Origin of the sequence: Pectobacterium polaris (genome assembly GCF_002307355.1) — a bacterium.
Classification (GTDB): domain Bacteria; phylum Pseudomonadota; class Gammaproteobacteria; order Enterobacterales; family Enterobacteriaceae; genus Pectobacterium; species Pectobacterium polare.
The window spans coordinates 403701-461371 of the sequence record NZ_CP017481.1 but is presented as its reverse complement, the minus strand read 5'-3'; the positions used below and the strand labels follow the sequence as shown (position 1 = coordinate 461371).

Annotated in this window: 45 protein-coding genes, 3 pseudogenes and 1 riboswitch (2 of these 49 cut by a window edge); of the genes and pseudogenes, 26 read left to right on the top strand and 22 right to left on the bottom strand. The window is 53.1% G+C overall.

The features are described from left to right. Window positions 1-1037 carry the 5' portion of a GGDEF domain-containing protein gene (locus tag BJJ97_RS02050; RefSeq protein ID WP_095992932.1) on the bottom strand. 52 nt of this gene lie to the left of the window's left edge, so 1037 of the gene's 1089 nt are visible here — the first part of the coding sequence; it begins with the start codon at window positions 1035-1037; its stop codon lies beyond the left edge, outside the window. Between the two features lie 387 nt (window positions 1038-1424). Between BJJ97_RS02050 and mog the strand changes: the two genes are divergently transcribed. Both mog and BJJ97_RS02040 read left to right on the top strand, forming a co-directional pair. Continuing rightward, window positions 1425-2012: a molybdopterin adenylyltransferase gene (gene mog / locus BJJ97_RS02045; protein WP_095992931.1), complete on the top strand. Its 588-nt coding sequence runs from the start codon at window positions 1425-1427 to the stop codon at window positions 2010-2012. A gap of 122 nt (window positions 2013-2134) precedes the next feature. Beyond that, a pseudogene (locus tag BJJ97_RS02040) lies at window positions 2135-3471 on the top strand (MFS transporter). Between the two features lie 103 nt (window positions 3472-3574). On the opposite strand, the gene satP reads toward BJJ97_RS02040, so the two are convergent. Beyond that, a complete protein-coding gene (satP, locus tag BJJ97_RS02035; protein WP_039487144.1) occupies window positions 3575-4150 on the bottom strand; it encodes an acetate uptake transporter in 576 nt (191 codons plus the stop codon). Between the two features lie 482 nt (window positions 4151-4632). On the opposite strand from satP, the gene dnaK reads away from it, so the two are divergent. The 4 genes from dnaK to nhaR all read left to right on the top strand — a co-directional run bounded on the left by dnaK (window position 4633) and on the right by nhaR (window position 10207). Next, a complete protein-coding gene (gene dnaK / locus BJJ97_RS02030) occupies window positions 4633-6540 on the top strand; it encodes a molecular chaperone DnaK (protein ID WP_095700662.1) in 1908 nt (635 codons plus the stop codon). Between the two features lie 108 nt (window positions 6541-6648). Continuing rightward, window positions 6649-7785, top strand: a complete 1137-nt coding sequence (gene dnaJ, locus BJJ97_RS02025) for a molecular chaperone DnaJ (protein WP_095700661.1) — start codon at window positions 6649-6651, stop codon at window positions 7783-7785. A 287-nt stretch (window positions 7786-8072) separates the two neighbouring features. After that, window positions 8073-9269: a Na+/H+ antiporter NhaA gene (gene nhaA / locus BJJ97_RS02020; protein WP_095992930.1), complete on the top strand. Its 1197-nt coding sequence runs from the start codon at window positions 8073-8075 to the stop codon at window positions 9267-9269. A 32-nt stretch (window positions 9270-9301) separates the two neighbouring features. Then, the gene (gene nhaR, locus BJJ97_RS02015) at window positions 9302-10207 is read left to right on the top strand and encodes a transcriptional activator NhaR (RefSeq protein WP_095992929.1); all 906 of its coding nucleotides are present in this window, start codon (window positions 9302-9304) and stop codon (window positions 10205-10207) included. A gap of 93 nt (window positions 10208-10300) precedes the next feature. Here the strand turns inward: nhaR and rpsT are convergent, their stop codons facing one another. Further along, window positions 10301-10564 (bottom strand): 30S ribosomal protein S20, encoded by a 264-nt coding sequence (gene rpsT, locus BJJ97_RS02010; RefSeq protein ID WP_010681770.1) that lies wholly within the window; start codon window positions 10562-10564, stop codon window positions 10301-10303. 425 nt (window positions 10565-10989) lie between these two features. Between rpsT and ribF the strand changes: the two genes are divergently transcribed. The 10 genes from ribF to BJJ97_RS01955 all read left to right on the top strand — a co-directional run bounded on the left by ribF (window position 10990) and on the right by BJJ97_RS01955 (window position 24002). Further along, window positions 10990-11931: a bifunctional riboflavin kinase/FAD synthetase gene (ribF, locus tag BJJ97_RS02000; RefSeq protein WP_095992928.1), complete on the top strand. Its 942-nt coding sequence runs from the start codon at window positions 10990-10992 to the stop codon at window positions 11929-11931. 31 nt (window positions 11932-11962) lie between these two features. Next, on the top strand, window positions 11963-14776 hold the full coding sequence (gene ileS / locus BJJ97_RS01995; RefSeq protein WP_095992927.1) for an isoleucine--tRNA ligase: 2814 nt from the start codon (window positions 11963-11965) through the stop codon (window positions 14774-14776). Further along, entirely contained in the window at window positions 14773-15288 is a 516-nt protein-coding gene (gene lspA / locus BJJ97_RS01990) for a signal peptidase II (protein WP_094371036.1), read from the top strand. Before ileS ends, lspA begins: the two co-directional genes overlap by 4 nt. Next, window positions 15288-15761, top strand: a complete 474-nt coding sequence (gene fkpB, locus BJJ97_RS01985; RefSeq protein WP_039487132.1) for an FKBP-type peptidyl-prolyl cis-trans isomerase — start codon at window positions 15288-15290, stop codon at window positions 15759-15761. The genes lspA and fkpB overlap by 1 nt, the downstream gene beginning before the upstream one ends. Next, entirely contained in the window at window positions 15742-16692 is a 951-nt protein-coding gene (gene ispH, locus BJJ97_RS01980) for a 4-hydroxy-3-methylbut-2-enyl diphosphate reductase (protein ID WP_095700656.1), read from the top strand. The genes fkpB and ispH overlap by 20 nt, the downstream gene beginning before the upstream one ends. Window positions 16693-17029: 337 nt before the next feature. Next, entirely contained in the window at window positions 17030-17851 is an 822-nt protein-coding gene (dapB, locus tag BJJ97_RS01975) for a 4-hydroxy-tetrahydrodipicolinate reductase (RefSeq protein WP_095992926.1), read from the top strand. A 446-nt stretch (window positions 17852-18297) separates the two neighbouring features. Then, window positions 18298-19446 carry a glutamine-hydrolyzing carbamoyl-phosphate synthase small subunit gene (gene carA / locus BJJ97_RS01970; RefSeq protein WP_095700654.1) on the top strand — a complete coding sequence of 383 codons (1149 nt, stop codon included), beginning with the start codon at window positions 18298-18300 and terminating at the stop codon, window positions 19444-19446. 14 nt (window positions 19447-19460) lie between these two features. Further along, window positions 19461-22685, top strand: a complete 3225-nt coding sequence (gene carB, locus BJJ97_RS01965) for a carbamoyl-phosphate synthase large subunit (RefSeq protein ID WP_039487125.1) — start codon at window positions 19461-19463, stop codon at window positions 22683-22685. Window positions 22686-22846: 161 nt separating this feature from the next. After that, window positions 22847-23536 carry a helix-turn-helix transcriptional regulator gene (locus BJJ97_RS01960; protein WP_095700653.1) on the top strand — a complete coding sequence of 230 codons (690 nt, stop codon included), beginning with the start codon at window positions 22847-22849 and terminating at the stop codon, window positions 23534-23536. Between the two features lie 97 nt (window positions 23537-23633). Further along, on the top strand, window positions 23634-24002 hold the full coding sequence (locus BJJ97_RS01955) for a VOC family protein (protein ID WP_095992925.1): 369 nt from the start codon (window positions 23634-23636) through the stop codon (window positions 24000-24002). A 101-nt stretch (window positions 24003-24103) separates the two neighbouring features. Here BJJ97_RS01955 and BJJ97_RS01950 read toward each other — a convergent pair whose 3' ends face one another. Continuing rightward, complete coding sequence (locus BJJ97_RS01950) at window positions 24104-24718, bottom strand: LysE family transporter (protein WP_095992924.1); 615 nt, start codon at window positions 24716-24718, stop codon at window positions 24104-24106. Between the two features lie 220 nt (window positions 24719-24938). Here BJJ97_RS01950 and BJJ97_RS01945 point away from each other — a divergent pair, with 220 nt between their 5' ends. The 3 genes from BJJ97_RS01945 (at window position 24939) to folA (ending at window position 26754) form a co-directional block, all read left to right on the top strand. Next, complete coding sequence (locus BJJ97_RS01945; RefSeq protein WP_095995308.1) at window positions 24939-25712, top strand: threonine/serine exporter family protein; 774 nt, start codon at window positions 24939-24941, stop codon at window positions 25710-25712. Then, window positions 25703-26173, top strand: a complete 471-nt coding sequence (locus BJJ97_RS01940; RefSeq protein ID WP_039483391.1) for a threonine/serine exporter — start codon at window positions 25703-25705, stop codon at window positions 26171-26173. The genes BJJ97_RS01945 and BJJ97_RS01940 overlap by 10 nt, the downstream gene beginning before the upstream one ends. Window positions 26174-26271: 98 nt before the next feature. After that, window positions 26272-26754: a type 3 dihydrofolate reductase gene (folA, locus tag BJJ97_RS01935; RefSeq protein WP_095992923.1), complete on the top strand. Its 483-nt coding sequence runs from the start codon at window positions 26272-26274 to the stop codon at window positions 26752-26754. A gap of 79 nt (window positions 26755-26833) precedes the next feature. On the opposite strand, the gene BJJ97_RS01930 is transcribed toward folA, so the two are convergent. Beyond that, the gene (locus tag BJJ97_RS01930) at window positions 26834-27739 is read right to left on the bottom strand and encodes a LysR family transcriptional regulator (protein WP_095992922.1); all 906 of its coding nucleotides are present in this window, start codon (window positions 27737-27739) and stop codon (window positions 26834-26836) included. A 111-nt stretch (window positions 27740-27850) separates the two neighbouring features. Here BJJ97_RS01930 and BJJ97_RS01925 point away from each other — a divergent pair, with 111 nt between their 5' ends. Further along, on the top strand, window positions 27851-28372 hold the full coding sequence (locus BJJ97_RS01925; protein WP_095992921.1) for a DMT family transporter: 522 nt from the start codon (window positions 27851-27853) through the stop codon (window positions 28370-28372). 142 nt (window positions 28373-28514) lie between these two features. Beyond that, window positions 28515-28709 (top strand): hypothetical protein, encoded by a 195-nt coding sequence (locus BJJ97_RS01920; RefSeq protein WP_072012364.1) that lies wholly within the window; start codon window positions 28515-28517, stop codon window positions 28707-28709. Window positions 28710-28749: 40 nt separating this feature from the next. Here BJJ97_RS01920 and apaH read toward each other — a convergent pair. From apaH to lptD, 6 genes and pseudogenes are all read right to left on the bottom strand, one after another. After that, a pseudogene (gene apaH, locus BJJ97_RS01915) lies at window positions 28750-29606 on the bottom strand (bis(5'-nucleosyl)-tetraphosphatase (symmetrical) ApaH). Window positions 29607-29608: 2 nt separating this feature from the next. Then, complete coding sequence (apaG, locus tag BJJ97_RS01910) at window positions 29609-29986, bottom strand: Co2+/Mg2+ efflux protein ApaG (protein WP_039483402.1); 378 nt, start codon at window positions 29984-29986, stop codon at window positions 29609-29611. 12 nt (window positions 29987-29998) lie between these two features. Further along, complete coding sequence (rsmA, locus tag BJJ97_RS01905; protein ID WP_039483405.1) at window positions 29999-30817, bottom strand: 16S rRNA (adenine(1518)-N(6)/adenine(1519)-N(6))-dimethyltransferase RsmA; 819 nt, start codon at window positions 30815-30817, stop codon at window positions 29999-30001. Beyond that, window positions 30810-31811, bottom strand: a complete 1002-nt coding sequence (gene pdxA / locus BJJ97_RS01900; protein ID WP_095992920.1) for a 4-hydroxythreonine-4-phosphate dehydrogenase PdxA — start codon at window positions 31809-31811, stop codon at window positions 30810-30812. Before pdxA ends, rsmA begins: the two co-directional genes overlap by 8 nt. Continuing rightward, window positions 31811-33106 (bottom strand): peptidylprolyl isomerase SurA, encoded by a 1296-nt coding sequence (gene surA, locus BJJ97_RS01895; RefSeq protein ID WP_039541454.1) that lies wholly within the window; start codon window positions 33104-33106, stop codon window positions 31811-31813. The genes pdxA and surA overlap by 1 nt, the downstream gene beginning before the upstream one ends. Window positions 33107-33203: 97 nt before the next feature. Further along, the gene (gene lptD, locus BJJ97_RS01890) at window positions 33204-35603 is read right to left on the bottom strand and encodes an LPS assembly protein LptD (RefSeq protein ID WP_174865001.1); all 2400 of its coding nucleotides are present in this window, start codon (window positions 35601-35603) and stop codon (window positions 33204-33206) included. Between the two features lie 149 nt (window positions 35604-35752). Between lptD and djlA the strand changes: the two genes are divergently transcribed. Continuing rightward, a complete protein-coding gene (gene djlA / locus BJJ97_RS01885; protein ID WP_095992919.1) occupies window positions 35753-36643 on the top strand; it encodes a co-chaperone DjlA in 891 nt (296 codons plus the stop codon). Window positions 36644-36725: 82 nt separating this feature from the next. Here the strand turns inward: djlA and rluA are convergent, their stop codons facing one another. The 4 genes from rluA to BJJ97_RS01865 form a co-directional block, all read right to left on the bottom strand. Beyond that, window positions 36726-37379 carry a bifunctional tRNA pseudouridine(32) synthase/23S rRNA pseudouridine(746) synthase RluA gene (gene rluA / locus BJJ97_RS01880; RefSeq protein ID WP_095700643.1) on the bottom strand — a complete coding sequence of 218 codons (654 nt, stop codon included), beginning with the start codon at window positions 37377-37379 and terminating at the stop codon, window positions 36726-36728. Window positions 37380-37547: 168 nt separating this feature from the next. Next, on the bottom strand, window positions 37548-40451 hold the full coding sequence (rapA, locus tag BJJ97_RS01875; RefSeq protein ID WP_095700642.1) for an RNA polymerase-associated protein RapA: 2904 nt from the start codon (window positions 40449-40451) through the stop codon (window positions 37548-37550). Window positions 40452-40636: 185 nt separating this feature from the next. After that, on the bottom strand, window positions 40637-43003 hold the full coding sequence (locus BJJ97_RS01870) for a DNA polymerase II (RefSeq protein ID WP_095992918.1): 2367 nt from the start codon (window positions 43001-43003) through the stop codon (window positions 40637-40639). Window positions 43004-43116: 113 nt separating this feature from the next. Further along, the gene (locus BJJ97_RS01865; RefSeq protein WP_095995307.1) at window positions 43117-44697 is read right to left on the bottom strand and encodes a sensor domain-containing diguanylate cyclase; all 1581 of its coding nucleotides are present in this window, start codon (window positions 44695-44697) and stop codon (window positions 43117-43119) included. 430 nt (window positions 44698-45127) lie between these two features. Between BJJ97_RS01865 and BJJ97_RS01860 the strand changes: the two genes are divergently transcribed. Further along, window positions 45128-45898 (top strand): DedA family protein, encoded by a 771-nt coding sequence (locus BJJ97_RS01860; RefSeq protein ID WP_095700640.1) that lies wholly within the window; start codon window positions 45128-45130, stop codon window positions 45896-45898. A 34-nt stretch (window positions 45899-45932) separates the two neighbouring features. Here the strand turns inward: BJJ97_RS01860 and ilvN are convergent, their stop codons facing one another. Continuing rightward, the gene (ilvN, locus tag BJJ97_RS01855) at window positions 45933-46244 is read right to left on the bottom strand and encodes an acetolactate synthase small subunit (protein WP_095995306.1); all 312 of its coding nucleotides are present in this window, start codon (window positions 46242-46244) and stop codon (window positions 45933-45935) included. Window positions 46245-46249: 5 nt separating this feature from the next. Then, window positions 46250-47914 carry an acetolactate synthase large subunit gene (gene ilvB / locus BJJ97_RS01850; protein ID WP_167385186.1) on the bottom strand — a complete coding sequence of 555 codons (1665 nt, stop codon included), beginning with the start codon at window positions 47912-47914 and terminating at the stop codon, window positions 46250-46252. Between the two features lie 532 nt (window positions 47915-48446). Between ilvB and BJJ97_RS01840 the strand changes: the two genes are divergently transcribed. Next, on the top strand, window positions 48447-50069 hold the full coding sequence (locus BJJ97_RS01840; protein WP_095992916.1) for a family 43 glycosylhydrolase: 1623 nt from the start codon (window positions 48447-48449) through the stop codon (window positions 50067-50069). 4 nt (window positions 50070-50073) lie between these two features. Here the strand turns inward: BJJ97_RS01840 and thiQ are convergent, their stop codons facing one another. From thiQ to BJJ97_RS01820, 4 genes are all read right to left on the bottom strand, one after another. After that, the gene (gene thiQ, locus BJJ97_RS01835) at window positions 50074-50784 is read right to left on the bottom strand and encodes a thiamine ABC transporter ATP-binding protein ThiQ (protein WP_095992915.1); all 711 of its coding nucleotides are present in this window, start codon (window positions 50782-50784) and stop codon (window positions 50074-50076) included. Beyond that, window positions 50771-52378 carry a thiamine/thiamine pyrophosphate ABC transporter permease ThiP gene (thiP, locus tag BJJ97_RS01830; protein ID WP_095992914.1) on the bottom strand — a complete coding sequence of 536 codons (1608 nt, stop codon included), beginning with the start codon at window positions 52376-52378 and terminating at the stop codon, window positions 50771-50773. Before thiP ends, thiQ begins: the two co-directional genes overlap by 14 nt. After that, window positions 52354-53337 carry a thiamine ABC transporter substrate binding subunit gene (thiB, locus tag BJJ97_RS01825; RefSeq protein WP_157910790.1) on the bottom strand — a complete coding sequence of 328 codons (984 nt, stop codon included), beginning with the start codon at window positions 53335-53337 and terminating at the stop codon, window positions 52354-52356. The genes thiP and thiB overlap by 25 nt, the downstream gene beginning before the upstream one ends. 80 nt (window positions 53338-53417) lie before the next feature. Further along, a riboswitch (TPP riboswitch) is annotated at window positions 53418-53514 on the bottom strand. Between the two features lie 174 nt (window positions 53515-53688). Continuing rightward, window positions 53689-54594 (bottom strand): LysR family transcriptional regulator, encoded by a 906-nt coding sequence (locus BJJ97_RS01820; RefSeq protein ID WP_095992912.1) that lies wholly within the window; start codon window positions 54592-54594, stop codon window positions 53689-53691. 286 nt (window positions 54595-54880) lie between these two features. Here BJJ97_RS01820 and BJJ97_RS01815 point away from each other — a divergent pair. Next, window positions 54881-55809, top strand: a pseudogene (locus tag BJJ97_RS01815) (aromatic alcohol reductase). A 49-nt stretch (window positions 55810-55858) separates the two neighbouring features. Here the strand turns inward: BJJ97_RS01815 and sgrR are convergent. Then, window positions 55859-57517, bottom strand: coding sequence for an HTH-type transcriptional regulator SgrR (gene sgrR / locus BJJ97_RS01810; protein WP_095992911.1), 1659 nt, complete (start codon window positions 57515-57517; stop codon window positions 55859-55861). Between the two features lie 90 nt (window positions 57518-57607). Here sgrR and sgrT point away from each other — a divergent pair, with 90 nt between their 5' ends. Continuing rightward, window positions 57608-57671 carry the start of a glucose uptake inhibitor SgrT gene (sgrT, locus tag BJJ97_RS01805; RefSeq protein WP_095992910.1) on the top strand. 101 nt of this gene lie beyond the right edge of the window, so only the first 64 of its 165 coding nucleotides appear in the window; its start codon is at window positions 57608-57610; the stop codon falls past the right edge of the window.

The window sequence follows — 57671 nt, the reverse complement described above, 5'->3', positions numbered from 1 at the left end:
GCACGCTTCATGACCTCGCTGAGATCTTCCCCAGCGATATAGTATTCAACCAGCCCAATACTGACCGTCAGCCTGATAGCCCCAGCGGCTGTTTCACAAGGTGTGTCACTAACACGTTCTCTTGCTTTGTCCACGATGGTGTACGCATCGTCTAATCCGATATTCGGTAAGACGATCGCAAATTCATCGCCGCCAATCCGGCCAAAAATATCTTCACGGCGAAATGATTTCTTGAAGGTGTCGGCAACAAACTTCAACGCATCATCCCCGACGCTATGGCCAAAGCTATCATTCACCTGCTTAAAGTAGTCGATGTCGATCAGAATGACGCTAACGGGGCGCTTGGTCAGGTTGGCGATACTAAAGGCTTTATTGGCGGCCAGAAAGAACGCGTCTCGCCGTAAATAACCGGTGAGATCGTCATATCGCGCGATGATGGGTAATTCCACCAAATATTTTTTCGTCAGCACGTACAGCAGGCTGCCTAAAATAGCGAAGAGCATCACGCTGCCAGTAATAACGAGAAGTGAGGACAGGGAAAACAGTGTCTGGACAAATGATGGCGGTGGATTTTCTGACGTCGTTCTTATCCAGATACCCAGCAATTCATCGGTTGGCGACAGAATAGGGAAAATAATTGTCAGCGTGTTTTTACCTGCATAGTCCCCGATCGAGGGCAGTTTATTTTGGCAGGTGCGAATAACGGCCATATCGTTGAAGTTGAGATCGGAAGAGGAAAGCTTGTTTATGCATTCGCTACGCGAATCCCGCGTGTTAAAGGCAAATGTTCTGGTACGTGACAATAAATAAGTACCGGATTGCCGAATCATATCGCTTTCTGTTACTTCACCGCTGTTGGTGTAGGAACCGTAGGTTTTGATCGCGGTATCGAGATTTATCCGTTCTGTTTTCCAAGTCGACTTGTTGGCTTCATGCATAATAATGATGGTGAAGATAAAAGAAATCGCCCCGAACAGAAGAAAAGCGTATGTCGGATGGGCAAAAAGTTTAAGTATCTTATACTTAAGATCGTTCATGGCGACTTCCTTGATAGGGCTTTTTTACTTATTGTGATACTAAAGAAGTGCTTTAATTTTATCATATTATTTGATTTAACGTGATGTTCTGTCGTGGTGGATATCATCCTTTTCTCTTTAATCTATCGGCTTATTTCACCTGCTCTTAATAGGTAGGCGATCTTTTTTATTCGCCAGCTATTCTTAAATTTTAATTGCGTCGCGTTATTATTAATTTAAGTTATCCTTTAATTTTTTTGAGACGCTATTTAATAATTATTATCAAATGTCATGCCGCACTCGCGTGAGATAACGAACATCGTGTGAATTTCCTCATGAGAGCTAATTGTTTGCTAAAAGTCGTCAATATCCTGATAAAATTGGTGTTTTGTTTAAACTGAGGTGCTTATGAACGTATTGCGTATTGGCTTGGTCTCTGTATCCGATCGCGCTTCCGGCGGGGTTTATCAGGATAAAGGCATCCCAGGACTGGAATCCTGGCTCCGCAGCGCTCTGACCACGCCTTTTGAAGTGGAAACCCGGCTGGTGCCGGATGAACAGCCGATGATTGAACAAACGCTGTGTGAACTGGTTGATGAACGCGGCTGTCATCTGGTGCTGACAACTGGAGGAACAGGGCCCGCACGTCGTGATGTCACGCCGGATGCCACGATGGCCGTTGCCGATCGAGAAATGCCAGGGTTTGGCGAACAAATGCGTCAGATTAGTCTGCGCTTCGTTCCTACTGCGATTCTTTCCCGTCAGGTGGGCGTGCTGCGTAAACAGGCGCTGATTCTTAATCTTCCAGGACAACCCAAATCAATTAAGGAAACGTTGGAAGGCTTAAAAGATGCAGATGGCAAGGTGATTGTGGCCGGTATTTTTGCCAGCGTACCGTATTGTATCCAGCTGCTGGAAGGCCCTTATATTGAAACCAATGCGGATGTGGTAGCAGCTTTTCGCCCTAAAAATGCCGTGCGCGAAATAAAAGACTGAAGTTAGGCGATTTGAAACATAAGATTCAGCTTTGCTGGTGTATAAAAATTTTGCCGCTATAGTAATTTCTACTTTACACACTGCGGTGATGTTTTTCTCACTCTGGCAATGCACGGTAACTTATGACTCAGGATCAACACGCCCATCCTCGCCGATTGAACCGGCAGGACTATAAAACGCTGTCTCTGGCTGCGCTGGGTGGCGCGTTAGAGTTTTACGATTTTATTATTTTCGTCTTCTTTGCCGCCGTGATTGGCGACCTCTTTTTCCCACCAGATATTCCTGAATGGCTGCGGCAGGTACAGACGTTCGGTATTTTCGCCGCAGGCTATCTGGCCCGCCCGCTTGGGGCATCATCATGGCCCACTTTGGCGACAAGAGCGGACGTAAGAAAATGTTCAGCCTGAGCATATTGCTGATGGCGTTACCGACGCTGGCAATGGGCTTGCTGCCGACCTATGAAGCTATTGGCATTGCGGCCCCGCTTTTACTGCTGTTAATGCGCGTGCTGCAAGGTGCCGCAATCGGTGGGGAAGTCCCCGGCGCATGGGTCTTCGTTGCGGAGCATGTGCCTCGCGCCCGTATTGGGTTTGCCTGCGGTACGCTGACTGCCGGCTTGACGATGGGAATTCTGTTGGGTTCGCTGATCGCGACGTTGCTGAACACGGTGCTCACGCCAGAGCAGATGTCGGGCGGCGGCTGGCGTCTGCCGTTCTTTATTGGCGGGGTATTCGGTCTTGTCGCTATGTATCTGCGCCGTTGGTTGCAGGAAACCCCCATTTTTATGGAAATGCGTGAGCAGAAAAAGCTGGCGGAAGAGCTGCCGCTGAAATCTGTCGTCTTAAATCATAAACGTGCGGTTGTGGTTTCCATGCTGCTGACCTGGCTGCTGTCTGCGTGCATTGTCGTCGTGATTCTGATGGCACCGACCTACCTGCAAAAAGTTCACGGCATTCCTGCTGCGCTGGCATTGCAGGCGAACTGTCTGGCAACGATTGCGCTGATGGTTGGCTGCGTCGGCGCGGGGTTACTCGTTGACCGCTTCGGTGCCAGCAAGCTGTTTATTGTGGGTAGCCTGTCGCTGGCTGCCTGTAGCTGGTTCTTTTATAGCTCGGCGGCAAGCAGTACGACGTTGCTCTTTGTCAGCTATGCGATTGTGGGGCTCAGCGTTGGTGTGGTGGGCGGCGTACCGTATGTCATGGTGCGGGCGTTCCCGGCGGCGGTGCGGTTCTCTGGGATTTCTTTTTCCTACAACGTTTCCTACGCTATTTTCGGTGGCCTGACGCCCGTTTTCGTGACGCTGATTATGAAGGCGACGCCGATGGCTCCGGCCTTCTATGTTCTGACGCTGGCTGCCGTGGGATTGCTGTTGGGTATTTATTTGCAACGCGATCTGGATGCGGAATCGCGTGCTTCGGCCGATAGCGACGCGCGCGATCGTTCGCCCGTCGAGGTTTAAGCCCGCTGTTATCAGAAAATAGCACGTCATCAAAAACAAACGAGCCCTGTCAATCTGACAGGGCTCGTTAGCATGTAACGCAGTACTTATATTACGTCAGAACTTAGTGAGACGCGCCACGAGCACCAATTGGCAGTACGGTGCGGCCAAACTTCTCGTTCAGCACTTCAGCCATGGCCAGATAAATCGCGCTAGCGCCACAGATGATGCCTTCGTAACCCGCGAAGGTCAGCAGTGCGTGGTTGCCAGTAAAGTTACCCACGGCCAGCAGCGCAAACAGCACGGTCAGGCTGCCGAAGACAAATTGCAGGGCGCGGTTAGTGCCGAAGGTGCCGAAGAACATAAACAGCGTGAAGACGCCCCACAGGCCAAGGAACACGCCAAGGAACTGCGCATCGCTGGCTTCCGCCAGACCCATTTTTGGCAGCATGAGAATGGCAACCAGCGTCAGCCAGAATGCGCCATAAGACGTAAATGCGGTCACGCCAAACGTATTCCCTTTTTTATATTCCAGCAGGCCAGCCAGAATCTGGGCGATGCCGCCGTAGAAAATACCCATGCTGAGAATGATGGAAGAAAGTGGGAAAAAGCCTGCGTTGTGCAGGTTCAACAGAATAGTGGTCATCCCGAAGCCCATCAGTCCTAATGGACCAGGATTTGCCAACGTGTTCGTGCTCATAAATCCTCTGCAATAACAGATTATTAATAGTCCCTTCGCGTCGGGCGCGGCATTAAGGTTAGCGAGTGCGCCAATCACGTTGGGATAGGTGTCGTTTAGGTGTTATTGCCAGCCATTATGTAGGGAAATGTCCCCATTTCTGTGGCGGGCGCGGCATCATATCGGGCGTTTGGAACGGACACAACATGGGGACGGCAGAATAGTTTGATCGTACGAGGGATAAAGGTCATTTTTTTTCATCTTCCCCCTTGATGATAGAAATGTTGGCCCCATCTTATTTCCAACCGAAACAGTTTGACCTGCCGCAAAGGCGTGTGTCGGGCCGTTACATCGGTGGTTAGCATGAAAATGAAACGTGTGCTGCTGATGAAAAACGAGGGTGTGTCGTTGGAAAACGAGAAATCTTGTTGAAAAATGGCATTTCGCCCGCACAGTAGGTTTAACCACCACACCGAATATGACTTTTTAGTGGAGATGTTTAGATGGGTAAGATTATTGGTATCGACCTGGGTACAACCAACTCTTGTGTCGCGATTATTGACGGTACTCAGGTAAAAGTACTGGAAAATAGCGAAGGCGATCGCACCACGCCTTCAATCATTGCTTATACGCAAGATGGTGAAACTCTGGTTGGCCAACCGGCTAAACGTCAGGCAGTGACCAACCCGAAAAATACACTGTTTGCTATCAAGCGCCTGATTGGCCGTCGTTTCAAAGACGAAGAAGTTCAGCGTGATGCCAACATCATGCCGTACAAAATCATCGCGGCAGATAATGGCGATGCATGGCTGGAAGTGAAAGATCAGAAAATGGCTCCGCCGCAGATTTCAGCTGAAGTGCTGAAAAAAATGAAGAAAACGGCGGAAGACTATCTGGGTGAGACGATCACCGAAGCGGTTATCACCGTACCCGCTTACTTCAACGATGCGCAGCGTCAGGCAACCAAAGATGCTGGCCGTATCGCGGGTCTGGAAGTCAAACGTATCATCAACGAACCAACCGCAGCAGCGCTGGCGTATGGTCTGGATAAAGAAGTCGGTAACCGCACTATCGCCGTTTACGACCTGGGCGGCGGTACGTTCGATATTTCCATCATCGAAATCGACGAAGTTGATGGCGAAAAAACCTTTGAAGTTCTGGCGACCAACGGTGACACCCACCTGGGTGGCGAAGACTTCGATAGCCGCATGATCAACTATCTGGTTGACGAATTTAAGAAAGAGCAAGGTTTCGACCTGCGCAACGATCCACTGGCCATGCAGCGTCTGAAAGAAGCCGCAGAAAAAGCCAAGATCGAGCTGTCTTCTGCACAGCAGACCGACGTTAACCTGCCGTACATCACGGCGGACGCTACTGGTCCTAAGCACCTGAACATCAAAGTGACGCGTGCGAAACTGGAATCACTGGTAGAAGAGCTGGTAAACCGTTCTCTGGAACCGCTGAAAGTGGCGTTGCAGGATGCTGGCCTGTCCGTTTCTGAAATTCAGGACGTGATTCTGGTTGGTGGTCAGACGCGTATGCCTCTGGTACAGAAGAAAGTCGCTGACTTCTTCGGTAAAGAGCCACGTAAAGACGTGAACCCGGACGAAGCCGTTGCTATCGGTGCTGCGGTTCAGGGCGGTGTCTTGTCGGGTGACGTGAAAGACGTTCTGCTGCTGGACGTAAGCCCGCTGTCTCTGGGTATCGAAACCATGGGCGGCGTGATGACTCCGCTGATCGCCAAAAACACGACGATCCCGACTAAACACAGTCAGGTGTTCTCGACGGCGGAAGACAACCAGTCTGCGGTAACGATCCATGTTCTGCAGGGTGAGCGTAAGCGTGCGCATGACAACAAATCTCTGGGTCAGTTTAACCTGGATGGTATTCAGGCTGCGCCGCGCGGTATGCCACAGATCGAAGTGACCTTCGACATCGACGCCGACGGTATCCTGCACGTTTCCGCGAAAGACAAAAACAGCGGCCGCGAGCAGAAAATCACTATCAAGGCATCTTCTGGTTTGAACGAAGAAGAAATCCAGAAAATGGTACGTGATGCAGAAGCGAATGCGGAATCTGACCGTAAGTTTGAAGAGCTGGTTCAGGCTCGTAACCAGGGCGATCACCTGCTGCACAGCACGCGTAAGCAGCTGGAAGAAGTGGGCGACAAACTGGCCGCTGATGATAAAACTGCGATTGACGATGCACTGAAAGCGCTGGAAAGCGCGCTGAAAGGCGAAGACAAAGCAGAAATCGAAGCGAAAATTCAGGCGCTGGTTCAGGTTTCTGGCAAGCTGCTGGAAGCGTCTCAGCCACAGCCAGGTGCTGAAGGTGCCGCTGATGATGCCTCTGCTCGTCGCGACGACGATGTCGTTGATGCTGAGTTTGAAGAAGTCAAAGATAAAAAGTAATCGCCCTTGAGCGGGCGCAGTAGCTGTCACAAAGCTACTGCTGGCAATCAGCACGGGCGTCGAGGAAACTCTGCGCCCGTGCATGCATGTTGAGGGGCAGGAAAAGAAATGGCGAAGCAAGATTATTACGAAAGCCTGGGCGTTGCTAAAAACGCGGATGAGCGCGAAATAAAGAAAGCGTACAAGCGTCTGGCGATGAAGTACCACCCGGACCGTAATCCTGGTGATAACGAGGCAGAAGCCAAGTTCAAAGAGATCAAAGAAGCCTACGAAATCCTTATCGATTCGCAAAAACGCGCAGCCTATGATCAGTACGGTCACGCGGCGTTTGAGCAAGGTGGTATGGGCGGAGGCGGCGGTGGCTTTGGCGGCGGCGGTGCCGATTTTGGTGATATTTTTGGCGACGTGTTCGGAGACATTTTTGGCGGCGGTCGCCGTCAGCGCGCGAGCCGTGGATCCGATTTACGCTACAACATGGAGTTGACGCTGGAAGAAGCGGTACGTGGCGTCACCAAAGAGATCCGTATTCCCGCACTCGAAGAGTGTGATGTGTGCCACGGCAACGGCGCGAAGCCGGGTAGCTCCCCGATCACCTGTCCGACCTGTCATGGTAATGGTCAGGTTCAGATGCGTCAGGGCTTCTTTACCGTGCAGCAGGCGTGTCCACACTGTCATGGTCGCGGCAAGATCATTAAAGATCCGTGCATTAAATGCCACGGTCATGGTCGCGTAGAGAAGAGCAAAACGCTGTCGGTGAAAATTCCGGCTGGCGTGGACACGGGCGACCGTATCCGTTTGTCTGGTGAAGGCGAAGCGGGCGAGCACGGCGCACCGTCAGGTGATTTGTACGTTCAGGTGCAGGTTAAAGCGCACCCGATCTTCCAGCGTGAAGAAAACAATCTGTACTGCGAAGTGCCGATCAATTTTGCGATGGCAGCATTAGGCGGTGAGATTGAAGTCCCGACGCTGGATGGCCGCGTGAAGCTGAAAGTGCCTGCGGAAACGCAAACCGGGAAACTGTTCCGTATGCGTGGCAAAGGCGTGAAATCGGTACGTGGCGGTGCGCAGGGCGATCTGCTGTGCCGTGTGGTTGTAGAAACGCCAGTTAACCTGAACGAGCGTCAAAGACAACTGCTGCAAGAGCTTGATGAGAGCTTTGGTGGCCCGTCTGGCGAGAGAAATAGCCCACGCTCGAAAAACTTTTTCGATGGCGTGAAGAAATTTTTCGATGATTTAACCCGTTAATGGTTTGTCGTTAACGCGTGATAAGAAACCGGTGGGGTAAACCTGCCGGTTTTTTTATGACGGACATCCTTGTACGCTACCTTGCGGCCGTTACTGCGCAACGTTGAAAAATTCTACCGACGTTTTTGATTCCTTCCTCTCTAGATACACTCTATTCCATAGATCGTTTTTTACGATGATTAAGCCAGTTTTAATCTACTTTTAACGAGTGGTTAGGTCACGTAATCTTGCCAGCAAGAAAGCGAGCGCACGGTACTGGCGTTCGTGCCTGATGGGAGATTAAGTCAATGATAACAATGATTCGTCGCTTTATTCGATTGGATGCCGCCGCTGGTGTGATGCTAATGATGGCAACGGTTTTGGCGATCGCGTTTGCCAACTGGTCTGTGACTGCCGCTGGCTATCAACAATTCCTGATGATGCCGGTGGAAATGCGGTTTGGCGCACTGGAAATCAATAAGAACCTGCTGCTGTGGATTAACGATGGCCTGATGGCGATTTTCTTCCTGCTGATTGGTCTGGAAGTGAAACGCGAGCTCGTCGAAGGCTCGTTAGCCAGCCGTCAACAGGCAATGCTGCCACTGGCGGCTGCGGTAGGCGGAATGGTTTTTCCTGCTTTGCTCTTTCTGCTTTTCAACGCCAATGATGAGGTGACGCGCGCTGGCTGGGCGATTCCCGCGGCGACAGATATCGCGTTCGCCATTGGTGTGCTGACGCTATTGGGCAAACGAGTTCCCGCTGGGCTGAAAGTCTTCCTGCTGGCGCTGGCGATCATTGACGATCTGGGGGCGATCCTGATCATTGCCCTGTTTTATACGCAGCAGATCTTCTGGCCTGCGCTGGGCGGTGCAGTGCTGGCGATTGCGGCGCTGGCCTATATGAACCGGCAGCAGGTTGGTAAAACCTCCGCCTATTTGCTGGTGGGGATCGTCTTGTGGGTCTGCATTCTAAAATGTGGCGTTCATGCGACGTTAGCTGGGGTGATTGTCGGATTCTTTATTCCTTTGCGCACGTCCAACGGCGAATCTTCTCCGGCAACCACGTTGGAACATGGCTTACAAGCGTGGGTCGCGTTTCTGATTATTCCGCTGTTTGCCTTCGCGAACGCAGGTATTGTGTTGCAGGGGATTGTGCTGGAAAAACTGTTTTCCCCTTTGAGCCTTGGTATCGCCGCCGGGTTGCTGATTGGTAAACCGCTGGGCATTACCTTATTCAGTTGGCTAACTATCCGACTGGGCTACGCGCGTCTGCCTGCTGGCGTCTGCTTTAGCCAGATCGTGGCGGTGTCAGTGCTGTGCGGTATCGGCTTTACCATGTCGATATTCATTACGCTACTGGCCTTCTCCGGCGGCGACGCGGAATTGATTACCTATGCCAAGCTGGGAATTCTGCTGGCATCGGGGCTGGCGGCGCTGCTTGGCTATCTGGCGCTACGCGGCGTGCTGCCTACGCTGGACAAGGCGATGCAACCGTGTAAGGGTTGATGCTATGCCGGAGGCGCGAAGAGGGGGCGGGTGTGTCTCATTTGAATTTTAATCATCTCTATTATTTCTGGCAGGTTTATAAGTCGGGATCCGTTGCCGGTGCAGCAGAGACGCTGTTCTTAACGCCGCAGACCATTACCGGGCAAATCAAATGCCTGGAAGAGCGTTTACAGGGCAAGCTTTTCAAGCGTAAGGGACGCGGGTTGGAACCGACGGAGCTGGGGCAGCTTGTTTTTCGCTATGCGGATAGCATGTTCCAGCTTAGCCAGGAAATGTTGGATATTGTGAACTACCGCAAAGAATCGAACCTGTTATTCGATGTCGGCGTGGCAGATGCGCTGTCCAAACGGCTGGTGAGCAGGGTGCTCGAAACGGTCGTAACGGAACAGGAACATATCCATTTACGCTGTTTTGAGTCGACGCACGAAATGCTGCTGGAGCAGTTGAGCCAGCATAAGCTGGATATGATTCTGTCGGATTGTCCGGTGGATTCGACGCAGCAGGAAGGGCTGTTTTCACTCAAGCTGGGCGAATGTGGTGTGAGCTTTTATTGTAAACGTCCGCAGCCTGATCAGCCTTTTCCCGCCTGCCTTGAACAACGTAAGCTGCTGATTCCCGGGCGGCGAACCATGCTGGGACGGAAACTGCTGAACTGGTTTACTGCGCAAAATATTCAGACGACTATTTTGGGCGAATTTGATGATGCGGCGCTGATGACCGCGTTCGGCATAAATAACGACGCGATTTTTGTTGCACCGTCGCTGTATGCCAATGAAATTTACCAGCAGGGCGATATCGTCGAGATCGGCAGGATTGAGAATATTCAGGACGAATATTATGCGATTTTTGCAGCCAGAATGATCCAGCACCCGGCGGTGCAGCGCGTCTGTAACGCGGATTTTTCAGCGCTCTTCTGTGACAGAGCAACGGGTCTGTAGTAAGACGATAGATAAGCATTTGTCATGAAATCACAGACGCAAAAAAACCGGCCTAGGCCGGTTTTTTCTTAGCAACAACACGCAGATGCGTGATTATTGCATGGCGTTGATGCGCGCAACCAGATTGGATTTATGACGTGCAGCTTTGTTCTTGTGGATCAGGCCTTTACCAGCCTGGCGATCCACGATCGGTTGCATGTCATTAAATGCTTTCTGTGCCGCTTCTTTATCGCCAGTAGCGATCGCCGCGTATACTTTCTTGATGAAAGTACGCATCATTGAGCGACGGCTTGCGTTATGCTTACGGCGCTTCTCAGATTGTACGGCGCGTTTCTTAGCTGATTTGATATTAGCCAAGGTCCAACTCCCAAATATATTCAATCGAGGACAATTCAAAGGCCGTGGAATATGCTCGTTTAGCCTTCGTTTGTCAATGGATTTGTGCAAATAAGCGTCGTTTGTACGTCGACACTTGTTACGTTGTGATGGCGCAGGATTTTAGCAGCTTCACGCGGTGGAATACAGCTTTTCGCATCATAAATTCATCCTGAATTTGATAAAGCCCTATCTGTCATCGGTAAAGTCGGATTGCATGTGCTGTCCGCCGTCTGGATATTCTGCGCATAGGCGTCATCCATCGATGATTCCGCTAAAAAACGCGCAAATACTGGCACGATTTACAAGGTGGCTGCAAAAGGCGCGAATCGCGGGTTAACCTTACTCGCTGTACAAGGTATAATCCGCCGATTTCCATAATATTAACCCTTTGTTCTGGGCCAGCCATGCAGCTAATTCGCGGTATACACAATCTTCGGGCACACCATTACGGCTGTGTGCTCACTATTGGTAATTTTGACGGCGTGCACCTCGGACACCAAATGCTGCTTGAACGACTGAAGCAGGAAGGTCGCGCTCGTGGGTTACCAGTGATGGTCATGATTTTTGAACCACAGCCGCTGGAACTCTTCGCTGCGGAAAAAGCGCCCGCCCGTCTGACGCGTCTGCGTGACAAGGTGAAATATCTGGCGCATGCCGGCGTGGACTATCTGCTGTGTGTCAGATTCGATGCGCATTTTGCCGCCAACAATGCCGAGACGTTCGTTTCTTCCCTGCTGGTGAAAAAATTGGGCGTGAAGTTTCTGGTGGTGGGGGATGACTTCCGCTTCGGGGCTGGTCGTCAGGGAGATTTCCTGTTATTACAGAAGGCTGGGCGTGAGTCGGGATTTGATGTCATCAGCACCGATTCGTTCTGTAACGGCGGCAAACGGGTTAGCAGCACTGCCGTACGTGAGGCGCTCAGTCGCGATGAGCTTGAGCTGGCAGAAAGCCTGTTGGGCCATCCTTACAGTATTTCCGGGCGCGTGGAACATGGCAAAGAATTGGGGCGAACCATTGGGTTCCCTACCGCCAACTTGCCGCTGAAACGTCAGGTTTCCCCTGTTAGCGGCGTCTATGCCGTCAGCGTTTATGGGTTGGGACAAGAACCGCTACCGGGCGTTGCCAATATTGGCACGCGTCCGACCGTAAACGGTGACAAACGCCAGCAGCTTGAAGTGCATTTGCTGGACGTGACGATGAACCTCTATGGTCGTCATATTGAAGTCGTACTGCGTAAAAAGATCCGTAATGAACAGCGTTTTGCTTCGCTCGATGCGTTAAAACAGCAAATCGCCGATGATGTGGTGACAGCCCGGACGTTCTTCGGGTTAAAGACACCGGTTTAATTTTTCTAGCCGAAACGAAATCGAGAATCTAATGAGTGACTATAAGACTACCCTGAACTTGCCGGAAACAGGGTTCCCGATGCGTGGCGATCTGGCCAAGCGCGAACCTGACATGCTGAAACGTTGGTATGAGCAGGATCTGTACGGGATTATTCGCAATGCGAAGAAGGGAAAGAAGACCTTCATTCTGCACGATGGCCCTCCGTACGCGAACGGCAACATTCACATTGGTCACTCAGTTAACAAGATTCTGAAAGATATTATCGTTAAATCGAAAGGCCTGTCTGGTTACGATTCCCCTTATGTGCCGGGCTGGGACTGCCACGGTCTGCCGATTGAACTGAAAGTAGAACAGTTGATCGGTAAGCCGGGTGAGAAAGTCAGCGCCGCAGAATTCCGCGCTGAGTGCCGTAAATATGCGGCAGAGCAGGTTGCGGGTCAGAAAGCCGACTTTATTCGTCTTGGCGTGCTGGGTGACTGGGATCGTCCTTACCTGACGATGGATTTCAAAACCGAAGCGAACATCATTCGTGCGCTGGGCCGCATCATTGAAAACGGTCACCTGCACAAGGGTGCCAAGCCGGTTCACTGGTGTGCTGACTGTGGTTCCGCGCTGGCGGAAGCGGAAGTCGAATATTACGACAAAACCTCCCCATCCATTGATGTCGCGTTTAACGCCAGCGATGTGGCCGCGGTAGTAGCCAAATTCGGCGTGAGTAGCGTAGACGGCCCTGTTTCGCTGGTGATCTGGACGACGACGCCGTGGACGCTGCCGGCAAACCGTGCGATTTCACTCAATGCAGAGTTCGATTATCAGCTGGTGCAGATTGACGGTCAGGTGCTGATTCTGGCAGCCGATCTGGTTGAAAGCGTGATGAAGCGCGCAGGCGTGACCCAGTGGATCGTTCTGGGCGACTGCAAAGGCGCGGATCTTGAGCTGCTGCGTTTCAAACATCCGTTCCTGGGCTTTGACGTTCCTGCCATTCTGGGTGAGCACGTGACGCTGGATGCGGGTACCGGTGCGGTGCATACCGCCGGTGGTCACGGTCCTGACGACTATGTGATCAGCCAGAAATACAATCTGGAAATCGCCAACCCGGTGGGGCCGAACGGCTGCTACCTGAGCGGCACCTATCCTGAACTGGATGGCAAATTCGTTTTCAAAGCCAACGACCTGATCGTTGAAATCCTGCGTGAAAAAGGCATGTTGCTGCACGTAGAGAAATTGCAGCACAGCTACCCGTGCTGCTGGCGTCATAAGTCGCCGATCATTTTCCGTGCGACGCCACAATGGTTTGTCAGCATGGATCAGAAAGGCCTGCGTAAGCAGTCGCTGTCTGAAATTAAAGGCGTGCAGTGGATCCCGGATTGGGGTCAGGCGCGTATCGAAGCGATGGTCGCCAACCGTCCTGACTGGTGTATCTCCCGTCAGCGTACCTGGGGCGTGCCAATGTCGCTGTTCGTCCACAAAGAGACGGAAGAACTGCATCCGCGTACCGCAGAGCTGATCGAAGCGGTAGCGAAACGTGTTGAAGCTGATGGTATTCAGGCATGGTGGGATCTCGATCCGGCCGACGTGCTGGGCGCAGACGCTGACAACTACGTCAAAGTGCCAGACACGCTGGACGTATGGTTCGATTCTGGATCGACGCACGCGTCCGTAGTCGATGTTCGCCCTGAATTTGGCGGCCATGAAGCGGATATGTATTTGGAAGGTTCTGACCAGCATCGCGGCTGGTTCATGTCTTCTCTGATGATCTCTACGGCGATCAAAGGCAAAGCACCTTACCGTCAGGTACTGACTCACGGTTTCACCGTTGATGGTCAGGGTCGCAAGATGTCCAAGTCGATCGGGAATACCGTCAGCCCGCAGGATGTGATGAACAAACTCGGTGCCGACATTCTGCGCCTGTGGATCGGTTCAACGGATTACTCCGGTGAAATCGCCGTATCCGATGAGATCCTGAAGCGTTCTGCCGATGCCTACCGCCGTATTCGTAACACCGCACGTTTCCTGCTGGCGAACCTGAACGGGTTCGATCCACAGAAAGATAGTGTGAAACCAGAAGACATGGTTGTGCTGGATCGCTGGGCGGTTAGCTGTGCGAAAGCGGCGCAGGATGAGATCCTTGAAGCGTATGAAAGCTATGATTTCCACCGTGTCGTACAGCGTCTGATGCAGTTCTGCTCGATCGAGATGGGATCGTTCTATCTGGATATCATTAAAGATCGTCAGTACACGGCAAAAAGCGACAGCGTGGCACGCCGTAGCTGCCAGACCGCGCTATACCATATCTCGGAAGCGCTGGTGCGTTGGATGGCACCGATTATGTCCTTCACCGCGGATGAGATCTGGAACTACCTGCCGGGCGAGCGTGCGCAGTACGTCTTTACCGAAGAGTGGTATGACGGTCTGTTCGCGCTGGATAGCGCCGAAACCATGAACGATGCGTTCTGGACGGATGTCCTGAAAGTGCGTAGCGAAGTGAACAAAGTCATCGAGCAGGCGCGTAATGACAAGCGTATCGGTGGATCGCTGGAAGCCTCCGTTACGCTGTACGCCGATGCCAATCTGGCGGGCAAGCTGAGCCAGCTGCGTCAGGAACTGCACTTTGCGCTGTTGACGTCAAAAGCGCTGGTGGAACGTTATGAAAATGCGCCGGATAACGCGCAGGCAACGGAACTCACCGGACTGAAAATTGCCTTAAGTGAGGCAGAAGGGCACAAGTGTCCACGCTGCTGGCATTACGAAACGGATATCGGTAGCAATGCCGAGCATCCTGAAGTGTGTGGTCGCTGTGCGACTAACGTGGGCGGCAACGGCGAAGAGCGTAAATTTGTCTGATGAATAAGATCTGTTCGAGTGGACTGCGCTGGCTCTGGCTGGCGATACTGGTTTTAATTGTCGATCTTGGTAGCAAACAGTGGATCCTTGCCCACTTTGCGCTGGGCGATACGGTACCAGTGATGCCTTCTCTGAATCTGCATTACGCCCGTAACTACGGCGCAGCATTCAGCTTCCTGGCGGATAAAGGCGGTTGGCAACGCTGGTTCTTTGCTGGCATCGCGATTGCTATCGTGGTTGCACTGCTGGTGATGATGTACCGTGGCAGCGTCAAACAGCGGCTCAATAACATTGCGTATTCGCTGATTATCGGCGGCGCACTGGGCAATCTGTTTGACCGGACATGGCACGGATTTGTTGTCGATTTCATCGACTTCTATGTCGGTGACTGGCACTTCGCTACCTTTAACCTTGCCGATACCGCTATCTGTATTGGTGCGGCGCTCATCGTACTGGAAGGGTTTTTCAGTACGCATGATGATACTGATACCGTTAAGCAAAAGGGTCACTGATGTCCGAGAGTGTTCAGCATAACAGCGCGCTGCTGGTGCATTTTATTCTGACGCTAGAGGATGGCTCTGCGGCTGAATCTACGCGTGAACGCGGCAAGCCAGCGCTGTTTCGCCTTGGCGACGGCAGCCTGTCTGACGCGTTGGAACAACATCTGTTGGGATTGAAGCGTGGCGATAAACGCAAGTTTACGCTGCCTCCGGAGTCGGCCTTTGGGCCGACCAATCCGAACCTGATTCAGTTCTTCTTGCGTCGTGATTTCGCCCAGACCGGTGTGCCGGATGTTGGCACCATCATGCTGTTTAGCGGCGTTGCCGGAAATGATATGCCGGGGATTATCCGCGATGTGACCGAAGAGTCGGTCACCGTGGATTTCAACCACCCGCTATCCGGTCAGGCGATTACCTTCGATCTTGAAGTGCTGGATATCGATCCCGTACAACAGGAGGTGACTCATGCAGATCCTGCTGGCTAATCCGCGCGGCTTTTGTGCCGGTGTCGATCGGGCTATCAGCATTGTGGAACGTGCGCTGGAGCTTTTTGGTACGCCGATCTACGTCCGTCATGAAGTGGTACATAACCGCTATGTGGTCAACGGATTACGCGAACGTGGCGCGATTTTTATTGAGCAGATTGAAGACGTGCCGGATGGTGCGATTCTGATTTTCTCTGCACATGGCGTTTCGCAAGCGGTACGTAATGAAGCCAAAAACCGCGATCTGACGGTATTCGATGCCACCTGTCCGCTGGTGACCAAGGTACATATGGAAGTGGCCAGAGCCAGTAAGAAAGGCGTAGAAGCGATTCTTATCGGGCATGCCGGGCACCCTGAAGTTGAAGGAACGATGGGGCAGTACAGCAGTGCGGACGGTGGCATGTATCTGGTAGAGTCCCCTGAGGATGTCTGGCAGCTACAGGTAAAAGACGAAAGCAACCTGTGCTTTATGACACAAACCACGCTTTCTGTTGATGATACCTATGCGGTGATTGATGCCTTGCGTGAGCGTTTCCCACAGATTGTCGGCCCGCGTAAAGATGACATCTGCTATGCCACGACCAATCGTCAGGAAGCCGTTCGCCACTTGTCGGATAAGGCGGATGTCGTTTTTGTCGTAGGCTCTAAAAACTCCTCAAACTCCAATCGCCTTGCTGAATTGGCACAGCGCGCGGGGAAAGCGGCTTATCTGATTGATTCATCCGAAGATATCCAGGAATCATGGCTAGCGGGCGCTTCACATGTTGGGGTAACCGCAGGCGCATCGGCACCGGATATTCTGGTACAACAGGTGATTCAGCGCCTGAAAGAATTAGGCGGCAAGGTGGCAATTGAAATGCAGGGACGTGAAGAAAACATCGTCTTTGAAGTGCCGAAAGAGCTGCGTGTTGACGTCAAACAGGTAGATTAATGCTGTTTCTGCGGTAGGGCTTTGGCCTTACCGCAGTTATCCCCTTCCGTTTTCTCACCCTATATTCACTCATGAAAATGTTAATGCATAAAAATGAATTTTTATGCGTTATGCCATGTGCTTTAATTTTGACCACTTCTGCTTATCTTCAAATACCTTACGGTTTTTCATCGCTCTGATGCGTCATTTTGCTGTCTGTGGTTAGACAGTTTTGCTGATTTTCTGCGGCTTCAAACAGTATTTTCTAATCTAGCGGTAAATCCGCTGGCGATAGTGTGCAGCGCCCGTTAACCTGATGTTATTTTTATGTCGTCAGGATCAAAAAGAGAGAGACATTATGAAGGATTCATCCATCCGTATTGCGGTTGTAGGTGCAGGCGGCCGTATGGGACGCCAGCTGATTCAGGCTATCGAGCAAATGGACGGCGTGGTATTGGGCGCGGCGCTGGAGCGTTCTGGTTCGTCTCTGATAGGAAGCGATGCCGGTGAACTTGCTGGGCTGGGTAAAAGCGGTATTACCGTGAATGAAAGCCTGGATGCCGTGCAGAATGATTTCGATATTTTGATCGACTTCACCCGCCCAGAAGGCACCTTAGCGCATCTGGCGTTTTGCCGTCAGCACCGTAAAGGCATGATTATTGGCACAACTGGCTTTGATGATGCAGGGAAAGCGGCGATTAAGCAGGCTGCGCAGGATATCGGGATTGTGTTTGCGGCGAACTTCAGCGTTGGCGTTAATGTCATGCTGAAGCTGCTGGAAAAAGCGGCCAAGGTCATGGGCGACTATACTGATATCGAAATTATTGAAGCACACCACCGCCACAAAGTGGATGCGCCATCGGGCACCGCGCTGGCGATGGGCGAAGCGATCGCCGATGCGCTGGGACGCGATCTGAAGTCCTGTGCCGTGTACGCGCGTGAAGGTTATACGGGTGAACGCGATCCGAAAAGCATTGGTTTTGCTACCGTGCGAGCAGGCGATATTGTCGGTGAACATACGGCGATGTTTGCTGACATTGGCGAGCGCGTTGAGATTACCCACAAGGCATCGAGCCGTATGACGTTTGCCAATGGTGCAGTAAGAGCCGCTGTCTGGATTAATTCGAAAGAAAGTGGCCTTTTTGATATGAGAGATGTGCTTTCTTTGGATGATTTATAGTATTTAATTGTTTGTAATAAAATTATATCTAGCTGATAAAGGTGGTTATTTTTAAGATCACCTTTATTTTTACCTGTTACGTGTAAATTTTATCTTGTTGTTTCTTTTTATCTGTTTTTAATTCGATTTTTTAGCGGTAATTCTTCCTTGTTACTCCCGAAATACCCTTTGCTGGCGATTTGTTATCCTTATTTTAACGATATTGTATCGCAACCGTTTACTTATCTAAGTTGATAGGGGTTTTTACGTCAGTGGGCCACTATTTATTTCGTAAAGCATAAAAATAAGAGAAAAAAAGCGGTTTGGGTAGACAATCGGGAAGACCATCATTAAAATGCGCCCAATTTGCCAAAAATTGGCCTTACAGGTAGTTTTTGCATTGATTTAGTGACTCAAATCTGAATTAATATGCAAATAACGTGATTGTTTATTCCTTGGAGGGTGTTTTGATTAAGTCAGCGCTATTGGTTCTGGAAGACGGAACCCAATTCCACGGTCGGGCCATTGGGGCAGAAGGGTCGGCAGTGGGGGAAGTGGTCTTCAATACGTCGATGACCGGTTATCAAGAAATCCTTACTGATCCTTCCTATTCCCGCCAGATTGTCACTCTCACTTATCCCCATATCGGTAATGTCGGCGCCAATGCCAACGATGAAGAATCTCCCTCTGTACAGGCTCAAGGTCTAGTGATTCGCGATTTACCTCTGATTGCCAGCAACTACCGTAGTGAAGAAAGTCTGTCTGAATACCTCAAACGCAACAACATCGTCGCCATTGCTGATATCGATACTCGTAAACTGACCCGTCTGCTGCGTGAAAAAGGCGCACAGAATGGCTGCATTATTGCGGGTGATGCGCCGGATGCCGCCGTCGCGCTGGAGAAAGCGAAAGCCTTCCCAGGGCTGAAGGGCATGGATCTGGCAAAAGAAGTGACGACGCCAGAAAGCTACAGCTGGTTACAGGGAAGCTGGACGCTGGAAGGCGAATTGCCTGCGGCGAAAAACGAAAGCGAACTGCCTTACCATGTTGTGGCTTATGACTACGGTGTGAAACGCAACATTCTGCGTATGCTGGTGGATCGCGGTTGCCGCTTGACGGTCGTTCCCGCGCAGACACCTGCTGAGGACGTACTGAAGCTGAATCCAGACGGTATTTTCCTCTCTAACGGCCCGGGCGACCCGGAACCGTGCGACTACGCGATTCGCGCGATCAAAACCTTCCTGGAAACGGATATTCCGGTATTCGGTATCTGTCTGGGTCACCAGCTGCTAGCACTGGCAAGCGGTGCGAAGACCATCAAAATGAAGCTGGGTCACCACGGCGGCAACCATCCGGTCAAAGATTTGGATAACAACTGTGTGATGATTACCGCGCAGAACCACGGCTTTGCGGTTGATGAAAATAACCTGCCTGCCACGCTGCGCGTCACGCATAAATCCCTGTTTGATCATACGGTTCAGGGGATTCACCGCACGGATAAGCCCGCGTTCAGCTTCCAGGGTCACCCAGAAGCGAGCCCAGGCCCGCACGATGCCGCGCCGCTGTTCGACCACTTTATTGACTTGATTCAGACTTACCGTTCTTCAGCTAAATAATCAGGAGCGAGAAAATGCCAAAACGTACAGATATTAAAAGCATCCTGATTCTGGGCGCAGGCCCGATTGTTATCGGCCAGGCGTGTGAGTTTGACTACTCGGGTGCACAGGCGTGTAAAGCGCTGCGTGAAGAGGGTTACCGCGTTATTCTGGTGAACTCCAACCCGGCAACTATCATGACCGACCCGGAAATGGCCGATGCGACCTACATCGAGCCGATTCACTGGGAAGTAGTGCGCAAAATCATTGAAAAAGAGCGCCCAGATGCAGTGCTGCCAACGATGGGCGGCCAGACTGCGCTGAACTGTGCGCTGGAACTGGAACGTCAGGGCGTGCTGGCCGAATTCGGCGTTACCATGATTGGTGCAACGGCGGATGCGATTGATAAAGCAGAAGATCGCCGCCGCTTCGACGTGGCAATGAAGAAGATCGGTTTGGATACCGCGCGTTCCGGTATTGCACACAATATGGAAGAAGCGCTGGCGGTTGCGGCTGACGTCGGCTTCCCGTGCATCATTCGTCCTTCCTTTACGATGGGCGGCACCGGTGGCGGTATTGCTTACAACCGTGAAGAGTTCGAAGAGATCTGCGAACGCGGTCTGGATCTTTCCCCAACCAAAGAGCTGTTGATCGATGAATCGCTGATCGGTTGGAAAGAGTATGAGATGGAAGTGGTGCGTGATAAGAACGACAACTGCATCATCGTCTGCTCAATCGAGAACTTCGATGCCATGGGGATCCACACCGGAGACTCCATCACCGTTGCACCGGCACAAACGCTGACCGACAAAGAATATCAAATCATGCGTAACGCCTCGATGGCGGTATTGCGTGAAATTGGTGTAGAAACGGGCGGTTCTAACGTTCAGTTCTCGGTAAACCCGAAAACTGGCCGCCTGATTGTTATCGAAATGAACCCGCGTGTATCACGTTCTTCCGCGTTGGCGTCTAAAGCAACGGGCTTCCCGATTGCAAAAATCGCGGCCAAGTTGGCAGTGGGTTACACGCTCGATGAGCTGATGAACGACATCACTGGCGGTCGTACGCCAGCGTCCTTCGAACCTGCTATCGACTACGTTGTGACTAAGATTCCACGTTTCAACTTCGAAAAATTCGCTGGTGCTAACGACCGTCTGACCACGCAGATGAAATCTGTGGGTGAAGTGATGGCGATTGGTCGTACGCAGCAGGAATCCTTGCAGAAAGCGCTGCGTGGCCTGGAAGTGGGCGCGACTGGCTTCGATCCGAAAGTGGATCTGGACGATCCAGAAGCGCTGACCAAAATCCGCCGCGAGCTGAAAGATGCCGGTGCCGAGCGTATCTGGTACATCGCCGATGCCTTCCGTGCGGGGATGTCTGTCGATGGCGTGTTTAACCTGACCAACGTTGACCGCTGGTTCCTGGTGCAGATTGAAGAGCTGGTGCGTCTGGAAGAGCAGGTCGCTGAAAAAGGTGTTACCGCGCTGGATGCCGATTTCCTGCGGGCATTGAAGCGTAAAGGCTTTGCCGATGCGCGTCTGGCGACGCTGGCTGGCGTGGCGGAAAGCGAAATTCGCAAGCTGCGCGATAAGTTCGACCTGCATCCGGTCTATAAGCGTGTCGATACCTGTGCGGCAGAATTTTCGACCGATACAGCTTACATGTACTCCACGTACGAAGAAGAGTGTGAAGCCAATCCAACTCAGGATCGTGACAAAATCATGGTACTGGGCGGTGGGCCGAACCGTATTGGTCAAGGGATCGAATTTGACTACTGCTGCGTCCACGCTTCACTGGCGCTGCGTGAAGATGGTTATGAAACCATCATGGTCAACTGCAACCCGGAAACCGTTTCAACAGACTACGATACGTCTGACCGTCTGTACTTCGAACCAGTAACGTTTGAAGACGTGCTGGAAATCGTCCGCATCGAGAAGCCAAAAGGCGTGATTGTGCAGTACGGTGGCCAGACGCCATTGAAACTGGCGCGTGCGCTGGAAGCTGCGGGTGTGCCAGTTATCGGCACCAGCCCGGATGCGATTGACCGTGCAGAAGACCGCGAACGTTTCCAACAGGCTGTTAATCGTCTGGGGCTGAAGCAACCGGCTAACGCCACGGTCGCGACCATTGAGCAAGCGGTAGAAAAAGCGCGTGGCATTGGTTACCCGCTGGTTGTCCGTCCTTCTTATGTTCTGGGCGGCCGCGCGATGGAAATCGTGTACGACGAAATCGACCTGCGTCGCTACTTCCAAAACGCGGTTAGCGTATCCAACGATGCGCCGGTGCTGTTAGACCGCTTCCTTGACGATGCCATCGAAGTCGACGTTGATGCGATTTGTGACGGCGAGCGCGTGCTGATTGGCGGCATTATGGAACACATCGAGCAGGCGGGCGTTCACTCCGGTGACTCGGCTTGTTCACTGCCGGCTTATACGCTGAGCAAAGAGATTCAGGACGTGATGCGTCAGCAGGTTGAAAAACTGGCGTTTGAACTCTGCGTTCGCGGCCTGATGAACGTGCAGTTCGCGGTGAAGGATAATGAAGTTTATCTGATTGAAGTGAACCCACGTGCGGCGCGTACCGTACCGTTTGTCTCGAAAGCGACGGGTGTTCCGTTGGCGAAAGTCGCGGCACGCGTGATGGCAGGCAAAACGCTGGCTGAACAGGGCGTCACGAAAGAAATTATCCCGCCGTATTACTCGGTAAAAGAAGTGGTGCTGCCGTTCAACAAATTCCCTGGCGTTGACCCGATTCTGGGGCCAGAAATGCGTTCAACCGGTGAAGTCATGGGTGTAGGCCGCACGTTTGCTGAAGCGTTTGCTAAAGCGATGCTGGGCAGCAGTTCGCACATGAAGAAAACCGGACGTGCGCTGTTGTCGGTACGTGAAGGCGACAAAGCTCGCGTGGTGGATCTGGCGGCCAAGCTGCTGAAGTACGGCTTTGAGCTGGATGCCACGCACGGCACGGCGATTGAGCTGGGCGAAGCCGGTATTAATCCGCGTCTGGTGAACAAGGTGCATGAAGGCCGTCCGCACATTCAGGACCGCATCAAGAACGGCGAGTACACCTACATCGTCAACACCACCGCAGGGCGTCAGGCGATTGAAGACTCCAAGCTGATTCGCCGCAGCGCACTGCAATATAAGGTGCACTACGACACGACGCTGAACGGCGGTTTCGCCACGGCCATGTCGTTGACGGCAGATCCGACGGAGAAAGTGACTTCCGTGCAGGAAATGCATGCGATGATTAAAGGCTGATTGACCGACTTCGGTCGGCGGTAAGCGGATAATGAAAGCCAGCGTTGGTAACAGCGCTGGCTTTTTTGTATTTTTTATTTCGTCTGAAATTCTCTTTTCGACCACTCGTCTTTCAGACTGATATTGAAGGGACTTTCCACGCCTCAAGCCAAGGTAAGATTATGTCCAGAACGCAGCGTTTACTCGAGCTTTTACAGATATTGCGCCACCACCGTTTTCCCGTCACGGGGGCCTATCTTGCGGAAAAATTAGGCGTGAGCCAGAGAACTCTCTACCGCGATATTGCCACGCTACAATTGCAGGGAGCGCATATTGAGGGAGAGGCAGGGTTAGGATATGTCCTGCGCCCGGGATTCATGCTACCCCCACTGATGTTTTCAGAAGAGGAAATCGAAGCATTGGTATTGGGTTCGCGCTGGGTCGTCAGAAGAACGGATGAGCGTTTGGGGCGCGCGGCCCGTAATGCATTGATGAAGATTGCGGCGGTATTACCACCGGAATTACGCAACGCGCTCGATTCTTCAGGGTTATTAGTGGGTAAGGCAGAATTTGTTACCCCAATGGTTATCGAGCTATCAGTTTTACGCCACGCAATTCGTACCGAGCGTCGTACCGAGATCGTTTACTGTGACCTTCAGGGTAATGAGTCTCACCGCATTATCTGGCCGTTTGCATTAGGTTTTTTCGATCAAGCGTATGTGATTGCCGCCTGGTGTGAGCTTCGCCAGCAGTTCCGTCATTTCAGGGCTGACCATATCCGTGGCATGACGGTTTTGGAGCAGCGTTATCCTCGTCGCCGCCAGCAGTTATTAAAAGAATGGCATGAAAAAGAGGACATACCTCAGCAGTGATGGCTACTGACAAAAATTGTCAACGGTGCGTACTACGATGCATTCAGGCAAGCAGAAGGCTTCTGCTTATTACTCCACCTGATACAGGGAATCTCTGATGAACGCACCGAATCTTATTATTTTATACGTGGAAAATGCTGTTGCTAGTGAGCGTTTTTATCGTGAGCTGTTTGATCTTCAGCCAATTGAAAAGTCGGAAAACTATGCCATGTTTGCCTTTGATTCCGGTTTCTTATTGGGATTGTGGTCTAAACATGAGGTTAAGCCTACGGCTGAGCTGGCTGGTGGTGGTAGTGAATTAGCCATTCGTGTCGAGAATGAGGCGGAATTAGAGGCGGTTTATGAAAGTTGGAAGAAACGGGGTATTGCTCTTATTCAGGAAATAACCCAAATGGATTTCGGTTTGACGTTTGTGGCGCTCGATCCCGATCAACATCGCATACGTGTGTATTTTGCCAGCAACTAATCGCGTCTCTGGATAAAATGAGAACCCCTTTCCGGTAAAAATCGGAGAGGGGTTTTTACATTGAATTTTCCTGTTATCGGCGAACAAGCACACCTCAAGTATCACCCCAGTGCGACTTTGATGCCCAGTGCGATCAACACCGTGCCGAGCAGCTTATCCACCAGTTTCTGTGCTTTAGTCAGGCCGCGTCGTACCGGTTCACTTTGGAAAAGCATGACCAGCAGCGGCCACCAGACAACGGATAACAGCCAGATAATCATGGCGTACCACAGTTTTTCAGCGATGCCGGAGTGAATATTCAGGACCTGTGTGAACATCGCCAGAAAGAACAGCGTCGCTTTCGGATTCAGCAGATTGCAGAGGTAACCTTGCAGGAACGCTTTTTTCAGGCTGATGCTTTGCTGCCCCTGACTTGAGACATCCATCTTGCTTCCGCCGCGCGCAAATAACGCCTGAATACCGATCCAGATCAGATAGGCGGCACCCGCATATTTCAGTACATTAAACAGCCACGGTGTCGTGGTGATGACGACGGCCAGACCCGCGACGCAGTACGCCATGTGGGTCGCCACGCCGCAGATTACGCCAAACGCGGTCATCAGTGCGGTAACGCGTGGGTAGCGTGTGGCGTTCTTGATGACGAGGAAAAAGTCGGGGCCGGGAGAAAGCATCCCCAGCGTGGCGATAGTGGCGACAAACAGCGATGTTTCTAACATGGTCATCCCAGAGAGTGAAATAGTAAGAACGTTTGAAATGATAGCGCCAGAATAATGAATTCGCATCACACTTATTGGTTATTCGGCGGTGATATGTTAACAATTATCCTTTGGTTTTTTGTGGTTAATTTCAGGGGCAGGTTGAGATAACAACATGGTCAGTGAACGTGAGAACCGTGAATCATTCAGTAGCGAAAAACAATCTAGTGACGCAAAACGGATGGGCGAAGCGCCACAGCAGCGGGAAATAACCCGACTGTGTATCCAGTGTGCGCTGCTGCTGTTACAGCATGGCGCAGAGAGTATGGTAGTAGAACAGCTGTCGTCACGGCTGGGTATGGCGCTCGGCGCTGATAGCGTTGAGAGCTCCATCTCAGCAAATTCGATTGTGCTGACCACTATCATGCAGGGGCATTGCCTGACGTCGACGCGGAAGAATGTGGACCGTGGCATTAATATGCACGTCGTCATTGAGGTTCAGCATGCGGTCATCATGGCCGAGCATAAACTGCTGGATGTGGCAGGGGTGGAAAAACGTCTGGGAAATATCAAGCCGCTGCGCTATCCGCGCTGGCTGATGGTGTCCGTTGTCGCGCTTTCCTGCGGCTGCTTCAGTCGCTTGAACGGTGGTGGGTGGGATGCGTTCATCGTCACGCTGATTGCCAGCGGTCTGGCGATGTATGTCCGGCAGGTCTTTACGGCGCGACACCTGAATCCGTTGATTAACTTCTGTATTACGGCGTTTGTTGCGACGTCGGCATCCGGATTGTTGATGCGTTTACCCGCTTTTTCTCAAACCTCGACGGTAGCGATGGCGGCGAGCGTGCTGCTGCTGGTTCCCGGTTTTCCGTTGATTAACGCCGTGGCGGATATGTTTAAAGGTCACGTGAATACCGGTCTGGCACGCTGGACGGTCGCGAGTTTACTGACGCTGGCGACCTGTATCGGGGTCGTGATGGCGATGTCGCTGTGGGGGTTACGCGGATGGGCTTAAGTTTACTGTGGGCACTCTTGCAGGATATGGTGCTGGCGGCGGTTCCTGCGTTGGGGTTTGCGATGGTCTTCAACGTGCCGCTGAAAGTGCTGCCTTACTGTGCGCTGCTGGGCGGTGTCGGGCATGGCGTACGGTTTCTGGCGATACATTTCGGCATGAATATCGAGTGGGCGTCGTTTCTGGCGGCAATCCTAATTGGCATCATCGGTATTCGCTGGTCACGCTGGCTGCTGGCACATCCGAAAGTCTTTACCGTAGCGGCGGTGATCCCGATGTTTCCCGGCATTTCTGCCTATACGGCGATGATTTCGGTGGTGGAAATTTCGCATCTTGGCTACAGCGAAGCGCTGATGAACGTCATGATGACCAATTTCCTGAAGGCCAGTTTTATCGTCGGTGCGCTCTCTATCGGCCTGTCTTTACCGGGGATCTGGCTCTACCGTAAACGGCCGGGAGTATAAAACGCTTATATTACGTTTCGGTCTTGTATCTATATCGACGAGCGAAAGGGCTTTCCGTATAGTGTCAGCAATTTTCTGACCTACAGGGTTTTTTCACCATGGTTATTAGTTTGATTGCTGCACTGGCAGTGGATCGCGTGATTGGTATGGAAAACGCGATGCCGTGGCATTTGCCAGCCGATCTGGCATGGTTTAAGCGTAATACGCTTAATAAGCCGATTATTATGGGGCGTAATACTTTCCGTTCTATCGGTCAGCCGCTGCCCGGCCGACTGAACATTGTCGTCAGCAATCATCCCGGTGATGACGATCGTGTGACCTGGGTCTCTTCGCTGGACGCTGCGCTGGCGGCGGCGGGCGACGTCGAGGAAGTGATGGTGATTGGCGGCGGCAGTATCTATCAACAAATGCTGCTGCAGGCTAACCGCCTCTATCTGACGCACATTGATGCTGAAGTGGAAGGCGACACGCATTTCCCTGACTATGAGCCGGACGAATGGCAGTCTGTTTTCAGCGAGTTCCATGATGCTGACGAGCGCAACTCACACAGTTACTGCTTCGAAATTCTGGAACGTCGCTAAGCGTCTTTCCTGCGATAACATTCTGTCGATGAATAGCTAAACCCGCCTTTGCGGGTTTTTTCGTTTCTGACCTGATGTTTTACTTCCCCGCCTGACAGCTATCCCAAATAGCTTTTCTCAGCCAGCGATGTGCAGGGTCGCTCTCGCGTCGCGTATGCCATACCTGCTGGAATGCAAAGTTGGGTATCACGAACGGCGGCGGAAAAATGTGTAAGTCTGGCGTAGTGATGTGGGCCATGCTGCGCCGTGCAGCGGTCAAAATCAGGTCAGTACCGGCAATGAGATTGATGGCGGCATGCCAGTGGGGCAGCGTCAGCACGACGTTGCGCGATAGGCCGCTTGCAGCAAGCGCGCTGTCCACTTCATTGGCTGAATCGGGATGCATCGTGACCAGAACATGTGGCCGTTCCAGCCATGCTTCAAACGACAGCGTACCGTTTTCCGGCAGCGTGGTGCGGTCGGCCAAACAGGCGAACTGTTCTTCAAAGAGAAGCTCGGCGTGTATTTCAGGCGGGTGTTCAGGGAACACGCCAAGGCCGAAGTCGATTTCCCCATCGATCAGCTGTGCCAGCATCATTTCACGGCCAGCATGGCTGACAGCCAGCGAAATACCGGGTGCCTGCACGCGTAGATGCCGCATGAGCGTTGGCAAGACTGCGTTTGTTCCGTAATCAGACAGTGCCAGACGGAAATGTCGCGTGCTATGGCGCGGATCGAATTGCGGTGTCTGGATAAGCCCGTTCAACTGATCAAGCGCCTGTTCCAGCGGGCCGAGTAGCGCCTGAGCGCGGGTCGTCAGCGTCAGACCGACTTCACGCCGAACTAACAGCGGATCGTTAAAAATCTGGCGAAGCTGTGATAATGAATGGCTGACGGCAGGCTGACTACGGTGCAGGCGCAGCGCTGCCCGCGTGACGTGTTTTTCCGTCAACAGTGCATGAAGCGTTAGCAGCAGATTCATATCGATGCGACGTAAATCATCCATTCTATGAATGCCTTCCGTATGAATTACGAATTTCCATCAGTTTAATGGATGAGTGAGTATTGGAACATCCCAATTGTGTTGTGAACTTTATATTGTGAATCAGGGGGCTCCATGTCGTTATTCTCTTCTTTTTCTCTCTCATTATTGCTGCCGCTGGGTATTGCGGTATTTGCCGGGAGCATTGTGCCTTTTCAGGCCGCCAGTAATGCGATGCTGGGGCGCTCGTTAGGCCATCCGCTTTGGGCAACACTGGTGTCCCTGCTGGTTAGCATCTGTGTGCTGCTGCCGATTCTGTTTTCTGCTCGGGTGCCGACGCCAGCACTTGGCAATGTCTTGCAGGGGCCGTGGTGGATCTGGCTGGGCGGAGTGGCGGGCGTGGCTTATATCACCGCCGCATTATTGCTGACGCCAAAGCTCGGGGCGTCAGGTTTTATCGTCTGTGTGATTGTCGGTCAGGTTGTGGCATCGCTGATGATCGATCATTTTGGTTTGATGGGGCTGGCAGTGAAGCCTGCTACGCTGGGGCGAATCGCGGGTGTCGCGTTAATCATTATGGGGATGCTGGTGGTGCAATATTCTGCGGCTTCTCAACCACTGACCAAACCCGCCGTTGAAACCCATAAACAACCATAGTGAGGGGCTAACTCTCCATTTCCTACGAAAAGGGTCACATTTCCGTCATCTGTCATCGTTAGTATCAAAACGGGTAACGGCTTTCGTCGTTAAATCGAAATGCCGTTGAGTCGCAGTGTTTGATAGGTAGGAGACAGTACGCATGACGAATAGAAACAGTAATCTGAATACTGACCGTCTGAGCGATCCACGCCGCCGTGAATTACCATCAGGCGACGTAGAAGCCGTTGGTTTAGCCGGGTTTCTTGGCGGTGGCATCTGGTCGATTCCCACCGAGGAGTTGGTCGTGCCGCCATCCCAAAAGGCTCAGTCTGGGACGGCTTTCCCTTTTCTATGAAACCAGCACGGCTGGCGATAGCGTCAACGCTTTCTCGCCTTTACTCACCCGATAAGGGCGCGATCTCGCCAGAGAGTTCGGTGTTTGATGAGAGTGATGGTTGCGTGAAATAGCGCTTATCGTCCCAACGCAGCATCGTCAGTTCTCCCCCCAACAGCACCCGGTATCCAGTGCGTAAATGTTTTCCGGTGTGCCTTTCCCTTCCAGTGATGCCCAATGGCCGAAGGCGATAGCGTATTCCCCGGCAACCTGGCTCGGCAGCTCAAACCACGGTTTTAGCAGAGAGGGGGCCTGACTTGGCGGCTCTTTGCAGAGCATATCCAATTGTCCGCCGGAGAAGCAGTAGCGCATACGGGTAAAGACGTTGGTGCTAAAGCGTAGACGAGCCAGACCGCTGAGCTCTGGGCTCCAATGGTTCGGCATATCGCCATACATGGCATCGAGGAAAAGCGGGTAGCTGTCGCTGCTCAGGATCGACTCGACTTCGCGTGCGCACATCAGCGCCGTCGGCAGATCCCACTGCGGCGTGATGCCCGCGTGCGCCATCACCAGCTTCAATTCTTCATCAACCTGTAGAATCGGCTGGCGGCGTAGCCAGTTGATAAGCTCGTCGGCGTCCGGTGCGGTGAAGAGCTCGTTGAGCCGATCTTTCGGCTTATTACGGCTGATACCGGCATAAACGGCTAGCAGGTGCAGATCGTGATTGCCAAGCACCATACGGACAGAGGAACCGAGGGAACGAACAAAGCGCAGAACCTGAAGCGAATCCGGTCCGCGAGCGACTAAATCGCCAGTTAACCAAAGCGTATCTTGCTCTGGATTAAAGGAAACTTGCGCCAATAGCGCATTCAGTTCAACGTAACAGCCGTGAACATCGCCAACTAAATAGGTAGACATAATTAATGTATCAGTGAAGGGATAGCCAGACGGAAAACGGGGATTGGAACCTGAAACGCTTTACCTTGATGGTCAACCATATGGTAGTGGCCTTCCATCGTGCCAAGAGGCGTTTCTATGACGGCACCGCTGGTATATTGGAATTCGCCGCCGGGCTGGATAATCGGCTGTTCGCCGACTACGCCTTCACCCTGAACTTCAGTCTGGCGACCGTTACCGTTGGTGATCTGCCAATAACGCCCCAAAAGCTGGACTTCATGACGCCCCAGATTGCGGATCGTAATCGTGTAAGCAAACACGAAACGTTCTTCATCAGGCTCCGACTGTGATTCCACGTAGAAGCTCTGAACCTGTAAACAAACACGGGGCGCATTAATCATGATGAACTCCAGTTATTCCTGTTTTGCAGGATGCTCGCTCAGCCAGTTCGCCAATCGGCAATATTGCTCAACGGTTACATTCTCTGCGCGACTGGTGACATTGATCCCCAGCTCGGTGAGGATTTCTGGGGTGAACAAGTTGCCCAGACTGTTACGCAATGTCTTACGGCGCTGGTTAAACGCTTCCGTCGTGATGCGGCTCAATACGCGGATATCCTTGACTGGATAGGGGATCTCGGCATGAGGAACAAGTCGCACTACGGCAGAATCAACTTTAGGCGCGGGCTTGAATGCTTCCGGTGGCACTTCAAGCACCGGGATTATCTGGCAATAATATTGTGCCATGACGCTCAAACGCCCAAAGGCTTTACTGTTCGGACCCGCCACTAAACGGTTAACCACTTCTTTCTGCAACATAAAGTGCATGTCACGGATAGATTGAGTATAGGTGAACAAGTGGAACATCAGCGGTGTGGAAATATTATACGGCAGGTTGCCGAAAACACGCAGCGGTTGCCCAGCCTGTTCAGCGAGCGCGGCGAAATCGATCGTCATGGCATCTTGCTGAATAATGGTCAGCTTATCTTTCAGCGTCGGGTGTTTTTCCAACCGTGCTGCCAGATCCCTATCCAGTTCAATAACGGTAAAACGATCCATCCGATCGCCAACGGGCGCGGTCAACGCGCCGAGGCCGGGACCGATCTCGACGACCGCTTGACCTGGCTGAGGATGAATCGCCGAAACGATGCTATCGATCACGAAGTGATCGTTTAAAAAGTTTTGCCCAAAACGTTTACGGGCGAAGTGACCTTGGTGTACGCGATTATTCATTACTGTGTTTTATCATTTTAATGGCAAGATTTAATGCCGTGATGAAGCTGCCGGGGTCGGCGCTGCCGGTTGCGGCCAGCTCTAGCGCTGTACCGTGATCGACCGACGTACGAATAAAAGGTAACCCCAACGTGATATTAACGGCGCGCCCGAAGCCCTGATATTTCAGAACCGGGAGCCCTTGATCGTGGTACATCGCTAAAACGGCGTCAGCGTGTTGCAGATACTTAGGCTGGAAAAGCGTATCGGCAGGTAACGGCCCAACCAGAGTGATGCCCTGCTGCCGTAGTTCATCCAGCGCGGGGTTAATCACATCCAGCTCTTCACGGCCCATATGGCCGCCTTCACCGGCATGAGGATTTAGCCCACACACATAGATTTGCGGTTGAGCGATACCGAATTTTGTCTGCAAGTCATGATGCAAAATCGTGATGACTTCGTGCAGGCTCTGGCGGGTAATCGCCGCAGAAACGGCTGCAAGCGGCAGATGCGTGGTCGCTAAGGCGACGCGCAGTTCTTCCGTTGCCAGCATCATGACGACACGTTCACAGTGACTGCGATCGGCGAAAAACTCAGTGTGCCCGCTGAATGGGACACCAGCATCGTTGATAATGCCTTTATGTACCGGGCCGGTAATCAGCGCGGCGAATTCGCCGTTCAGACAGCCATCACACGCACGCGCCAGTGTCTCAACGACATAAGCGCTGTTAGCGACAGTCAAGTCACCTGGAATGATGGTTGCCGGTGCGGCGATCGGCAGAATGGTCAGGCTACCTGCCTGCTGTGGCTGTGCGGGCTGACCGGGTTGATAGTCACGCAGCGTCAGCGGCATCGACAACTGCAATGCGCGACTGAATAACAGGTCAGGATCCGCACAGATCACTAGCTCTACAGGCCAGGCCTGCTGAGCCAGAGCAATCACCAGATCGGGGCCAATCCCGGCGGGTTCGCCGGGGGTGATCACAACGCGTGGCGTATTGCTCTCAGTCTGCATTAGTTACTGGCACCATTAATCACTTTGACATAGGCCGCTGCACGCTGTTCCTGCATCCAGGTTTGCGCTTCTTCAGCGAATTTACGATTAAAGATCATACGGTATGCTTGCTCTTTTTGCGCCGCGTCGGTTTTATCAACCTGACGGGTATCCAGCAGCTGAATCAGGTGCCAGCCAAAAGAGGAATGAACAGGTTGACTGATTTCGCCTTTCTTCAGTTTCAACAACGCATCGCGGAAGGCTGGATCGTACATATCTGGAGAAGCCCAGCCAAGGTCGCCGCCCTGATTCGCTGAACCTGGGTCCTGAGAGAGCAGTTTGGCTTGCGAAGCGAAATCGGTGCTGCCGTTTTTGATCTGCTGTGCCACTTCGGCCAGCTTGGCTTGCGCCTGACTGTCTGTCATGACGACAGACGGTTTGATCAGAATATGGCGAGCATGCGTTTCAGTTACCGATACGCTTTTGTTACCGCCGCGAATATCGTTCACTTTCAGAATGTGGAAACCTACACCAGAACGGATCGGGCCAACAACCTGACCTTTCTGCGCCTGTGTTAAGCGTTCGGCAAACAGCGTTGGGATCTCCTGCAGCTTGCCCCAGCCCATTTGGCCGCCTTTCAGCGCCTGAGAATCAGATGAGTAAGTGATGGCCAGCTTACCAAAATCTGCGCCTTCACTGATTTGCTTCACCAGCGACGTTGCCAGATTTTCCGCTTCATCAACCTGCTGCTGAGTCGGGTTTTCCGGTAATGGGATCAGAATGTGACTCAGGTTCAGCTCATCGTTTTCACCGGTCTGGGTGGCGATTTGCTTAGCCAGCGTATCGACTTCCTGAGGCAGTACGGTAATGCGACGACGGACTTCGTTGTTACGCACTTCCGAAATCAGCATCTCTTTACGAATCTGGTTACGGTAGGTGTTGTAGTTAAGACCTTCATAAGCCAATTGGCTTTTTAGCTGGTCCAGAGACATCCGGTTCTGAGCGGCAATATTGGTAATCGCCTGATTCAACTGCTCATCCGTCACTTGGATACCCATCTTCTGCGCCATTTGCAGGATGATGTTATCCATGATCAGGCGATCGGTAATCTGATGACGCAGCGTGGCATCATCCGGCAACTGCTGCCCGGCCTGCTGGGCATTCAGTTTTACCGACTGCAAAAGACTGTTTACATCACTTTCCAACACGACGCTGTTGTCGACCACTGCTGCGACTTTATCAACCACCTGTGGTGCTGCGAACGCGGTAGAGGCACTCAGTGCCAATCCGAGAATAAGCGTTCTCCAGTTCTTCATACCTTTCCCATTATTTCATCCGCAAGGCGGGTTAAAAGTTCCAACGTTTCAGTGAGACAGCCTGTTTTCCCTTATCGGCTCAGCACTCTGGATGACATCAGAATGCGCGCTGGTAAGGCAAAATACCCGAGCGAAGCATTTTTTCGGAACCCAGACTGTAATTGCTGCTTAAACCACGTAATTCGATATTAAATGACACTTTGTTGTCGTATTCGCTGCTGCGGCTGGCGCTGTTCCAGTCGGTAATTTTGCGTTCATAACCGACGCTCACGGCCCAACAACAGGTATTGTACTGTAAACCAATCAGCTGGTTTGCTGGCTGATTAGCTTTGGTGTCGTAATAATAAGCCCCAACCACTGCCCAACGTTCGACGATCGGCCAGCTCGCAGTGATACCGACCTGCGAGATACCTTGCTGAGAACCCTGATTTGTCACGTTCGGCAACATGTCGCGAATATATTCAGGGCTGGCGTAACGGTAGTTCAACTGCACCAGACGTTCTGCATCACGACGGTATTCTAACACGGCGTCGCCCAGCGCGACTTCGTTCAGACGATTGTCATATTGCAGACCACCGCGAACGCCCCAACTGTCATCGATTTTCAGGAAGGAATCACCGGCCCACACCTGGCTACCGTTGTTATCACTTTTATCGAGTGACGTATTGCGGTCGCCGGTACGTGGACGATCGAAGTAATAGATTTGACCAATAGAAGCGTTAAAACGTTCAACCAGCGCATCATCATAAATACGCGTAGTGACACCGGTCGCAATCTGATTCGCGGACGCGATGCGATCCAGGCCGCTGTAGCTGCGATCGCGGAACAGGCCGGAATAGTCGGTCTGCATCAGCGTGGAGTCATAGGTATGAATGCCGCTCTGATCGCGATAAGGCACGAACAGGTATTGCGCGCGAGGCTCCAGCGTCTGGGTATAAGCCTGCGACCAGTTCATTTCGCGCTCAAAGACCATTTTGCCATCGACTTTATATTGCGGCATGACACGGTTAACGGAACTTTGGAGTGCGTTTTTATTGACGTCGGTGACGGTAGGATCGGCACGATAGCGATCCAGATTGTCCTGCTGATAGTGCGTCGCTAATAGCTTGGCTTCGGTATTCAGGCTGGCCCAGCGGTTTGCTAGCGGGAGATTCAGCGTTGGCTCAACGTGCAGACGAGTCGCTTCCGGCCGATTGTCGTTGACGTTGGTAAATTTTACCGCCTGACCATAAAGGTGCATATCAATCGGGCCGATATCATTCTGGTAATAATTGATATCGAGCTGCGGCTCCGCACGGTAGACATCGCGGGTGGTCGCATTGGAAAAGACCTGGAATTGTCTGGTGGACAGCGACGTGTTCCAGTTTTGGTTCGCATAGCCCGCACTGAATTTTTGGGTGACGTAGCCATCGGTCGTTGAACCGTAAGTCGATTCCAGATCGGTGAAGTAGCGGTCGTCGCTGACTTTTGTGTAGTCCGCGTCAAAACGCCACACCTGATCCATCACGCCACTGTGACCCCAGTGGAACAGCCAGCGGGTGTCGTTATCATCCTGCGGGGAGACTTTGGCGTATTCATTGTCGCTGGGCAGCCAGTCGAACTGAATGACACCAAGACCCGGTGTGGTCAGGTAGCGGAATTCGTTCTGCCACTGCATACCACGCTTAGTTTGTAGATGCGGGGTGATCGTGGCGTCAAAATTAGGGGCGATATTCCAGTAATAGGGCGTCAGCAGTTCGAAGCCATTGCTGCTACCATATTTTGCATTGGGGATCAGGAAGCCAGAGCGTCGTTTATCGCCGATAGGAAGCTGTAAATACGGGCTATAGAACACAGGTACGCCAGCAATCTTGAAACGCGCGTTCCAGATTTCAGCAACCTGCTCTTCTCTGTCTTGAATCACTTCCGAACCGACGACACTCCAGCTATTATCTCCCGGCAGACAGGAAGTGAAGGAGCCGTTTTCCAGAATGGTGTAGCGATTGCTGTCACGCATTTTCATTTTGTCGGCGGAACCACGCCCTTGACGGCCCACCATCTGATAGTCGCCTTCATAGACGTCGGTATCTTTGGTGTTCAGGTTGGCCCAGGCTTTAGGGCCTTTCAGGATGACCTGATTGTCGTCGTAGTGGACATTTCCCGTCGCGGTAATAGTACGCGTGGGTGTGCTACCCTGCGTTGCCGGATCCAACTGGTTCAGCTCCACCTGTTCGGCGGTCATGACGCTATTACCCTGCTGGATGTTAACATTGCCGATGAATTTGGCATTGTCGGGATAGTTGGCTTCGGTTTTGTCGGCCTGAATATTGACCGGCAGCTGGTTGGGATCGCCTGTTACCAGTGGTCTGTTGTACGTAGGTACACCCAGCATGCACTGTTGAGCGAGATCGGCCAGCGCGTGCTGGCTGTAAAGCGCCGACCAAACCAGAGTGGCCAGCAGAGTTGGGAAACTTTTTTTCATACGTGGTATCAGGTGTTCCGTCATCAGGGGCATCATGCCGGCAAACGGTCAGAGACTATATCACTCGTTAGCGTTGCGCCAGTGTTAAATCCCCACCGCCTATACGCACCGCCGTTAGGTGCAAAGATAAATGACAGGTATGATAAAGCAATTTTTGGCTGACGGCATGAGGATTTGAGGAGTATATGCGGTATTGGGGAAAGTTGCTGGGGTTGGCGCTGGGAATCGTCTCAAGTGCTGGCATCTGGGGAATGATCATGGGCTTACTGATGGGGCATTGGATTGACAAAGCCCGGGCATCGCGTCGCCGTGATTATTTCTCCGCTCAGTCTACCCGTCAGTCATTGTTCTTTCTCACGACCTTTCAGGCCATGGGACACCTGACCAAATCCAAAGGTCGGGTGACGGAAGCTGATATCAAGATCGCGACCAAAATGATGGACCGTCTTGAGCTGTTTGGTGAGGCCAGAGCTGCCGCTCAACGGGCTTTCCGCGAAGGAAAGACGACCCATTTCCCTCTGCGAATAAAATTACGCAAGCTGCGCGATGCCTGTCTGGGTCGTTTTGATTTAATTAAGATGTTTCTGGAAATTCAGCTTCAGGTCGCGTTTGTTGATGGCGTTCTGCATCCGAACGAGCGACGCGTGTTGTACGTGATTGCCGATGAGTTGGGCGTAACGCGTGAGCAGTTTGAGTTTTTTCTGCGGAATATGGAAAGTACCACGGGGCAGCAGTCGCGGCAGAATCAGTCACGCCAGAACGGTAAATCGCACCAGCGCCGCAGTAACGGTCACTCCAGCGGGGGGTACTCCAACGGACACTCTTATGGCGGCCAACGCCCAGCCTCACCGCCGCGAGGGCCAACAGTCGAAAGTGCCTGTCGTACGCTGGGCGTGCGCAGCAGCGATGACGCCGTGACGATTAAGCGCGCCTACCGCAAACTCATGAGCGAACATCATCCCGATAAGCTGGTCGCCAAGAAGCTTTCGCCAAGGATGATGGAGATGGCCAAACGCAAAGCGCAGGATATTCAGGCCGCCTATGAACTGTTGAAAAGCGCGAATCAGACAAAATAATCCGCATCCTTCCTCTTCTTATTACTTCCCCGTTTTACTGCTCTACCAAACCCGATTTACAAATACCGTCAGTGAGTTTGCTTCAGAAATCCGCTTCGCAACGAAAGTGCATCGGGGTATTGAACGCTGGGTGGGTGATGGCCAGTTCTTGTGCGTGCAGTAAAAGGCGGGGGGCCAGCGCTTTGGCATCGGGATGCGCATAAAAGCCATCGCCGAGGATAGGGTGGCCCAGCGCAAGCAGGTGAACACGTAGTTGATGAGAGCGACCGGTAATCGGCATCAGCTTGACGCGTGTTGTACCGTCAGCGTCACGCGAAAGTACCTGATACTCCGTCTGTGCTGATTTTCCTGTTTCAAAGCAGACTTTCTGTTTCGGGCGGTTCGGCCAGTCACAGATCAGCGGCAGATCGATGACGCCCTCATCCTGCGCCATATGTCCCCAGACGCGGGCAAGGTAGGATTTCTTGGGTTCACGCTCGCGAAACTGACGCTTTAATTCGCGCTCGGCGGCTTTCGTGAGTGCAACGGCAATCACGCCGCTGGTTGCCATATCCAGACGATGCACAGATTCTGCCGTCGGGTGGTCAGCCTGAATGCGGCTCATGACGCTGTCTTTGTGTTCTGGCGCGCGGCCGGGAACCGACAGCAAACCGCTGGGTTTATTCACCACCATGATGTGCTGATCCTGATACAGAATATGCAACCAGGGATCGGTAGGCGGATTATAGGGTTCCATCGGAGCACCTTCAGACAACATATAATGTGTGATATTAGGGAGAACACGGGGATGAGGTTCCCGCAGGGAGACCTCGCCCCGTGGTATGCCCGTGTATCTCGATTTTGCAAACAACGTGTCTTTATAACAGCGGTATGAGGGTTATGCCTATACCGCTGTCAGAAACGTTTACTGATGTGACACCACAACCAGACGAATAGCATCCAGACGCCAGTTGGCTTCGTGCAGATTGCTCAGCACCTGCTCGCGCTGGTTTTCCAGTGCGGTCAGCTCATCTTCACGAATGTTGGGGTTGACGGCTTTCAGCGCTTCCAAACGTTCCAGCTCGCGGCGTAATTGCAGGTCAGCCTGCTCCTGAGCCTCGGTGATAAGCTGGCGCGCCTGCGTTTCCACCAGCGCTTCCGCCTGTTGCAGCATGGCGTGAACATCGGGCTGTACCGCATTCACCAGTTTGCTGGACGTATGACGGTTTACCGCATTGAGCTGGCGGTTGAAGCTTTCAAACTCAACCTGTGCCGCCAGATTGGTGCCTTTACGGTCCATCAGCAGGCGAACCGGTGTTGGCGGCAGGAAGCGGGTCAGTTGCAGGTGTTTCGGTGCCTGTGCTTCCACCACGTAAACCAGCTCAGCCAGCAGCGTGCCGACCGGCAGCGCTTTGTTTTTCAGCAGCGACACTGCACAGCTTCCGGTATCGCCGGACAGCACCAGATCGAGTCCGTTACGGATGAGCGGATGTTCCCAACTGATAAACTGTGCGTCTTCGCGGGAGAGCGCCTGATCGCGATCGAAGGTGATCGTACAGCCGTCCTGCGGCAATCCTGGGAAGTCTGGCACCAGCATATGATCGGATGGCGTCAGGATGATCAGGTTATCGCTGCGATCTTCCTGATTGATGCCAACAATATCAAACAGGTTCAGGGCGAACGTCACCAGATTGACGTCATTATCCTGCTCGGCAATGGCCTGCGCTAACAGTTGAGCCTGTTCGCCACCGTTAGAATGCATTTCCAGCAGGCGATCGCGGCCTTGTTCAAGCTGTTGCTTCAGGCTGTCGTGCTGTTGACGGCAAACATGGATAAACTCATCCAGTCCCTGCTGTTCACCGACCGTCGTCAGCCGTTCGATCAACTGCGCATGGTGGGCATCATAGATGGTACGACCCGTCGGACAGGTGTGTTCAAACGCATCCAATCCTTCGTGATACCAACGTACCAGCAAGGCCTGTGCGGTATTTTCCAGATACGGCACCATGATCTGAATTTCTTTTGCCTGCCCGATACGGTCCAGACGACCAATACGCTGTTCCAGCAGATCGGGGTTGAACGGCAGATCGAACATCACTAAATGGCTGGCAAACTGGAAGTTACGGCCTTCGGAACCGATCTCTGAACAGATCAGTACCTGTGCGCCTTCTTCTTCAGAAGCAAAATAGGCGGCGGCACGGTCACGTTCAAGAATCGACAGCCCTTCATGGAAGACGGCGGCACGGATGGCTTCACGCGTGCGCAGCACTTGTTCCAGCTGTAGCGCGGTGGCTGCCTGTGCACAGATCACCAGGATTTTTTCATCACGATTGGCGGTCAGGTAGTTCAGTAACCATTCCACGCGCGGATCGAAGTTCCACCAGGTGGCATCGTCCCCTTCGAGCTGTTGATAAATTTGTTCCGGGTACAGCATGTCGCGGGCGCGGACTTCCAGCGCCTTGTTCGCGTTCATAATGCCGGACACTTTAATCGCCGTTTGGTACTGCGCCGGCAGCGGCAGGCGGATTTGATGCAGGACACGATGCGGGAAGCCTTTAACCCCCTGACGCGTGTTACGGAACAGCACACGGCTGGTGCCGTGGCGATCCATCAGCATGGTGATCAGTTCCTGACGCGCCTTCTGATTGTCATCGCTGTCGCTGTTGATGGCTTTCAGCAGCGGTTCAATGTCCTGCTCGCCCAGCAGATCGCTTAGCGCATTCAGTTCAGCCGTTTGGGCTTTTTCGCCCGCTAACAGCAACGTGACGGCATCGGCAACCGGACGGTACTGCTGCTGTTCGGCAACGAATTCCTGATAGTCGTGGAAACGGTTGGGATCGAGCAGGCGCAAGCGCGCAAAGTGGCTCTGTTGGCCGAGCTGTTCCGGTGTTGCCGTTAAGAGCAGAACGGCTGGCGTGGCGCGTGCCAGCGTTTCAATGGCCTGATATTCCGGGCTAGGGCTTTCTTCGCTCCAAACCAGATGGTGGGCTTCATCCACCACCAGCAGATCCCAGTCGGCGTTGACGAGCTGCGCAAAGCGCTGGGCGCTGCGTTGCACAAATCCCAGTGAGCAGATCACTAGCTGTTCGGTTTCAAACGGATTGCTGCTGTCCAGCTTGGCTTCGGCATAGCGCTCGTCGTCAAACAATGAGAACAGTAGGTTAAAGCGGCGCAGCATTTCGACCAGCCACTGATGTTGCAAGGTTTCCGGCACGACAATCAGCACGCGGCTGGCACGACCCGCCAGCAACTGCTGGTGGATGATCATCCCTGCCTCAATGGTTTTTCCCAGACCGACTTCGTCCGCCAGCAAAACGCGTGGCGCGTGGCGTTGGCCGACTTCATGAGCGATATGAAGCTGATGGGGGATAAGGCTGGCACGCATGCCGCGCAATCCGCCCCACTGTTGCAGCGCCTGTTCGTTCTGATGCTTACGGGCGCGATAGCGCAGGGCAAAGCGATCCATACGATCGATCTGTCCGGCGAACAGGCGATCTTGTGGTTTGTTGAACGTCAGTTTGCTGTCGAGGAAGACTTCACGCAGTTCCGCCGACGTTTCATCGTCCAGGCGTTGGCCGCAATACACCAGCAACCCTTTTTCTTCTCGCACGTCATCCACTTTGAGCTGCCAGCCTTCATGGCTGGTGACGGTGTCGCCGGGATTGAACATCACGCGGGTGATGGGGGCGTCGCTGCGGGAATAAAGTCGGTTTTCACCGCTGGCAGGGAAAAGCAGCGTAATCATACGCGTATCGACGGCAACAACCGTTCCCAGTCCAAGTTCGCTTTCCGTATCGCTGATCCAGCGCTGACCAAGTGTAAAAGGCATAAATTCTTAGCTCGATGTTCGTCTGTGTCGGAGGAATGTCTGATTACATTATCGGTTGCCGATAATGCTGCTGATGCAAATTCAGAAAGGGCGTTATGGTAATAGATGACGGTGCGTTCGTCACCCCTCAAACTTGCTGTGGCGCGAATTAACCCCTTTCATCTAACAACATGAATGTCTGCCATTTAAAACAGACCCATCTGACCTGTTACCAGTGTAGCAAAATCGTCGTGCAGGAACGGTAGAATGGCATCCGCGACGGGCTGGAGCTGGCGTTCGACATAATGCTGGTAATCCAGCGGAGCATGCCGGGTTTCCAATGGTTCGGGGCCGTTGACGGTCATCACATAGCTGATCCAGCCGCCGTTTTGGTATTGCAGCGGTCGCCCCTGCTGGCGGTTATAATCATCGGCGATTTTCGCGGCTCTGGCGTGGGGCGGCACGTTGCGCTGGTAATCATCGAGCCGACGGCGCAGCCGTTTACGGTAGATCAGCAGATCGTCAAAATCACCGTTCAGGGTACGATCGACATAATCCCGCAGCCAGTCCTGATAAGGCTGTTGCTGAAAAATCAGCAGATAGAGCTGCTGCTGAAACTGTTGTGCCAGCGGTGTCCAGTCGGTGCGCACGGTTTCCAGCCCTTTGAACACCATCTTTTCGCCTTGCGGCGTGTCGATCATGCCGGCGTAGCGTTTTTTACTGCCTTGTTCCGCACCGCGAATCGTTGGCATCAGGAAGCGGCGAAAATGTGTTTCAAACTCCAGTTCTAGTGCGCTGGTCAACTGCTGGGTGTCTTGCAGATGCTGTGTCCACCAGTGGTTGACGTGCTGCACCAGCGCGTTGCCAATCTTTGCTGCTTCCTCTTCGCTATGCGCGTGCTTCAGCCAGACAAAGGTAGAGTCGGTATCGCCATAAATCACCTGATAGCCCTGTTCCTCGATCAGTTCGCGCGTTTTACGCATGATTTCATGGCCGCGTAGGGTGATGGAAGAGGCGAGACGCGGATCGAAGAAGCGACAGCCTGTCGCGCCCAGCACGCCGTAAAAGGCATTCATGATGATCTTTAACGCCTGCGACAGTGGCTTATTATTGGTGCGCTTCGCCGCTTCACGCCCTTGCCATATTTGCTCGACAATCGCTGGCAGGCAATGCTGTTCGCGGGAGAACCACGCCCCGCGAAAGCCGGAGACGGCGTGCTGAGCGTCAGGATTCTGCGTTCCTACCGCCAACCCGACCGGATCGATCAGGAACGTACGGATAATGGAAGGGTAGAGGCTCTTATAATCCAGCACGAGCACCGAGTCATACAGGCCGGGACGCGAATCCATCACAAATCCACCGGGACTGGCTTCAAGCGCGACATCACCCAGATTCGGGGCAACGTAACCCATGCGATGCATGCGCGGTAAATAGAGGTGGTAAAATGCGGCGACGGAACCCCCGCTGCGGTCGGCTGCTAGTCCGGTGACGCTGGCGCGCTCTAGCAAGAAAGGCAGCAGCTCGGTTTTGTCGAAAATACGCGTGACCAGTTCGCAGTCTTGCAGGTTATAGCGAGCGAGAGCGGGCTTATCTTCGGCAAAACGACGGTCGATCTCGTCCATACGCTGATAGGGCGTGTCGATAGCTTTGCCTTCCCCCAGCAGCGACTGCGCGACAAATTCCAGACTAAACGAGGCAAAATTCCACGTCGCGGATTTGAGCGCTTCAATGCCGTCGATAATCAAACGGCCAGTAGCGCTGGCAAAAAAATGCCCCTGTTTAAAACCGTGTTCCCGCCATTCTAACGCCTGTCCGTTGCGCCCCAGTTTGAGCGGAATGTTGTAGCGCTCGGCATGTTTCTGCAAGACGCGCAGGTCAAACTGCACCAGATTCCAGCCAATGATGGCATCGGGATCGTGCTGCTGCATCCAGGCATTCAGCTTTTCCAGCAGCAGCGGGCGGCTGGCGACGTACTCAAGCGTAAAATCCTCGCGCTCGGCAGGCGTGCCGTTCGGTGGGCCGAGCATGTAAACCTGACGCTGTCCGCAGCCTTCCAGCCCGATGCAGTAAAGCTCACCGTGGCGGGTGGTTTCGATATCCAACGACACCAGTTTGAGCGTCGGGCGGTAATCGGGATTTGGCTTCATACGGGCTTCCGTCAGCAGGCTATCTGACGTGGTGTTGCCGCTAAACCATACGGGTGCGGTGATAAAGCGTTCCATCAGAAAGCGTTCCGTCGGACGAATATCCGCTTCGTAGACTTGAACGCCGCCTTCACGCAGCAATTTCTCCAGCCGCAGCAGCTGTCGGTATTGTGGGCAATACAGCCCCAGCAGCGGCTGATGGTGGAAATCCTGCATGTCGAGCGGTTTTAACTGCCAGCGTTTTTCCTGCTGTAAGAGCGTTCTGGCGCGGGCTTCCTGCTGTGCGGGAATAAAGGCAACGGCCTGCTGTACTGGCAGGCGTGCGAGCTGCGGGCCCTCATCGGTGGCCAGCCAGAATTCAACCTGCGTGCCGGCTGGTGTGTCGTTCCAGTGGCGGGTCAGTAGAAACCCCTGACGAACCTGAGTCACTAAGCGGCCTTTTATAGCAAGCGAGATAGGGAAGGATGGTAGGGATAAGTATGGTTATTTATACAGGTGATGTCCAGCGACATCACCTATGATAGTGAAGAGGGAAAAATAGATTACTGCTCGCTGCCGGAGGCAGAGACCACGCGGTTGCGGCCTTCTTGCTTGGCTTGATACAGGGCTTCATCTGCCAGCTTGAAGGTGCGATCGATTGGCATATCGCTGACGCCCGGTTCCCACAGGGCAACGCCTAATGAGATGGTGATATTGCCCACGACAGGAATGGTCGATTCCTGCACACGCTGCCGTAGCCGTTCAGCGATGCTGAGTGCGACGTCGAGACTGGTTTCCGGCAGTAGAATCAAAAATTCTTCACCGCCGCTGCGGCACAGAATGTCGGAATCGCGTGAGCTGGTGCGAATGAGCTGTGAGAGATAGCGAATGACGTTGTCGCCGACATCGTGGCCGTGGGTGTCATTGATGCGCTTGAAGCGATCGATATCCAGCGCGATGACTGCAAAGCTTTTCTGCCCCATTTGCCAGTAGCGGAGCACGCTATCCAACCCACGACGATTGAGCAGTTCGGTCATGGGGTCTGAGTGTGCTTCAGAACGCAACTTACCAATTTTGCGCTGGAGTAAATCGATACCCAGCAGCATCGCCTGTTTGAGCTGCGAGGCTTCGAAATACCAGGAGTGGATATTTCTGATGTCGTCGGAGACATCGAGTGCATCCATCTTATTGGCACTGCGCGCCAGCAGCCACAGCGGCTGGGCGATGAGTCGGGCCAGCAGCCAGACGCAGAAGATGGTCAACAGCGCAAGCGGAAGCGTGTGACGCAGCACGTTCAGCATCAGGCTATCGAGCGGTTTCAGCGTGATGTCCATCGGGCGAAGCGCCACAACCTGCCACTGTGAGGTGGCTTCAACGGCGTAGCCCGCCAGCATGACTTCGCCCAGATAGTTCACCATATGCTGGCTGCCATTATTTTCATGATGCGCATCGATCTGCAGATTATTGGTTTCTGTTTTGCCAATACGCTCCATGTCACGGTGATACAGCATCTTTTTGTTCTTATCGGTGACATAAATATAAGAACCGTCGCGGTAATAGTGTTTGTCTAAGAGCGTATTGAGCACGCTGGGCTGCTTAAGATAGATAGACCCACCGATAAACCCCTTATAGCGGCCATCTCGTGTGAATATCGGCGAAGATATCAGCACGATGAGGTTATTGGCGGCGGATACATAGGGCTGGCTGATAAGCGGCTGCTTTTCTTTCAAGGCTTCGAGAGCGCCTTCGGTTGTCAGGCTTCTCCCGATTAATTGGAACGTATCGGGCGATGTGGCTCTGACGATCCCTTTTTCATCTGCAATGACGACAGAGTTGAAATTGCTGGTTTGTAGCCGCAGGCGCTCGGCTTCTTTAAACAGACCGACCTTATCATCCATCTGAGTGGCAACGATATTGGCGCTGTAGGCGAGCTGCTGCTGGGATTCCTTAAAGAAGGAATGGGTCATTGCCGCGAGCTTGGTGGCGTAAACGCGGTTGGCTTCAAGGGTGTTATCAATCAGCAGCTCTCGTTGGACGCGATAGCTGGCATAAAAACTGTTTGCCAGTGTTACCAAGGCGCTCGCCACTGCCAAGAGTAGGATAAGACGTCGTAATCCGACATGTTTGAATAGTTTAAAAAACATAGTGGCAGTGTGGCACGGTGGCAAAAAATGACCGCTATCATAAGTGTTGATGCCCGTCGGTGCAAAAGAATTGACCATAAAACGACATTACTGAAGTCGTGCTAACGGCTTGAATTGGAAAATGATATTGCGTATGCCCTGATAAGGGGAATAGTTGATATTTATCAGAACGTATAGACTTTTGGTACCCGCGAACTGAGATCGTTTCAACAGGGGATAGATAAACTATGCTACATATTTTCAGTAGGATATTGCTGGGTTTCGTGCTAGCAAACCGGGATCGCTCTCGCCTGAGAGACGAAATCGCGTGGTAATCCGGCGTGTTGATTTTTTACCGTAGCCACAATCGAATGATGCGGTGAAATCAGGAGTTGACGGCTTCTGCTATGATCCAGACAATCCTTGTTTTTATAACGTACGGGTAGATTTTATGGAAGCGTGGCTGGATCATCTGGTTACCCAATCGCTAGCGTATTCACTGATCGCCGTCATGCTGGTTGCCTTTCTGGAATCTCTGGCTTTGGTCGGGCTGCTGTTGCCGGGAACGGTGATGATGGCAACGCTGGGGGCACTGATCGGCAGCGGACAAATGGGACTTTACCCAGCGTGGGGGGCAGGGATTATCGGTTGCCTGCTAGGGGACTGGATTTCCTATTTCATTGGCATGCGTTTTAAGGCACCGCTGCATAACTGGTCTTTCCTGAAAAAGCATCAGGCGTTGCTGAGTAAAACCGAATATGCCCTGTATCAGCACCCGATGCCGACGATACTGATCGGGCGTTTTGTCGGCCCGACCCGTCCGCTCATCCCGATGGTGGCGGGGATGCTGGGGTTACCGCCTTATAAATTTGCCGTGCCGAATATTATCGGCTGCCTGCTGTGGCCGCCGGCCTATTTCTTACCGGGCATTCTGGCTGGTGTCGCGATTGATATTCCTGCGGGGACGAACAGCGCAGGATTTAAATGGCTGCTGCTGATTACTGCCATCATGGTGTGGGGCGCAGGTTGGCTAAATTGGCGCTGGTGGCGTAGTGATAAGCGTAAACATCATGACTGGTTTAGCAGAAAGATGCCGCTCAGACGCCTGCGCTGGGTCGCGCCCGTGATGTCCGTGGCGGCGGTTGCCTTGTTGGTCGTACTGATTCAGCACCCGCTGATGCCAGTTTACCGCCATCTGCTATGGCAGGTGTTAAACGGGTAATGTTGTGCAGGCCGGGAAGACCCGGCCAAGCCATTTAGCAGTAAAACTCAGCGACCTGCTCGAAAATACGCATTTCTTCGCTGTGACGGCGAACCTGAAGGACGTCTTCCAGCTTTTCCACCTGACTGATCATTTGCTGTAGCCGCTGGTCATCTTTGACCAGTAGCCAGATCCGGCTTTCCTCTCCATTTGCCAGCGGCATACACAGAATGCCTTCTACGTTAAATGCCCGGCGGGCAAACAGGCCGCAAACGTGTGACATCACACCGGGGTGGTTGCGCACCGAGAGTTCCAGCGTGACCTGATTTGACGTTGCTTGCGTTAGCGAGGTTGGTTGAATTGACATAGTCATTAATCTCCGATCATATCGATGTTCGCGGCGCCCGGTGGCACGATGGGTAACACTTTTTCATTGGCGTCAATAAGTACGTGGATCAGCGCAGGACCCGGCTGGTTGAGCATCTCTTGCAGCGCGGCCTGTGGATCGGCGGCGGCGTTCAGATCGCAGGTTGCAAAGCCAAAACCTGCGGCAATCGCGAGGAAATTCGCGCTGTAGCGGTAATCGGCCGCGAAGATGCGTTTCTGGAAAAACATATCCTGCTGTTGGTGAACCAGACCGAGTGACTGGTTGTTCATCAGGACGATTTTTACGTTAAGTCCTTCTTCTGCTGCCGTCGCCATTTCCTGAATATTCATCATCAGGCTGCCGTCACCCGAGAAACACACCACGGTGCGATCCGGTTCAGCCAACGCCGCACCAATCGCTGCAGGCAGGCCAAAGCCCATCGTCCCAAACCCGCCGGATGTCAGCCACTGGCGCGGACGACGCAGCGGATAAGACTGCGCGACCCACATCTGATGCTGACCGACATCGGTCGTGATGATGGCATCATCCGTCAGCGCCTGTGCCGTGGCCTGAACCAGACCGTAATGGCTTAATGGATCGTCAGCGCCCGGCATGCTGAACGGAAATTCCTGTTGCAGCCCGCGGACGGTAGTACGCCATACGTCACGCTGCTGCGGTGTAATGTGCGGCAGCAGCTGATCCAACGCCTGTGCGACATCCGCGTTGATCGCCACGTGTGGCTGGCGGATCTTGCCCAACTCGGCGGGATCGATATCGATGTGAATGATGCTGGCCTGCGGGCAAAACTGTTCCGCTTTCCCGATCGCGCGATCGTCAAAACGCGCACCCAGCACAATTAACAAATCTGCCTGCTGTAAGATCAGATTGGTTGATCGTGCGGCGTGCATGCCCAGCATCCCGAGCGACAGAGGATGATCGACGGGCATGGTGCCCAGCGCCATCAGCGTCATGGTGGTGGGCAGGCTAGAGCATTCCGCCAGTTGAACCGCCTGTTTGTGCGCGACGCCGCTAATAATCCCGCCGCCCAGATAGAGCACCGGACGCTGAGCCGCATTAATCATGGCCGCAGCACGCTCGATTTCCTGCTGAGCGATGGCGGGTGGCGTATCGAGAGGAAAGACGCCCGGCAGTTCGCTCAGCTCAATGGTCGCATTCTGAATGTCTTTTGGAATATCGATCCACACAGGACCGGGACGGCCCGACTGTGCGATGCGAAAGGCTTCTGGAATCACGCGCGGCAGCTCGTTGATGTCGCGAACCAGATAGTTATGTTTGGTGACGGGAATAGAAATGCCGTAGGTGTCGACTTCCTGAAACGCATCGGTACCGATCATGCTGGAAGGCACCTGACCAGTGATGCACACCAGCGGGATCGAATCCAGTTTGGCATCGGCGATAGCGGTGAGCAGGTTGGTCGCTCCCGGCCCGCTGGAAGCCATACAAACCGCAGCGCGTCCGCTGGCTCGCGCCATGCCTTGTGCCATAAATCCAGCGCCTTGCTCGTGGCGAGCCAGAACGTGGCGAATGGTCTTACTTTGACCCAGTGCATCATATAACGGCAGGGCCGCGCCGCCGGGAATGCCCGCTACGGTGGTGATGCCCTGCTGTTCGAGCAGCCGAACAATTAACTGAGCGCCTGTATAACGCATGTTTACATCCTTCATCAGGGCCGGTGCGGTGTCGGAGCGGGGAGGGTAGAAACAAGAAACCCCGCTCGGCTTGCGCCGGCGGGGTTTGAGAATCTTCGATTCGGAACCCGTTACGGCGCGCTGCCGACGACGACCACGACGACCACGCGCACGACGACGACCGCGTCAACATGCGCGGTGTGTAGTAGTGCTGAAGTGGAAGAAGTGTAGTGCGTCACGGGAATCCTATTTATGTTCAAGTTAGTTATGTTCGAGTTAGTTATGTTCGAACTAATTGCGGTCGAGTGTTGTGTTCGAATGAGTTATTCAATCGCCAATTCATATAAGCACAGCAGCACAAAAAGACACAATACCTACAAGGGATAAAAACTGAATATGTCGAATTGGTCACAATATATTGAAAATGGCACGGTGTTATTACCGCTTGATTTTTCGCCGTATAACCGAGAGAAGCGTGACTGTTTTCACAATTGGAACAGGGTTTCAATGTTATAAATTATAAAATAATCATTGGGATAGTGGGTGGTGATAAATGGGCGTGTCCCGAGCGGTAGGGAAAGGCATATTAAGCGGTATCTTATTGATGGCAATGGGTATCGGCACGGCGATGGCCTGTCAGGCTGGCCCTGCCAACGAATGGATGCGGGGTATTGAACAGCAGCGTCAGGCGGATTTGGGCAATGGCTGTTATCTCAATCCGATTATTGCGGGCGATCATCCCGACCCCACGATTATCAAGGATGGGGATGACTATTACATGACGTTCTCGTCATTTGACGACATCCCCGGACTGTTGATTTGGCACTCGCGCGATTTAGTGAACTGGGAACCACTTGGCCCGGCGATCACGACGCCTGTCGATGCGATCTGGGCACCGGATTTGGTGAAACACGACGGCAAGTATTACATCTACTTCACCACAAACCGGATTATCGACGCCAAAGGGACGAAAAAGAAAACGCTGTATGTGATTACCGCCGATGATATCCGCGGCCCGTGGACGCCGCCGAAAGATACTGGCTTGAAAAACCCGGCTAGCGATCCCGGCCACGTCGTGGGAGAGGATGGCAAGCGTTACATCTTTATGTCGGGTGGCAACCGCGTGCAGTTAACAGACGACGGGCTATCGACGGTCGGTGACATGGCGGTGGTCTATCAGGGATGGCAGTACCCGGAAGAGTGGGATGTGGAAAGCTTCTCGCAGGAAGGGCCGAAGATGCTGCGCCACGGTGACTACTTCTACATGGTACTGGCGGAAGGCGGAACGGCTGGGCCACCGACCGGGCACATGGTGATTGCTGCGCGATCCAAATCGATCAACGGGCCGTGGGAAAACTCGCCGCATAACCCGATTATCCGTACGCAGGATCTTTCAGAGAAGTGGTGGTCGCGCGGCCATGCGACGCTGATCGAAGGACCGGATAAAAACTGGTACATGGTGTATCACGGCTATGAAAACGGCTTTATGACGCTGGGGCGGCAGGCGATGCTGGAGCCGATTGTCTGGGGCGATGACGGCTGGTTTACGTCAGCCGGATTCGATACCGGTAAACCGATTCGCAAACCGGAAGGTGGCGAGGCGGTGCCTCACGGCATTGGCTGGTCTGATAGCTTTACCGACGAGAAATTTCCGGCACGCTGGCACTTCTACCGCGCCAATGCGGAAGAGCTAAAGCGGGTTACGCTTAGCGACGGTAAGTTGCATCTGAAGGCAAAAGGCACGTCGCCGAAAGACAGCGCGCCGCTGACGATGATCCCCGGCGATCAGGCTTACCAAATTGAAGTGACTGCTAACTTTGCTCCCGGCGCGCAGGCTGGTTTACTGCTGTTCTACAACGCGAAGCTCTATGTCGGGCTGTCGTTTAATCAGGATGGCACAGTAATGCATCGCTACGGGTTGGAAAGGGCGGAGAAGAAATTGCCGCATATTACGGGCAATGAGGTGCAGATTCGGATGAAAAACGATCGCCATATTGTGACGTTCTACACCCGAACCTCGGATCAGGAAGCGTGGAAGAAATACCCGGTGCAGATGGAAGTGTCCGGCTACCATCACAACGTCGCGTATGATTTCCTCAGTTTGCGGCCTGCCCTGTATGCTTCCGGCGAAGGCGAGGTGACGTTCAGCAACCTGCGCTATCAGGCTTTGCCTTAATTTCTCAATTCGAAGACGGACGTGAAATTCCCAGGATGGCGGCTGCCTCGGCGCTGCCATCCTGCAACGCCTGGGTCGGCCCGTCATAATAAATCTGCCCGTCTACGATCAGCACCGTACGCTTCGCGATCCGCATGGCATCATCCAGATTGTGGGACACCATCAACAGCGTGAACTCACGCTCCTGACACACGCTTTCAACCAGATCGAGCATCTCCTGACGCAGCGCCGGATCGAGCGCCGAAAACGGTTCATCCAGCAACAGAATGGGTTGGTGACGCACCAGACAGCGTGCCAATGCCGCGCGCTGGCGCTGTCCGCCGGAAACCTGCGACGGCAGACGATCCAGAAGATCCGCCAGACCAACTCTGTCGGCAATCTGCCGTAGCGTCTCGCGCTGTTCCGCACTGAGGCGCAGGCCGGGATGAAGCCCCAGCGCGATGTTCTGCCCAATCGTCAGATGAGGAAACAGGTTATTTTCCTGAAACAGAATCGAAACTGGCCGTTTAGCAGGCGGCGTCTCGCGGTGAGACTCGCCGTTAAGCCGTAATTCCCCGCTGTCTGCCATCAGGAAACCCGCAACCAGATTCAGCAGCGTACTTTTCCCAGCGCCGCTAGGGCCGAGGATGGCGATGCGCTCGCCCGGTTTGACGTGAAAATCAAAACGCATGGGCAAGTGCTGATAAAAGTAGGTCAATTTCTCAAGCGCGATCATGACGGCCTGCCAGTTTCTCAATCAGGGTAAATAACATAAAGCACAGCAGCATCAACAATAGCGCCGTGACTGCGCCGTCGGCGCTGCGATAGGAACCAATTTGCTGGTACAGATAGAACGGCAGCGTGCGGAACTGCTCATTGCCGAACAGCGCGATGACGCCGAAATCACCAATCGATAGCACGCAGGCAAACGCCAGCGCCTGCGCCAGCGGCTGTTTCAGCGCGGCAAGCTCGATCAGCTTCAGCCGTTGCCAGCCGCGAATATCCAGCGATGTGCAAAGTCGGTTGTAACGCTCTGCAACGTCTAGCATTGGGTTTTCCAGCACTTTGATCGCGTACGGAATCGCCATCAGCGCGTTCGTGAACACCACCAGTGCGTAAGGGGATTGCGGTAACCCGATGCTGTTATTCAGCAGCAGGAAAAAGCCGGTTGCCAGCACAATCCCGGGCATGGCGAGGATGAGCATACCGCTCAGGTTCATCAACTGTCCGTAGAGTGGCTTCTGGCGTAATTTGAGCTCGCGACTGCTCCAGAGCAGCATCATGGTCAGCACCAGACACAGCAGCCCCGCGCCTAAGGCAATGCGCAGCGAGGTAAACAGCGTTTGCCAGAGCACAGGCTGTTGCAGCACGGTAACCAGCGATCGATTCACGCCATCCACCACTACGGCCAGCAAAGGAGGGACGACCAGCAGCAACAGCGCACTAATCAGCAGGCCATCGGTGAGGCGGCTTAAGGCGCTATCTTGCGGGTTACGCCAGGCAAGCTGCTGTGTGCTGCCGACGGGCAGAATGCGTCCCAGCCGCTGGCTCAGCAGTACCAAACCAAGACAGCAAACCATCTGAATTAACGCCAGCAGCGCCGCGCGCCCCGGATCGTAATCAAAGCTTAATGCCTGATAGATAGCTAGCTCAATTGTGGTTGCCTGCGGGCCGCCGCCCAGCGACAGCACTGTGGCAAAGCTGGCGAAGCAGAGCATAAAAATCAGTGCGCCAGTGGGTAAAATCTGCCGGCGCAGGGCGGGCCATTCCAGCAGGTGTAAATGCTGCCAGCTGTTCATGCCCAGATTCGCGGCCAACTGACGCTGTTCGGTAGCGATGCCTTCTAACGACTGCAACAGCAATCGGGTTGCCAGCGGCAGATTAAAGAAGACGTGCGCCAGCAGGATACCCTGCAACCCATAGGGCGAAAACGTGTATTTCAGATCAAACCAGCCCAGCGCAGAGGCCAGCCAGCCTTGGCGGCCGTAAACGCTGAGCAGGCCAAACACGGCCACCAGTACGGGTAGCACCAGCGTCATTGCACACAGGCGCAGCAGCCAGCGATGGCCGGGAAAGCGCCGTCGATACAGCGCTCTGGCGAGAAAAATGGCCGGAACGGTAGAGAACAGCGCGGAGAGAAAGGCCTGCCAGAAGGTAAACCGAATGACATGCCAGAGATAGCTGTCATGCCATAGCGTGCGCCACTGGCTTTCTGGCGCCTGTAGCCACAGGGCGCCGAAAGCCAGTGCGGCAACGGAAATTAACAGCGTTGTGGCCAGTAACCCTGGCCACAGACGTCCGCCGATTAGTGGCTGACGGCGCGTTGCCATGCCTGAATCCACTGCGTCCTTTGGTCGGCTACTTCCTGTGCGCTGAACTGCATGGCTTTTTCCGGCACCGCGAGCGTCGCGAAGCCGGCTGGCAGATCAGTTTTAACCGCCGGATACATCCAGTTCGTGGTAGGAATCGCCTGCTGGAAGGTTGGGCTCAGGATGAACTGCATAAAGCGTTTTGCCAGCTCGGGATTTTTGCTGGACGCCAGCTGCCCGGCGACTTCAATTTGCAGATAGTGCCCTTCGCTGAAGGTCGCTGCTGCGTAATTGTCTTTCTTCTCTTCAATGATGTGATAGGCCGGCGACGTGGTGTAGCTCAGCACCAGATCCGCTTCCCCTTTCAGGAACAGACCGTAGGCTTCGCTCCAGCCTTTGGTGACGGTGACGGTTTTTTTCGCTAGCTTCTGCCAGGCTTGCGGCGCATCGTCGCCGTACACTTTCTGCATCCACAGCAGCAGACCCAACCCCGGCGTGCTGGTGCGTGGATCCTGATAGATCACTTTCCACGGTTCGTTGCTGTCCACCAGCTCATGCAGGCTTTTCGGCGGGTTCTTCAGCGTGTTTTTGTTATACACAAACGCGAAATAGCCGTAGTCATAAGGAACGAACGTTTTATTGCTCCATCCGCCCGGCACCGTAACGGCGCGGGCGTCCAGATTGTGTGGCGCAAACAGGCCGGTTTGTTCCGCCGCCTGCAACAGGTTGTTGTCCAGCCCCAGAATGATATCCGCTTTGCTGTTCTTGCCTTCCATACGCAGACGGTTCAGCAGCGAAGCACCATCTTCCAGCGCGACGAAGTTCAGCTCGCACTCACACTCTTTTTCAAACGCGGTCTTGATGACAGGGCCTGGGCCCCATTCGGAAGCGAATGAATCATAGGTATAAACGGTCAACGCGGGTTTGGCGAAAGCCGAAGCTGATAGCAGTAGCAGGCAAGACAGGCTGGTTTTCAGCACGGTGGCTGAACGCGGTAATAATTGATTTAACACTTTGCACTCCTGAGAATCATAGGGTGGCAAAGGACTTTGAGGCAGCAATAAGCAGCACTCTCAAATCCCTTCGCCGGTATTAACCGGATCAGGTTCGACGGGTATCTTCTCAGCGAAAAATTTTCCGCACCCCGTTGAGAACGGCACATTGTAAAGGGTTAAGTCGGGCAGCGAAAGGCTCTCAGCGTTCCGGTGGTGCAAACCAGGCGGATTTAAAATCAAACCCGCCCTATAGGCTCGCTCAGATACTGCGGTGTGACAGCCGTACGCTCACACTTTCGCTTAACGTGACGGTTTTTGTGTCCTATTTGTGGTCATTCACCATTTAACGGCCTCCTGCCCGATCCGCGCAGTACACCAGTCGATAAAGGCGCGGATCGCCGGCGAGAGGTGGCGGCTTTGTGGGTAGAGAATGAAAAGAGGTTCAAGCGGGGCACTGATATCAGGAAGTAGCCTGACAAGATGTCCATCAGCAAGTTGCTGGCGCACCATATAGCTGGCAATGCGTATTAGCCCCAAACCGGCTACACCAGCGGCAACATAGGCATCAGTGTCATTTACGCTGATCTGTGCTGTTATTGGAATCGCTACGGTGCGCGCGCCATCGTGAAAATCCCAGCGAGTTGAACGCCCTGTCCGGCTGTGGGTATATCCTACTGCGGTGTGCTCTTTGAGCGAGTCTAACGTTGTAGGGTAACCATGCTTCTCTAGATAGCGCGGGGAAGCGCAAATATACCAATGGAACGCACCGAGTCGCCGTGCGACCAGTCGTGATAACGGAGGTTCTCCGGTTCTGATGACACAGTCGATACCCTGCTGGACGATATCCACGGTGGCATCACCCAAGTGGAAGTCCAACTTTATTCCGGGATGACGTTCAAAGAAGTCGGGCAGTGTAGGGATAAGGAAATTTTTGACCAGAGAAGATGTCGCCCCGATTCTGATCGTTCCATGCAGTTCTTCCTTTTGCTGTGCCGTTACGCTTTCAGCGGCATGCACATCATGCAAGATCGCTTTGCAACTGTCGTAATAGCGCAGGCCAACATCCGTAATGCTGAGCGCTCGTGTTGTTCGGTTGAGTAACCGAGCCCCCAGATGTGATTCGAGTTCCTTAATGCTGCGGGTTACGGTGGAGGGTAAAACATGCATGGTTTCCGCCGCTTTTTTGAAACTACCCGCATCGACCACACGCATGAATATTTCCATGGCCTGAAACCGATCCATACGATGTCTCCTCATTTTGCTATGAAACGTTGATAAGACGCGTATACGGCGTACCTATCGTGTCAGCGGCTGCATTTCTTTATTGTTTGATTTTTTCAAATTATGAAGTGATGCGGCTGAATCTTATCATGCGCACGTTCTTGTATAACATAACACTCGATCTCTGAGTGTCCTGATTTTTACGAGAGTTATCAGCTCAGGGACATATTGGCAAACTGAATGCACGGGGATAATTCATCCCATCCTTATGATGTCGATAATTTGAAATTTCGAAGGAGTTAAAAAAATGAATAACAGCGGATCAGCACTGAAGGACATTCTTGTGCTTGGCGCAGGACAGCTCGGTATGGCAGTCCTACGTGCTCTCGCCCCGCGTGCGCGAACCTCGGCGTTGTCGGTCACGGCGCTCGTTTCACCGGATACTATTAACGATCCGTCGGTGCAGGATAGGGCAAAGCTGGCTGAACTCCGCGCACTAGGTATTGACGTTATGGGGTTCGACCTGGCTTCTGATGAACACGCCCTGACAGAGCTTTTCAGGAATTATAAGACGGTATTGAATTGTTCGGGATTTGTGGCAGGGCCGGGCACCCAGATGAAAATAACCAGAGCGGTGTTGGCTGCTAACGTTGCGCGCTATTTCCCTTGGCAATTCGGTGTGGATTATGACGTTGTGGGCCGAAACAGCGGCCATCCGGTTTTTGATGAACAGTACGACGTGAGGCAGCTGCTACGTAGCCAACTGAGTACCGAATGGGTGATTGTCTCGACTGGCATGTTCACGAGTTTCCTGTTTGAGCCAGCCTTCGATGTGGTGGATCTGGAGCGTGGAACCCTTCATGGCTTGGGAAGTTGGGATACCAAAGTGACAGTGACGATCCCGAGGACATTGGCTGGCTGACGACTGAAATATTGCTGGCTGAACCACGATGGGCTAATGAGGTTGTTTACGTGGCAGGTGACACGATCTCATACGGGCAACTTGCCGATGTTGTCGAACGGGTCACGGGGAAGGCATTTAAGAAGACCGTATGGACTCTGGATAAATTACGGGCGGATTTGAAAATTGCTCCGGATGACGTCATGGCCCGCTATCGTGCAGCGTTTGCTTTGGGTGAGGGAATGTGGTGGGACAAATCCGGCACCTTCAACGAACGTAATGGTTACGAAACGGTCGACGTCGAGCATTTCTTACAAATGCATGTGCAAAAATAGACAGAAGAGTGCGGCGCAATTCAATGTGCCCGCACTTTTTCAGATACAGTCAGCGCTCCGGCGGTGCAAACCAGGCGGATTTAAAATCAAACCAGCCCAGCATATTCATCCTGACGCCGCGCATACTGCGCTGACCCTGAAGCTGTAGCCAGTGATGCAGAAGAGGGTGCACCTGGCCGCTACCGATCAGCTTTTCACACCATTCCGCCATCGGCAATGAGTGATTGCGCCACTGCTGTGCGTCCGCATGCAGATCGTCATCCAGACAGTGCTGCACCAGTGGGAGTTCGTAGAGCATCGCGAACAGGGAGAACTCGAGCGGTAAATAGCAATTCACACTGCTAAACCAGATATCGCTTTCGGCATTGCCTTGATACCAGTCTTCGTAGCTGACCGTCTGGATATGCAGCGTGACGCCATGCTGTGCCAGCAGCGCGCGCATAATCTCGCTTAATATCCGGTACTCAGGGTGCTCATGATAAAAGGTCAGCGTCACCTGCGTCAGCCCTGCGGGAATAGGCTGGCGGTCGTCTGGATGGTGATGATGCCAGCGTGGCAACAGGCTGTAAGCGGGGGACCAGTCGCGCTGGTGGCTGGCATCGGCGTGGCTGAGTAGCGAAATCGGGTTAAAGACCTGCCAGAGCCAGCGACGAACCTCCGGGCGTTCAGCAAGCGGTGAACGTTTATCGAACAGCAGGAAATAGCAGCCTTCTTCCATCCGGCTTTCCAACTGTTCATGGCGAGAATCATCAGACTGGAATTGGACGGAGACCGGCATTTCCTCCGGTTCATCCGGCAGTACCCAGATGTTGACCTCATCAATCAGTGCCCGATAGCCAAAATAATCATCAAAAGCGCGGATCTTTAGCTGGTTACTGTTATTACGCACCACGGCATAAGGGCCGGTGCCAATTGGGTGTTGGGCGAAATCGGGTAGCGTTTGCCATTCCTGCGGCAAAATCATGGCGTGCACGCTGCCTAAAAGCCACGGCAGCCAGTTATCCGGACTGCTTAGCCGGATATCAATCACGAACGGCATCGGTGACGTGACGGTTTCAAGGTGCGAAAACAGTGGCCATGCGGTGAGGCGCTTGAGGGAGGTGATGACATCATCCATCGTGAGCTCGCGACCATGATGGAAGCGAATGGCCGGACGCAGATAAAAACGCCAGTGCAGCGGGGCCAGCATCTGCCAATGATGAGCAAGATCGGGTTTTATTTCCCCATTTTCCTCATTTATATTGGTCAGCCCGCTAAAAATTTGCCGCGCAATGTGCATTTCCGAACGCCGCAGCGCGGAGCCAGGTAGTAGGTTGCGTAAGGGGCGGTAATAGAGGATGCGCAGAATATGCTTTCCCTGCCGGAAACTCCGCCCAAGGTGGGCAAGTAACATCTGGCGTACCGCTTCTTTGTCACCCACCAACTGCACTAGCTGCTCAATGCGATCCTGCTCCAGCAGATCCTCGGCACGCTGCTGCTGTAGTGCTAATCCGGTATACACAAAGGATAACTGTGAGCGCTTTCCCCTTCCTGCTTCTGCTTGCCAGATGAGCCAGCCTTCCTGCTGCATCGCGTTCAGCAATGAGCGGATATGGCGGCGTGAACAGTTCAACACCCCGGTTAACTCTTGCAGCGTGGTGTCGGTGGTTTGCCCCTGAAAGTGTTGCCACAGGCGGATGAACTGTTGTTGCAATCGAGGGGAAGACATAAAAGAGGAACTCCCTGCACTAAAGTCATCAATTTATCTTTCCCTATATTACGTCGATACTTTGCAACAAGGAAAGAGAGGAGGTGGCTTATGGCGATTTCCAGTTTGTACCAGTTCTATCGAACTTACTTATCGACCTGTAAAGCGAAGTGGT

What these genes read in the sequence shown, in the direction of transcription:
- thiP (WP_095992914.1), bottom strand. Translation starts at nt 52,378, where the DNA reads ATGGCAACGCGCCGTCAGCCACTAATCGGCGGACGTCTGTGGCCAGGG.
- dnaK (WP_095700662.1), top strand. Translation starts at nt 4,633, where the DNA reads ATGGGTAAGATTATTGGTATCGACCTGGGTACAACCAACTCTTGTGTC.
- BJJ97_RS01865 (WP_095995307.1), bottom strand. Translation starts at nt 44,697, where the DNA reads ATGTTTTTTAAACTATTCAAACATGTCGGATTACGACGTCTTATCCTA.
- folA (WP_095992923.1), top strand. Translation starts at nt 26,272, where the DNA reads ATGGTTATTAGTTTGATTGCTGCACTGGCAGTGGATCGCGTGATTGGT.
- carB (WP_039487125.1), top strand. Translation starts at nt 19,461, where the DNA reads ATGCCAAAACGTACAGATATTAAAAGCATCCTGATTCTGGGCGCAGGC.
- BJJ97_RS01930 (WP_095992922.1), bottom strand. Translation starts at nt 27,739, where the DNA reads ATGGATGATTTACGTCGCATCGATATGAATCTGCTGCTAACGCTTCAT.
- thiQ (WP_095992915.1), bottom strand. Translation starts at nt 50,784, where the DNA reads ATGATCGCGCTTGAGAAATTGACCTACTTTTATCAGCACTTGCCCATG.
- lptD (WP_174865001.1), bottom strand. Translation starts at nt 35,603, where the DNA reads ATGATGCCCCTGATGACGGAACACCTGATACCACGTATGAAAAAAAGT.
- pdxA (WP_095992920.1), bottom strand. Translation starts at nt 31,811, where the DNA reads ATGCAGACTGAGAGCAATACGCCACGCGTTGTGATCACCCCCGGCGAA.
- ispH (WP_095700656.1), top strand. Translation starts at nt 15,742, where the DNA reads ATGCAGATCCTGCTGGCTAATCCGCGCGGCTTTTGTGCCGGTGTCGAT.
- ribF (WP_095992928.1), top strand. Translation starts at nt 10,990, where the DNA reads ATGCAGCTAATTCGCGGTATACACAATCTTCGGGCACACCATTACGGC.
- djlA (WP_095992919.1), top strand. Translation starts at nt 35,753, where the DNA reads ATGCGGTATTGGGGAAAGTTGCTGGGGTTGGCGCTGGGAATCGTCTCA.
- apaG (WP_039483402.1), bottom strand. Translation starts at nt 29,986, where the DNA reads ATGATTAATGCGCCCCGTGTTTGTTTACAGGTTCAGAGCTTCTACGTG.
- rsmA (WP_039483405.1), bottom strand. Translation starts at nt 30,817, where the DNA reads ATGAATAATCGCGTACACCAAGGTCACTTCGCCCGTAAACGTTTTGGG.
- ilvN (WP_095995306.1), bottom strand. Translation starts at nt 46,244, where the DNA reads ATGTCAATTCAACCAACCTCGCTAACGCAAGCAACGTCAAATCAGGTC.
- ileS (WP_095992927.1), top strand. Translation starts at nt 11,963, where the DNA reads ATGAGTGACTATAAGACTACCCTGAACTTGCCGGAAACAGGGTTCCCG.
- mog (WP_095992931.1), top strand. Translation starts at nt 1,425, where the DNA reads ATGAACGTATTGCGTATTGGCTTGGTCTCTGTATCCGATCGCGCTTCC.
- BJJ97_RS01940 (WP_039483391.1), top strand. Translation starts at nt 25,703, where the DNA reads ATGGGCTTAAGTTTACTGTGGGCACTCTTGCAGGATATGGTGCTGGCG.
- BJJ97_RS01950 (WP_095992924.1), bottom strand. Translation starts at nt 24,718, where the DNA reads ATGTTAGAAACATCGCTGTTTGTCGCCACTATCGCCACGCTGGGGATG.
- BJJ97_RS01960 (WP_095700653.1), top strand. Translation starts at nt 22,847, where the DNA reads ATGTCCAGAACGCAGCGTTTACTCGAGCTTTTACAGATATTGCGCCAC.
- dapB (WP_095992926.1), top strand. Translation starts at nt 17,030, where the DNA reads ATGAAGGATTCATCCATCCGTATTGCGGTTGTAGGTGCAGGCGGCCGT.
- rapA (WP_095700642.1), bottom strand. Translation starts at nt 40,451, where the DNA reads ATGCCTTTTACACTTGGTCAGCGCTGGATCAGCGATACGGAAAGCGAA.
- BJJ97_RS01840 (WP_095992916.1), top strand. Translation starts at nt 48,447, where the DNA reads ATGGGCGTGTCCCGAGCGGTAGGGAAAGGCATATTAAGCGGTATCTTA.
- fkpB (WP_039487132.1), top strand. Translation starts at nt 15,288, where the DNA reads ATGTCCGAGAGTGTTCAGCATAACAGCGCGCTGCTGGTGCATTTTATT.
- satP (WP_039487144.1), bottom strand. Translation starts at nt 4,150, where the DNA reads ATGAGCACGAACACGTTGGCAAATCCTGGTCCATTAGGACTGATGGGC.
- ilvB (WP_167385186.1), bottom strand. Translation starts at nt 47,914, where the DNA reads ATGCGTTATACAGGCGCTCAGTTAATTGTTCGGCTGCTCGAACAGCAG.
- BJJ97_RS01955 (WP_095992925.1), top strand. Translation starts at nt 23,634, where the DNA reads ATGAACGCACCGAATCTTATTATTTTATACGTGGAAAATGCTGTTGCT.
- nhaA (WP_095992930.1), top strand. Translation starts at nt 8,073, where the DNA reads ATGATAACAATGATTCGTCGCTTTATTCGATTGGATGCCGCCGCTGGT.
- BJJ97_RS01920 (WP_072012364.1), top strand. Translation starts at nt 28,515, where the DNA reads ATGACGAATAGAAACAGTAATCTGAATACTGACCGTCTGAGCGATCCA.
- BJJ97_RS01945 (WP_095995308.1), top strand. Translation starts at nt 24,939, where the DNA reads ATGGGCGAAGCGCCACAGCAGCGGGAAATAACCCGACTGTGTATCCAG.
- BJJ97_RS01860 (WP_095700640.1), top strand. Translation starts at nt 45,128, where the DNA reads ATGGAAGCGTGGCTGGATCATCTGGTTACCCAATCGCTAGCGTATTCA.
- BJJ97_RS01925 (WP_095992921.1), top strand. Translation starts at nt 27,851, where the DNA reads ATGTCGTTATTCTCTTCTTTTTCTCTCTCATTATTGCTGCCGCTGGGT.
- dnaJ (WP_095700661.1), top strand. Translation starts at nt 6,649, where the DNA reads ATGGCGAAGCAAGATTATTACGAAAGCCTGGGCGTTGCTAAAAACGCG.
- surA (WP_039541454.1), bottom strand. Translation starts at nt 33,106, where the DNA reads ATGAAGAACTGGAGAACGCTTATTCTCGGATTGGCACTGAGTGCCTCT.
- rluA (WP_095700643.1), bottom strand. Translation starts at nt 37,379, where the DNA reads ATGGAACCCTATAATCCGCCTACCGATCCCTGGTTGCATATTCTGTAT.
- sgrR (WP_095992911.1), bottom strand. Translation starts at nt 57,517, where the DNA reads ATGTCTTCCCCTCGATTGCAACAACAGTTCATCCGCCTGTGGCAACAC.
- BJJ97_RS01820 (WP_095992912.1), bottom strand. Translation starts at nt 54,594, where the DNA reads ATGGATCGGTTTCAGGCCATGGAAATATTCATGCGTGTGGTCGATGCG.